Consider the following 56,236-nt stretch of genomic DNA (forward strand, 5'->3'; position numbering starts at 1 on the left):
CGTCCAGGGGGCGATCATATAGGTGTCCCACAGGGTCACCCCCAGAACGATCGCCAGCACAACGACGCTCAGGGTCAGAACCACGCGGATCAGGGTGCGTAGAAGGGGCATCAGACTCTCGGATCTTTCATGGCCGGCTCATCGGAACGACCGGATCGACAGGCGCGGGCCACAGAGCGCGGCCGGCGCGAACGACGAAAAACACGGCGGCACCCACAGGCGCCCCCGCCATGCCGGCATCCGAACGGCCAGCACCCTGGCCGCCGGCGACGCCGGGCCATCGCACCTCACCCGACATGGCGCCGCACCCGTCCCAGCAAGGGCGTATAGACCGGCACCGGCCTATCGAGCGGACGATGCGCACCCGGCATCTCCGGCGACAGTTGCAGCGGACCATGCCGATGGAAAAAGCCGGGCACAGCCCGCAGGATATAGGCCGCCTGTTGCAGGCACGCGGCCCCCCGCCGCGCCTCCAGCCCCGCCGCGCCCTCGCCGGCGCGCGCCAGGATCGCCTGCGCCGCATCCACCAGTCCCCGCGCCGTCGCCTCCGGGTCGCGCAGCAGACCATCGAAGCCGCGCACGGCCGCACGCATCGCCTCGGCATCCGCCACGTTCAGCGCAGGCAACTCCGCGATCCGTCGCGCCCGCACCACCAGCCGCCCCAGAGACACAGCCCCCAACGCGGCATCGGTATAGGCTTGCCGCTCGTCCGGACTCACACCAACCGACAGCCGCATCGCCAGCCGCCAGATCTTCTGGATCTGCAAACCTTCCCACACCACCCAGTTCTCGGGCGCGACCGGCAGCACCAGCGCCAGCCGCCGCAACGCCCGCGACAGCGACCCCACCAGCCGCCCCGCATCCAGCCGGTCGTCCGGCGGCAGGATCACACGAAAGCCCAGCACCAGCAGCGCGGCGGCCGCCACAAAGGCCATCCACGTATTGGTCAGCGCGATGTCGTCGTAATGGATGGGATTGGACACATCGAGCATCGCGGCAAAGAACACGCCATAGCCGAACGCCCCGATCCCGTAGCGCGGGCTGAACTGCAACCAGATCCCCGGCGCGAGAAACATACAAAGCGAAAACCACAATAACGGAAACCCGTCGATGCGCGGCAGCGCCAGCATGTGGCAGGCAATCCCCGCCGGCACCGACAGCGTGGTCCCCGCCGCCATCATCACGCTGGAGCGCGAGGCCGAAGGCGTGGTCGCCACCAGGCTGGATGCCGCGACGACATACAGCATCAGCATCGGCCCGGCGCTCCAATGCAACACATACCACAACAGCCCGGCCAGCAGCGCGATCAGCCCGCCGCGCGCGCCGTTGCGCAGCGCGGTCGGCCAATCCAGAAACCAGCGCAGCCGCACCCGGCGCGGCAGGGACGGCGCCACCACCATCCGGATCACGGCATCGAGCTGCACCAGCACGTCGCGCATATTGTCGATCGCCGACAGCAGTGCACCGTCCTGCACGGCCCGCTCGGCCACCGCCAGATCCTCCAGCGCCGTGCCGAGCGCGGCCAGCACCGGCTCCGGCGTCTCGATCCAGTCCGCCCCCTCCGTCAGGTCCAGGATCTCGGCCATCAGCGCCGCGATCCGTTCATGCAGGCGCCGCATCGGAGGCGCGTCGTTTTCCAGGTCGTGCCACAGCGGATGATAGGTGGCGACCACCCCCGCCAGCCCGCTCAGCCCCACGCGCAACGCATTCACCCGGCGCGCAATTTCGTATGTGTCGGCCGCCGCATATTCCACCGACGACATCAGGCCGCTGATCCGCGCCAGCAGCGTGCCCCGCCTGTCGTTCAGCGGCAGCGGCAGGGTGCGAAACCCGCCCAGCACCACCGGCTCGGCCGTCACGACATCCGGCGACCGCCCGCCCGCGAACTGAAAGCGATGGAAATCCATGGCATACGCGATCACATCGCGCACCATCTGCCCCACCTGCGCCATCACCCGGTCGGGCCGGCGCACCGACGTGACCATGAACACCACCGCCGTCGCGACGATCCCGACCGTCACCGCCGACAGCCGCGCCATGGCGCTGAGAAAGATACCGTCAGGATCGGCATAGGACGGCCCGGCCACGATCACGATCGTGTAGCCCGTCAGCACGGCGGCATAGGCGCGAAACAGCCGCAGGAAGGTCGCGACCAGACAGGCGAAGGCCACCACCACCGCCAGCATCATCGTATAGAGCACCGGCGACTGCGCCACGACCGCCATCAGCGCGACGGCGATGGTCGCCCCCAGCAGCGTGCCGATCACACGCCACATGCTCTTGGCCATCAGCGCCCCGACCGTGGGATTGGCCACGATCATCACCGTCGTCACCGAAGACATCGGGGATTCGAGCTGAAAGAAGAACGAGCAGGACAGGGCCAGCCCGATCGCGGCAAAGGCCCGCAGGCAGAAGGCCGCCCGCCCCCGCACCGCGTGCCATTGCGCATCATCCGTCAGAAAGGCCGGCAGAATGCGCGCAGGGGTGGGCATCGTCACGTCGTCTCGCCGCCATCGGCCATGTCGGTGGCCGGAGGACGCGCCGCATTGTCCAGGATATGCTCCAGCCGCCCCACCAGATCCGCGACCGCCCCGGCGGACAGCCCTTCCGTCAGTTCGGCCTCGACCCGCGCCGCGATCTCATGGAATGCGCGGCACTTGCGCCGCCCCTCGGGCGTGATGAACAGGTTGTTGGCCCGCCGGTCGACGGAATCGGGCCGACGCTCCACCAGTCCCGCCGTCTCCAGCAGGTCCAGCACCCGGACCAGTGCCGAGGTGTCGGTATCCAGCGCCGCCGCCAGGTCCCGCTGCGACGTACCCTCAGGCATCATCATCAGATAGACCATGGGCCGGAAGCCGGCGACGGTCATCCCGGTGGGCTTCAGCTCCCGCTCCAGCCGCGTGCGCCACACCGCCCCCAGCCGCATGACGCGAAAGGTCACGGGCATGCCGGCAAACGGGGCTTCGTCGATATTCAGGGATGCACGCAGGCCCGTCGCCTGCGACCTGTCATCTTCAGTCATGCCGCTATTTTATGGTGCCATCACAATAATTGCCATGCCCATTAATTGCATGGCAACTGCGTGTCCAGCCTCGCCCGACCCTGCGCCATGACACCGCCGCGCCGCGCCGTCTTCAAATATTCACAGAGCGAGCGAATGCCCGCCATTCCCACCATAAAGCGCGGAAACACGACCCGACCGCAGGTTGCCGGCAACCGGCCGATCTTGAGCATCCGCAAGGCTTCCGCCCAATATGCCGCCCATCCGATCACCCCATGCCCGCCTGTCCCATGGCAAGTCCCGCGCGCATCCCCATCCTGACATCGCGCCGAATCCCGAGGTCCCTTCCGTGCTCACACGCCGAGATATCTTCCCCCTGATGGCCGCCACCGCGCTCCTTGGTCCGGCATCCCGCGCCAGGGCGGCCGCCTCGCTCGCACCACGGCCGCTGGTGTTCGCCCATCGCGGCGCCTCCGCCCTGCGGCCGGAACACACGCTGGCGTCCTACGCCAAGGCCATCGCCGACGGCGCGGATTATATCGAGCCAGACCTGGTGCCCACCCGCGACGGTGTGCTGGTCGCCCGGCACGAGAGCAACATCGCCGGCACCACCGACGTGGCCACGCGCCCCGAATTCGCCGCCCGCCGCCGCACGATGATGATCGACGGAACGAACGAAACCGGCTGGTTCACCACCGATTTCACCCTGGCGGAACTCAAGACCCTGCGCGCCCGCGAGCGCCTGCCCGGCATCCGTCCGCAAAACACCCGCTACGACGGCCATTTCGACATCCCGACCTTCGAGGAAGTGATCGACTTCGTCGCCGCCGAATCCGCCGCACGCGGCCGGGTCATCGGCCTGATCCCCGAGATCAAGAACGCGACCCATTTCCACGCCCTGAACCACACGCCGGAGGAAACCTTCCTGCGCGTGATCGCGGCGCACGACTACACACGCTACGCCCCGCTGGAGGTCCAGTCGTTCGAGACCGGCAACCTGAAGATGTTGCGTGGGCGCGTACAGGCCATCAACCCGCAGGCCCGCCTGATGTTCCTGATGGGCGAGCGGAGCGAGCGCGTGCCCGACATCGCGGCGGCCGGCGGCCACACCACCTTCGGCGACCTCATGACGCCGGACGGCCTGCGCCAGGTCCGCACCTACGCCGACGCCATCGGCCCCTCGAACATCGACCTGATTCCCCGCGACACATCAGGCGCCTGGCAGGCCCCGACCACCCTGGTCGACGACGCCCATAGCGCCGGCCTGCTGGTCCATTCCTACACCTGCCGCCCGGAAAACCGCTTCCTGCCCCGCCAGCTCCGCAACGGTGCCGGAGACGACGCCCGCAATCCCGAAGGCTCGATCGCCGAAATCCGGCGCTATCTGGATATGGGGCTGGACGGCTTCTTCACCGACGACCCCGCCCTGGGCCGCCGCGCACTGGATGGCTGAGAGCCTGACCGCAAATGCGCGCTGGCGGCGTGTCCTCGGCGCGTTTCCCGCGCTTCGGTGCTCATGGCCATCAAGGCCACTCCGCTCCGATGCTCGGAAACACACGCCGGGCGCTGCCCGGAACAGGCCGCTCTCGCTCGCCAGCCCACATTTGCGGTCAGGCTCTGAGCTGGACTTTGGCGGTTTTCCGTCCACACCAGCGCCGGTGAGACATGCCATGTGGAAATCCCCGATGGCCCCCGAGCGTTCACCTTCGATTAATGAGCGTCAGCATAAATTATTCCAATGAGGGTTCGAAGTCAGACCATTGGAGATGAGATGCTGCATATCGGGTCGAGATCGCGCGACACCGCCAGGGACATGCGCCTCATGTCCCTCCGCCTGCGGCTGACCTGCGCTGGATTACTGCTTGTCGCCTTGGGATTCGGACTGGGTCATCCCGATCGCGCCGCCGCTCAGAGCACTATTACCGGCACGATCGGCGTTACGCTGACTTTGACATCAGCGTGCAGCATCAGCGGCACGCTTCTGGCTCAGGGCTCCAGTACCAATTTCGGCACGCTCGATTTCGGCTCGCAGACGACGCTCTTCACACAACATGACGCCCAGGTTGTGTCGGGTTCCAGCAGCGGCATATCGCTGACCTGCTCGCCGGGGATCAGCCCGGAACTGATGATCACCGGCGGAAGCAACGACGCCAGTAAGAGCGGTGGCCATCTCCATGCCCTGGCCTTCGGCACGTCCAATGTGCCGTACGATCTCTATTCGGATTCCAGCCACTCGACCGTAATTCAGAACAATACCGCCGTGGCTTTCGCGACAAGCAGCACGACCTACACCACCAACCTCTACGGACGGGTCTTCGGCTCGGGGACGGCGAGCGCGCTGCCCGCCGGCACCTATACGGACACGCTCAACGTCACACTGTCCTTCTGAGCAAACGCCGTGCGGGTCGGTGCGACCGTTGCCGGTACGGCGCTGCTGGCGGCGCTTCCCCCTTCGGCCTGGGCCACCACGAGCGCGACGATGTCGGTCTCGACCCAGATCGTCGCGGGCTGCGCGGTCAACGGGGCAGTCCCGGCCTCCGGCGCCTCGGTCCACTCGCTGGGGACTCTTGGATTCGGTTCCGCCGCGTCCCTGTCAAGCGCCCCACTCCGGGCCGCGCTCAGCCCCTCCGCCACGGTTTCCCTGACCTGCACGCCCGGCGTGCCGGTGACGATGATGGTCGATGGTGGCCTCCATTATGCCGACGGCTCGCGCGGCATGGTCCTGTCCGGCGGCACGGCGCGGGTCGCCTATGCCCTCTTCAGCGACAGCGCCTATAGCACCGCGATCCAGCCGGATACCGCCATCAGCGTGAACGTCACCGGCTCGCCCAGCCCGCTCACCCTGCCTGTCTTCGGACAGGCGACGCCGACCGGTGTCTCACCCGCCGGACTCTACTCCGATATTTTAACGGTGACGCTGCAATGGTAACTGCCCTCCGCCTGCTGTTCCTCGGCCTCCTGGCCGTGTGGTTTTTCCCGGGAGAGACGCGCGCCGCATCCGCCGTCACGATCTGGCCGGTCAACCCGGTGCTGGGCAGCGCGGCCCCTGCCGCCGCCCTGTGGCTGGAAAATAACGACCATCACACTGTGCTGCTCCAGATCCGCGTCTTCCGCTGGACACAGGATTCGACGGGCGACCAATATGCCGATCAGACGGAAATCGTCGCGAGCCCGCCCATGGCGAGCGTGGCGCCCGGAGTCCGCCAGCTCATCCGCCTGATCCGCGCCGGAAGCATGTTCCCGAACGCGGAAACCGCCTATCGCATCATCATTGACGAAATCCCCACGCCGGAGTCACGGCAGGCCGCCGCGAAGAGCGGGCCGCAGATCGCGATCCAGCTCCGATACTCCGTGCCGCTCTTCGTCTACGGGACGGGTGCGCCCACAGGGACGAGCGCGCCGACCATGGCGAGCGACATCAAGGAGCAGCCCACGCTGCATTGGCACGTCGAGACACGTAACGGCCGACGTTTCCTGGACGTTGCCAATACAGGACATATCCACGCCCAACTGAGCCAGGTTTCCTTGGGCAAGACAACCGTTTCGACGGGCCTGCTGGGCTACGTCCTGCCGGGTCGTACGATGGAATGGCCCCTGGCCGGCAACCCGGGCGGCGAGCCTCTCCAGGCCGTCGTCAATGGCGGACTCAAGCATGAGACCATTCCGGCTCAACAGTGACATGCCGCGCAACAACAAGAACGATAGGCAGAAAACGGCGAACGGCACTTTGCATGATGGTGCTCTCGACATTCTGCGGCAACAGCGCCCGGGCAGCCGCCCTTCCCCCGCCGCCCCATAGCCTTGGATCGGCGGCACTGGACATGGGCATGACGCTCTATCTCGATCTCGTGCTCAACGGCTTCGATACGGGTCGCGTCGAGCCCGTTCTGACCAGGGGGGAGCGCTTCTTCCTCGCCGCACCGGCTCTTCGAACGCTTGGACTGGACGCGCGTCTGCCCACGAGGGATGACGGGCCGGTAGCGCTGGACACGATCGAAGGCCTGCACACGCATTATGATTCCGCGGCGCAAAGGCTGTTTCTCACTGTTCCAACGAACTGGCTGCCGGCGCAGCGCTTCGTCCGGAACAAGCTGATCGAGGAGAAGAAAGCGCGGGCGAGCTTCGGCGCCATCATCAATTACGATGCGTACGGTACGCAGGCCACCGGCCTCGCGAACCTCTCCCTGTGGAACGAGGAGAGGATTTTCGGCTCGTTCGGCACGATCTCGAACACGGGCGTCGCCCAATTCGGCTTCGCGGGCATCGTCAGCAACAGCGAAAGCCGCGCTTCGTACCGCCATTACGATACGACCTGGCGCTATTCGGACCAGAATCGGGTGCTGACCGCCGAAGCCGGGGATATCGTGACGCATGCCCTGGCCTGGTCGAGTACGATCCGGTTGGGCGGCGCACAGATCTCGCGCGATTTCTCCGTGCGCCCGGACATCGTGACCTACCCGCTGCCGCAATTTTCGGGCCAGGCTTCCGTCCCCACCAGCGTCGATCTGCTGATCAACGGCGTGCAATCCATGCACAGCTCCGTCCAGCCCGGACCCTACAGCCTGACCGACCTGCCCTACATCAACGGCGCGGGCGAGGCGACCGTGGTGACGACGGACGCGCTGGGCCGGCGGATCGTGACGAACGTTCCGTTCTACGTCGCCAGCACGCTGCTGCACCCCGGCTATACCGACTACACGGTCGCCGTCGGCGCGCAGCGCGAACGCTACGGACAGGTGGATTTCGATTATGGCGCGCCGAGCTTCAATGCCTCCTACCGCCGGGGGCTCCTGCCCGTCCTGACCGTGGAGGCCCATGCCGAGGCCGCCCCCCATCTGCTCCTTGGTGGACTGGGGATGCTCACGCAGATCGGCCAGCGGTTCGGCGTCGTCAATATCGCCGCAAGCGCCAGCGATCGTCCTGGAAACCGGGACGGAAGCGACAGGACAATGCTGCCCACGCATGGGCGGCAATTCGTGGCCGGCTATCAGTTCACCCACAAAAATTTCACGCTCGCCGCGCAGAAAATCTGGCGCACGCGGGGCTATGCCGATCTTTCGACCTACAACCCCGGCTTCATGCGTCTGCCGCGTTCGAGCCTTCAGGCCAGCGCAAGCCTTACGCTGAAGCGTGTCGGCTCGCTCAGCCTCGGCTATTTCGACATCAGGCCTGCGGTCGGCCAGCGCACACGGTTCGCGACGATCAGCGACACGCTCCCGCTCTGGCACGGCATCAGCCTGTCCTTGTCGGTCAACCGGCAACTGAGTACCCTGAGCGCGAGAACGGACGGATGGGCGGGCTATGCCCAGATCGTGATCCCCTTCGGCGCCTATGGTACCGCGACCGCCGGATGGAGCCGACAGGCCGACGGGGAAAGCACCGAACAGATCTCGGCCAGCCGCTCGGTTGCGGCGCAGGGCGATTTCGGCTGGACCGCGAACTACCAGCACGCAAACAGCACCGGCCGGGCCGGCGGCTCTGATTCCGTCGAAAGCTCGGTGAGCTGGCGCGCCCCGTTCGCGCAGTTCCAGGGCGGTATTTACGGAAACGTCGACGACACCACGCGCTGGGCGGAAGCCCAGGGATCCATCGCGCTGATGGACGGAGCGGTCTTCCTCGGCAATCGCGTCTCAGACGCTTTCGCCGTTGTCAGTACCGATCGCGTGGCGGGCGTGCCGATCCGCTACGAGAATCAACTCGTCGGCAGGACAAACGCGGGCGGTCATCTCCTCGTGCCCTACGCGACCTCCTATTATCCCGCGAAATACGAAATCGATACGCTCTCGCTCCCGGCAGATCTTCAAAGCCGGATGGTCGAGCAGCGCGTCGCCGTCCAATATGGCAGCGGCTATCTCGTCCGCTTCCCGATGAAACATGTGCTGACCGTACTAATCCGCCTGACCGACCCGTCAGGCAAGCCATTGCCCGTCGGCACCTCCGTACACGCGGCGGAAGCGGAGGCCTATGTCGGCTGGGACGGAATGCTTTACCTGAACGGGATCGACCGGGGCGAAAAGCTGGACGCGTCGCTACCCTCCGGCACGCGTTGCATCGCCACCGTCGGCGCCATTCCCGCCGCTTCGGCCGGACAGGTCCGCCTGGGCCCCCTTGTCTGCCGGAGCGTGCCGAGCCCATGAGAAACCTGGCATTTCTGATCCTGCTTTTTCTGGTCGCGCTGACCGACGGGCACGCGTGGGCGGCTTGCCGCGTCTCCACGCCTGGAACCACGTCACTCGGCTCGCTCTCGTCCCTCTCTCTCAGTTCGGGCGGCAGCACGACGGAAATCTCCTCGGGCTTCGCCTGCACCGGCGGGCTTCTCTCCGTCGCTTATACCCAGACCGTCAACGCGCAGGTCCAGACGATCAGCGTCCTGAGAGACCCAAGCGGCGACAGCCTGCCGATGCAGCTCTGCCAGTCCGCGAATTGCGCGACGACGTATATCGCGGGCCAGACGATCGGTTGGAGCGAGACGAACCTGATCGGCCTGCTCGGCCTCTTCAACGGCATCAACGGCACATTGCCGCTTTACATCCGGATTCCACCCGGCTCCTACAATGTCAGTGCTGGCATCTATACCGGTTCGGTAACGATCGGCTGGACATGGAACGTCTGCTGGGGGATCGGCCTGCTGGGTATCTGCATAGGGCTCGACAGCCAAACGAGCCCTGTGCCCGAAACCATCCCCCTCACCTTCACCGTTACGGCGGATTGCCAGATCACCGCGCCTGACGTCGTCTTCGCGCCCAGCCCGCTTGTCACCGCCTTCACCGATATCCACCAGTCCCTGACCGTCGGCTGCACCAAGGGCTCGACCTATACGGTCGGAATCAGCGACGGCAATAACGCCGACAGCACAAGCCGCGCCATGAGCAACGGCTCCGGATCTCTGCTTCACTACGAAATCTACAAGCAATCGACGACCGACCGTTGGGGCTCTGTGGGCACGCAAAGGCGCGCCAACGCGACTGCGGACGTCAACCCGAACACGCTCAATGGCGTAACACAACAGCAATTCGCTTACACGGCGCACATCCTGACGACGCAGACGACACCGGCGGCAGGCTCTTATAGCGACAGCCTCGTCGTGGATGTACAGTTTTAAAAATATTTATATTTACTTCATAATACTCTTTTCTCCACCCCTGATAAAAGAACAGAACGATGCGAAGAAAATGGGGATTATAGACATGGTCCCCATTTTTCAGACAGGACGATAAGCTATAATCCGACCTGATCTGGACTTTGGCGGTTTTGAGCGTTGAATCGCATTTGAAGAAACGTCGGATTCCTGTGTGCGTGTGGTGGAGCGACACTCTCCTGCAAAGGAAGCAGGAGATGAGTAATGGAGGAAGAGGTCGGCGACGATGTTGGGTTCAACGGGATAGCCGGGTGGCTGGCGCCGTTCCGGGGCGGCTTTCACGGCACCGACATGGCGCCGGGTTCTCATTCCGACGTCCGGCGCGATGGTGTCGTCGTGACGACGGACAGGGCGGAGGATCGCCACGCGTGGCATTTATCGTGATCCGGTGCGCTCGTCGCACGTACATTTCGTCAAAGCCAGCGGCCCGCGCTGGCAGGCGTTCATGCTTCTGGCGCCGCTGTCATGGACCGGACGGGTGTGGGGATTACCGTTCCTGACGGTGCTGTGTCCCTCGGAACGCTACGCGCGCGAGCGTGGTCGCCCTCACCGGAAGCTGACGGACCGGGCACGGCAGGGACTGCTTCTGGTCGCCCGCTGGCTTCCCGGACGCAGGATCATCGCTGTCACCGACAGTTCCTATGCTTCGATCGACCTGCTCGATGCCGTCAGGGACCGCGTCTGCATGGTCAGTCGCCTGCGTCTCTATGCCAGGCTGTTCGACCCGCCGTCTCCGCGCACCGCCAGGACGCTGGGCCGGCCCCGGCAGACAGGCGAGCGGCAACCGTCGCTGGCGAACCGCCTGGAAAACCCCGCCATACAATGGAGCGAAGCTGCGATCGGCGCATGGTATGGCGGCCAGGAATACCGCGTCGAATTCATCTCCGGCACCGCGCTGTGGCATCATCCAGGTCGGGCCGTTCCCATCCGCTCTGTGCTGGTGCGTGATCCCGCCGAGCGCTTTCGGCCGCAGGCGTTCCTCCGCACCGACCTTACCGCGTCCCCCGTCGACATCCTGGCCTGGTTCGTCCGGCGCTGGTCGATGGAGGTCACCTTCGCCGTAAACAAGGCGCCATCTCGGCATCGAGACCCAACGCCAGTGGTCGGATCTGGCCATCGCTCGTACCGCACCGGTCCTGATGGGGCTTTTCTCCGTCATCACTCTCGTCGCAAACGACCTGCAAAAACAGGGACGTGTCCGGCCAGCAGCAATAGCCCAGAGGCGGCAAGTGCCCATCAGGGCCACGCCGCCACGCAGACATCACGACGGACGCGTGGCGCGCGTCCGCCCTCTATCGGCGCTTCTGAAAAAGCCCCCGATCCGTTCTTACGCCCGGCCCGACATCTTCCCGCCGGACCTGTCCGGCAAAGGCGCCCCCGGCCGCGCCATGGCACCCGGCTCATCCACCCGGCCCGCCCGGCCGCGCAGACGCCTACCCGCCTGACGCATCGCCGTGCGATGGGCCGCATGAATCTGTGCCGGTGTCAGTTCGACCCCATCCGACCATTTGGCCGAAGCGGACACTGCCTTTTCCTCGACGGATGAAACCGACATCACGATCCTCCTGCTCAAGGTGCCCCGACGACAGGCCGGAGCGGCTTGGCTTTCAATTATAGGGAGAGAGGTGCGGCATTTTAAGGGCGCGTTCCCACGAAAGACCGTATGGCTGCCCTGCGCGGCAGATCATTTTCATACCGAAAACGAATCATTTACCCTGCCACCCTGACAATGCCCCCCTGGCAATGCCCCCCTGACAATGCCACCGTCACAGACGTGGCGGCCCGTGAACAAGGCAATGGCGCAAGCCCGACCATCGCCGTGCAACGCCGCCCGCCCAACCCCGTTATCACTGTCCACGCCACATGCCCCCCACGCCATAGACCCAGAGCCCGCATGTCCCTGCCCCCGCCGTCATTCGTCCCGCCCGCCACGCCGCTCCCCGCCCCCACACTCCCCACCCAGCCGCGCACGCGGCTGCAAAGCCTGGCCCAGGGCGTGCTCGCGCTGGTGATCGTCGCATCGGCTCTGTTCGTCCTCGGACGTTTCCGCTCCGCGCTGTTCTGGGGCGGCGTCCTCGCGATCGTCTGCTGGCCGCTGCTGACAGGATTGCGGCGGAAATGGTCCTCTCCCCATGCCGCCACGCTGGCACCGGCCGCCATCGTCCTCGGCATCGCGCTGGTCTTCATCATCCCGACCGCCGTGCTGATCTCCGCCGCCGCCGGCGAGGCCCGGGAAGGCGCGCAATGGGTCAAACAGGCCACCGAACAGGGCATCCCCGCCCCCGCATGGCTCGACCGCCTGCCGTGGGGCCGGGCGCAGGCCCAGCACTGGTGGCAGGCCAATCTGGCCACGCCAGACAGCGTGCACGACCTGATGGACCGCCTCAGGCCCGAACACGCCCTCGGCACGGTGGAGCATCTTGGCCATGGCGTCGCCAACGGGCTGGTCATCATGGGCTTCGCCCTGCTCATCCTCTTCTTCTTCCTGCGGACCGGCACGCCGCTGGTCGCCCGCGTCGACCTGCTGATCTGGCGCCTGCTGGGCGCACGGGGCGGCATGGCCCAACGTCAGATCGTGGGCGCCGTGCGCGGCGCGCTCGCCGGCCTGGTGCTGGTCGGGCTCGGCGAAGGTCTGCTGATCGGCCTCTCCTATGTGCTCGTGGGTGCCCCCCAGCCCCTGCTGCTGGGCATCTTCACGGCACTGGCGTGCATGATCCCGATGGTCGGCGGCTTCGCGCTCGCCCTGTGCGTCCTGGCCATCCTGATCAAGGGCAGCAGCCTGGCGGCCGCCATCGGCGTCGGCGTGTTCGGCGCGGTGGTACTGTTCCTGGCCGACCATTTCATCCGCCCCGTCCTGATCGGCGGCTCCATCAGGCTGCCTTTCATGTGGGTGCTGCTCGGCATTCTGGGCGGGCTGGAAAGCTGCGGCCTCTCCGGCCTGTTCATCGGCCCGGCGGTGATGGCGCTCGCCCACCAGCTCTGGCGCCTCGGCTCCAGCCGCGGCCCCCACCCCGCCCCACACGCGGTCGTGGCCATCCGCATGGAAAATATTCGCGAAGAGTAAGCCGACGCCTCCGTTCTTCAGAAAAAGAAGATTCAGGCCTCTACACCCGATGCGGAGAAAACAGGATCACCCCCGCCCCACACAGACACAACGCCGCCCCGATCAGATCCCACCGATCCGGCCGTACCCCTTCGGCCAGCCACAGCCACACCAGCGCCGAGAGAATGTAAATCCCGCCATAAGCCGCATAAGCCCGCCCGGCTTCCGAAGTCTCAACCCGCGTCAGCAGCCATGCGAACAGCACCAATGAGACACAGCCAGGCAGAAGCCAGACCGGTGATCTGTCCATCCGGCGCCACGCCCAGAACGCGAAGCACCCGGCAATTTCCGCCATGGCCGCGCCGACATAGATGATAACCGATTGCATCCGGCGACCCTAACAGCCAAAGCCGCCGCACGGTAGGCATCACCCGGCGCACACCGCCGGGCCCCCACTGCTATTCCTCCAGCGTGATCGGCTGACGCATCTCCCTCACCTGCTCCGGCGTCACCGCGTCCGTCCAGTGATTGCCGAGATGACTACGGATATAGGTCACCACATCCGCGATCTGCCTGTCGGTCAGAATGCCCGCGAACCATGGCATGCCGCCATGGCCATTCAGGACCATCATGGTCGGATAGGCAGCAATCGCCAGTTTCTGGTCCCCGGCCAGCGCCGGATATTTCGCCCCGGCACCACGCGCCCCCTTGCCGTCGGCCATATGACAGGCAGCACAGATATGATGATAGACCAGATCGCCATTATCCAGCCGGGTCATGGTGCTCGGCACCCCGCCCGCCGTATCGGCCCGGGCCGACGCACCGGCCAGCATCATCCCCGCCACGAGCAGGAAGGAAAAAGAGACGCCCCGCATCAACCCACTCCCTGCGCCCGCTTGTGTATCTGCTCGACCGCCGCGAGAGACGACAGGATCGCCCCCTCCTGCCAGCAACCGACATAGGATGCGTGCTCCCCGGCCAGCACCAGCCGGTTCTCCATCCCCACCAGCGTCTTGTAATGCATCTTGCGCGCCTGCTCCGACCACATGGAACAGCAGCCCAGCGTCCAGGGCATGCGGCTCCACGCCACGGCCACGCCATTGCGAAATTCGCTGCGATAACCGGGATGCAGAACCTGCCCCTGCCTCAGCCCTTCCTCGATCCGCTGCGCGGGCGTCATGGTCGTGAATTCCATCGCCGCCGGCCCGAACATATAACCGCCCAGCAGAACCGCCGGCCCCTGCGAGAAAATACCGTGGCTGGGATAGGCGATCTGCCCGATCGGCTGGTCGGTGAAACTGATCCCGCCATAGATCTGGTCGTCATCCTCCCAGAAGCGCCGCTTGAATTCCATGCCCAGCTTCACCGACGACGCATACGGCACGGCCGCGATCGCCGCCTTCATCCGGTCGCTGACCTGCACATCGAGCTGCGAAAGAACCGGCAACGGAATCGTGCAGACGCAATAATCGGCCTCTTCCACCCGCGCGGCCCCGCCATGGGCCACATCGTCATACAGGATCTTCACGCCATGCTCGTCCTGATGAATGGCGGTGACCATGCAGCCCAGCGTGATCAGGTCCTGGACCTGCCGCGCGAATCCCTTGCCGATATTATCCATCCCGCCAACCGGCTGGAACATCGTCGTCTGCATGTCGAGCTGTTCGGGAAAGGCCAGCCACTGCGCCAGACCCGAGCCCATCACTTCCGAACGCGGCGCCGGGGTCGAGAAGGTCGGCGCCCCATCCACACCAGCCCCACGAGCCTTGTCATATCCCCGGTGCTGCGACGACCGCGCTCCGGCGCGCCACACCCCATCATCATCCAGATTGGCCCAGGTCCCGATGGAGGAGAGCACATGCGCCCGCTCCTCGGGCGTCACGATATCATCCAGCCGATGCTGGTTGATCGCCTTGGCCAGCAACTCGGCGGTGTAACCCGAAAAATCCGCGGCAAACTCCCGATAGCGCAAAGGCTTGCCGCCATAAGCCTGCGAGGAATGCAGCCACGCATTGTGGTTGAGCTGAATGAACGGCTCCAGCGCCACGCCGAACTTCCGGCAATAATACAACAGCCCCTGATGATGATACGGAATCCGCCACGGTCCCGGATTGATATAATTGCCGGGTGCGAAAGCAACCTTCTGCGTCGCGCCCCCCAACTCCGTCACGCTGTCGCCCCCGCGCAGCGAGATATTGCGTCCCCCCGCCCGGTTCTGGAACTCAAGCAGGCGAACCTTGTAGCCGGCCTGCCGCAATTCATACGCCGCCAGCAACCCCGCCAGCCCGGCCCCCAGCACCACGACCCGGGTACCCGGCTTCGCACCGGACAGTTTCGGCGGTCCCTTGAAGTCGGTGCCCATCGCATGACCCATGCTGGTCATTGCCTGATAAAGCCCGGCACTTCCCGCCAGAACCCCGATTTTCGTCAGAAGCTGCCGGCGCGTCTGCGCCTGAGAGCCGGACTGTCCGGTCATCAATCACCCTGTCTCTATGCGGAAAGCGCCTTTCGGGGCGCAAAAACAAAAAATGCCGCATGCGCGGCATAATTTCCAGAACGAGAATGGATACCGGGTTTACGTCCGGTATCCATGCCGCTGTCGTCAGAACGTGGCGTTCAGACGGCCATAGTAGTAGGCACCGGTGATCGGCACCTGCAACGAGAACTGGTCGTAGATCTGGGCGCCGTAGGAATTGACATCCTGCGAAACCCGACGCGGACGCACGTTGAAGATGTTGTTCGCGCCAACGGCGAAGTGCAGGCGATCGGTGACCTGATACCCCACCTCGATATCCGTCAGCCAGCGCGGCGTATTCTTGAACTGCTTGAAGCAGGAATTGGAATACTGGATCGACCCGCTGCCATCCGGGCACATGATGTTCGAGTTCGACCAATCCTGATACTGCATCATGTCGGTCGTCTGGCCATAGCGGGTCTGGCGCACGTTCACGTCCAGCTTGCCCACCTTGTAATAGGCATTCAGGATGATCTTGCTGCGCGGATACGCCGTGGTGATGTAGCCGACATTCTGCGCGTTCAGGATCGGCTTCCCTTCCGAATCCAGCCCGTTGTGATGCAGGCGCGTCCGGTTCAGATCCAGCGCCATGCTCAGGTCCAGGTTGCCATACTGATGCAGATGGAACCGGTAATCCGCCTTGATGTCCAGGCCCTGCGTGCGGGTGCTGGCGCCGTTGGTCAGGTAATAGGCGCTGTCCTGCGACGTATCGTCCAGCGCCGGCCCGGCCAGCGTGTACCCCATCGCCTCGATCGCCTGCACCGCCAGCGGACCGTTCACGGTACCGCCACCGACGATGCGGTTACGCAGATTGATCTGATACACGTCGGCCTCGACATGGAACCCATCGACCGGCTCCAGCACGATACCGCCCGACGCACTGACCGACTGCTCAGGCTGTAGCGGCTTGGCACCCAGCGCACGGGCCGCCGCCGAATCCACCGCCAGCATGCCCGCGGCGCTGGAAGGGCCGACATTCATCGCACTGTAATGCTGCTCGGCCAGCGTCGGGGCACGGAAGCCCGTGCTGATCGTGCCGCGGATCGCAACCCGGCGCGAGAAATCGTAACGGGTCGAAATCTTGCCGTTCTGGGTATTGCCCACGTCGGTATAGTGCTCGAACCGGCCGGCGAAATCCAGGTCCCAGTGCTTGGTCAGATGGAAATCGCCGTCGATATAGGCGGCGAAGATGTTGCGGTTCCAGTTACCGGCGCTCTGCGGGCCAAGGCCGGCATAGCCCTGCGTGCCGCCCAGTTCATAGGAGTTCGGATTACCCGCCTGGATCTGGTAGGTCTCCATCCGATGCTCGCCACCGAACGCCAGCGTCATGGGCACGACGTTGCCGATGTTGAAGTGGTGGCGGAAATCCAGGTTGTTCGTCCACTGCGCCATGCGGTACGTTTCCGCCAGCGTCGAGGTCGGCGACCAGCCGCACCCGTCGGTCGAATAGTACGGGTTACCCGGCGTGGTCGAGCAGGTCGAGGCCAGCATCCCGGTATTCGCGGTATTCTTGTTGCCGATCTTCGTGCCGTCGGCACCGTAGGTCGAACTCGCGTCCCAGTCCCAGTCACCGAACAGACGGCTACCCTTCAGGCCCACCGTCACGGCGTAGTCGTTTTCCTCGTTCGTCTCGCGGGGGGAGAAGCCCGACGGATATAGCGAGGGCGCACGGGTCGGAATACGATAATTCTCGTACGCCTCGCCATGGCGATGCGCGTAGGTCAGGTTGCCATAGAACTGCAACCGGTCGCCGATGATGTCCTTGCCCCAATCCATCCCGAAATTCTCACGGGTTTCCTCGGGGCGGCCCATGATATGGTTGGAATCGGTCGGCACGTTCAGCGGGCCGGTATAATTCGCACCCGTATAGGCGCCTTCCGGCGCGGCGCTCAGCGGCAGCAGACGATGATCGGTCGACGGCGCGACGAAGAAGTCGGTGTGATAGACCTGCCCGCTGATGTGCAGGAAGCCGTTGTCACCCCATTTGAAGCCGGCGTCGCCATTCACCTGATACTGCCAGGCCTGCCCGCTATAGGCGTTGGCACCGGTGGTGGCGCTCAGATTATAGCCGTGATCCTGCTTTTTCGTGATGATGTTGACCACGCCGGCGATCGCGTCCGACCCGTACTGGGCCGCCGCGCCGTCTTCCAGCACTTCGATGTGGTCGATCATGTTCGACGGCAGCGTATTCAGGTCCGCACCGGTCGAACCGAACTGCGGACCGGAATCCGCAACGATATTCGCGGTCGAATGGCGGCGCTTGCCATCGACCAGCACCAGCACTTCGTTCGGGCCGAGGCCGCGCATCTGGATCGACTGCGTCAGCGCCGCGGAGTCAGCGGCCATGGCGACGACGTTGATCGAGGCATAGGTCTTGGTCAGCGCGTCCGAAAGGTTCATCTGGCCCGAACGGGTCAGGGTCGCCGCGGTCACGACCGATACCGGCGCGGTGCTCTGGCGCGCATGGCGGTTGCTGTCACGGGTGCCGGTCACGATCACGGCCTCGCCCGGATCGGACGGCGGCGCGTGATAGACGGGCTCAACGGCCGGCAGAACCCGCGCGGCCGGAGCCGCGACCGCCGGAGCCACCGCCGACTTCGGCGTGGAACGGGTAGAAGCACTCACGCCTTTCTTGGCCTTCGCCGCATGGCGATGGCTGGTCGTCGACGTACCAGACGTCGGGGCAGTTTGCGCCACCGCAGCGGCGACGTCGAACTGAATGGCTAAAATCGTGGCCGCGATAAGGCTTCGCCTCAGGGTCATAGACTTAACGTGCTCCCGCGAACGTCGTTACTTTACCAGCACATCAAGCGACGGAAACCGACCTCAGTTCAATACCGAATCATACCCTTCCATAACGAATTCGGAATATATGACATTTTTATCACAACCCAGACACCTGGCTGCCCAAACCAAGGACATACAATTGAAATTTAACGGTTAATTTATGATGTTTCGAACACACCTCCAGGAAACACCCTCATCAATCCGGCGCCGGCCCCACCCGCCCGGCAGCCCTTTCCGACGCGCCGCCTCCCTCCCCTTCCGAATCGTTCCATTCAAAAAATAGATAAGACCGTTTCTTTTCGCGCATTAAATTCCCCACGCATTAAATTCCCATCGCGAGGCAGGCCACGCCATGGTGCCGGATTGCTGCCCTCCCGTCGCTCCGCTTTACTGACCGCAAACCGGAGCCCCCTCATGACCACCGCCCCCATCACGCCCGTCCCTGCCCATCGCCGGGCACGTCTGGTCCTGCGGATCGCGGCGGCCGTGGTCGGCCTGGGCGCCGTGACGGCGGGCGCGATCTCGGGCTACGGCGTATGGGTGCTGCACGCCAGCCGGCCGATGCTGGACGGCGCGCTCGCCCTGCCCGGCCTCGATGCCCCCGTCACGATCACCCGCGACGGCGAAGGCGTCCCCACGCTGACGGCCCGCACCCGCCCCGACCTTGCCCGCGCCATGGGGTTCCTCCATGGCCAGGAACGATTTTTCCAGATGGACCTGCTGCGCCGCGTGGGCGCCGGCGAACTGGCGGAACTGGTCGGCCCCGCCGCGCTGGATCTGGACCGCGCGCACCGCCTGCACCGTTTCCGCGCCCTGGCCCAGGCACTGCTGGCCAGGCAGGACCCGGCCGACCGCGCCCTGCTCGCGGCCTACACGGCGGGCGTCAACGCCGGCCGTGCCGCCCAGGGCCACGCACCGTTCGAATATACCCTCCTGCGCGTCGCCCCCACCCCATGGCGCGACGAGGATTCACTGCTGGTCGTCTATGCGATGTATTTCGACCTTCAGGGGTCCGACGGTGCCGGTCAACGCCTGCGCGCCGCCCTGCGCAACAGGTGGGGGGCCGACATGACGGCCTTCCTCGATCCCGAACTGACACCGCTGGACGCACCGATCGACGGCTCCACAGCGCCCCCACCTGCCATGCCCGCCACCCTGCCCGCCCGTCCGCCCGCCGGCATCGCCCCCACCCTTCCGGCCCCGCTCCCGGCACCGGAACGCGGATCGAACAATTTCGCGGTCGCCGGCCGCCTGACGGCCACCGGCAGCGCCATGGTCGCCAACGACATGCATCTGGGCCTGATGGTGCCGAACATCTGGTACCGCGCCCGCCAGATCCTGCGCCCCGACGACACCCAGCCCCCGACGCTGGACCTGACCGGCATCACCCTGCCGGGCGAGCCCTACCAGATCGTCGGCACCAACACCCACGTCGCCTGGGCCTTCACCGACGGCAATATCGAGGCCGGAGACCTGATCGCGCTCGACATCCCACCCGGCGATCCCACCCACTACCGCACGCCCGACGGGCTGAAACCATTCGGCACCGCGCGGGAAACCCTCTGCGCGGCGCACGAAACCTGCCATCCGATGGCCATCCGCACCACGATCTGGGGCCCGGTCAACGGGCAGGACACCGAAGGCCGTCCATTCGTATGGCACTGGAGCGCCGAAGACGCCGGCGCCGTCGATTATCGCGGCATCCGTGCGCTGGAATCGGCGGGCAGCGTGCGCGCGGCGCTGGATGCCGCCCACCGCACCGGCCTGCCGCAGGAAAACATGCTGGCCGGCGACCGAGACGGCCATATCGGCTGGACTATCATCGGCCAGGTCCCGCGCCGCATCGGGCTGGACGACCGGCTGCCCCATTCCTGGGCCGACGGCAGCCATCGCTGGGACGGCATGCTGCCCCCGTCCGACATCCCCGAAATCCTGGACCCGCCCGACGGCCGTCTCTGGAGCGCCAACGGCCGCGTCGTCGGCGGCCCGGCGCTGGCCGTCCTGGGCGACGGCGGCTACGCCGACGGCCTGCGCGCCGGCCGCATCCGCGACGACCTGCACGCACGCGACCATTTCGCCGAATCCGACCTGCTGGCCATCCAGACCGACGACCACGCCACCGTCCTGCGCCCCTGGCAGGCGCTCCTCACCGCCGCCATCGCCGCACGGCCCGGCCGAGCCGACCTCGCCGCAATGGCCCCCTACGTCGCCTCATGGGGCGAACATGCCCGGCCGGATTCGATCGGCTACCGGCTGGTGCGGCAATATCGCGCCCACGCGCTGTCCCTCGTCTTCGGCGCCTACGCCCACGCCCTGCCCGGCCTGCTCGAAACCACCCCCCGCATGCCGCCCCGCGCCGCGTGGGCGGTCCAGCGCCTGCTCACCGACCGCCCCGCCGGCCTCCTCCCGCCGGGCCAGCCCAACTGGACCGCGATGGACGACGCCATCCTCAACGCGCTGGCAGCCGAGGTCCGCGCCGCCGGCGGCGTATCGTCGTTCCGCTGGGGCACGGCCAACCATGTCGGCATCCACCACCCGCTGGCCCGCGCGGTACCGCTGCTGGGCCATATGACCGACCCGCCCGACCTCCCCGAAGCCGGCGACACCCTCGTCCCGCGCGTCGCGGTACCGGGCTTCGGCGCCTCGGAACGGCTGGTGGTCAGCCCAGGGCATGAAGACACGGCCCTGTTCGAAATGCCGATGGGCCAGGCCGCCAACCCCCAGACCCCCTATTACGGCGCGGGCCAGCATGCCTGGGTCACCGGCGCGCCGCGCCCGCTGCTGCCCGGCACCACCCAATGGACCCTCACGCTCACACCCTGAAACCCTGGCCGCGAACGCCGCCCGACACCGATCCCCCGCGCCTTTCCCGCACTCCGGTGCTCAGACACACAGGAGGGGCGCGGTCCCTGCCGGCCGGCCCCGTTCACCAGCCCGCCTTTTCGATCAGCCTCCCGGCACAACTCTTCCAAACCCGTGCCCGGATGTCAGGTCCGCCCTCCCGGCATTGGCCCTGCTCCCGGTTGCTGCCAAGGTAACGGCCGGACATGAAGGGGGCACATCGCGATGAATTTCAAGGCACTCTTCTCCGGCATGGCCCTGGCCTTCAGCGCCTATGCCCTGTTCTCGATCAGCGATGCGTTTTCCAAATTGCTGGCCGGGTCGCTCAACCCGTTCGAGGTCGCGTTCTCCAGCGGCGTCTTCGGCCTGCTGCTGCTACCCTTCGTCCGCAAGCCGCATGAATCCTACCTGGATGCCTTCCGGCCCCGGCTGCGCGGCACATGGATGCTGCGGGCGGTGTGCGTCTTCGTGGCGACCGCCGCCAGCGTCAAGGCGTTCATGCTGCTGTCGATGCCCGAAGCCCTTGCGCTGATGTTCCTCATGCCACTCTTCGTCACCATCCTGTCGGTGACGCTGCTGAAGGAGAAAGTGACCGCCTGGGCCTGGCTGGCCGTCATCCTCGGCTTCATCGGCGTGCTGATCGTGCTGCGCCCCGGCGTGCGCCCGCTCAATCTGGGGCATCTCTGCGCGCTGACCGCCGCCTTCGCCAATGCCGGCAGCGTCATCGCCTATCGCCTGTCCAGCGCCGAGACGGTCCGCCTGTCGCTCCTGGGCTCCAGCCTCGTCGGCCCGCTGGTCGGCGACGGCCTGCTGATGGGGCTGAACGCCACATGGCCCGCCACGGCCGAGGCCTGGATCTACCTGTTCGGGTACGGCTTCCTGGCCGCGCTCGGCCAGCTCCTGATGATGCTGGCCACCGCCCGCGCCCCGGCCAACCGCGTGGCCCTGCCGCAATACAGCCAGATGGTCTGGGCGGTGGCGTTCAGCTACCTGCTCTTTCACCAGTCGCTGGATGGCTGGACCTTCGTGGGCATCATCGTCCTGACCGCTTCGGGCCTGCTGAACTGGATACGCCAGCGCATCCGCTATGAAAGCCTGGTCATCGCGCAGCATCTGGCGCGCTGGGAACATCACAGGCCCGCGGGCAACCAGCCGCAAACGCCCCGATAGCCCCGACGCAGGTCAAAGACAGATCAGCCGGAACCGATTATCCAGAAGACCCTCTGTCCCGCATCGCGCGGCATCGGCCACCCTGGAGAGACCAGACCATGAAGATCGTCCTGTTTTCGGCCAATGAGGCCGAGACCGCCCAAGCCATCACGGCGCTCGATCCCGCCTTCACGGTCACAAGCGTGGCGGGGCCGATCACGGCGGCTATCGTGGACAGCTACGCCGATGCCGACATCATCAGCGGCTTTGCCGGCTGCGATTTCAGCGCCGCCATCCTCTCCCGCCTGCCGAAACTGCGCTTCATCGCCATCCGCGCGACCGGCTTCGATTCCGTCGATCTCGACTATTGCCGCGCCCACGGCATCCAGGTCTCCAACGTGCCCGTCTATGGCGACAGCACGGTGGCGGAACACGCCTTCGGCCTGCTGCTCGCCCTGTCGCGCTGGACGGTCCCCTGCGCCGAAGCCACCCGGCGCGGCGATTTCGCCTATACCCCGGCCCGAGGCTTCGAACTGCGCGGCAAGATCTTCGGCGCCATCGGCACCGGCCATATCGGCCGCCGGGCGATCGAGATGGCCCATGGCTTCGGCATGTCCGTCATCGCCTACGACGAATACCCGTCGCCCCTGCTGCGCGACGCCCCGAACCTCCGCTACGCGCCGCTCGACGAGCTGCTGTCCCAGGCCGACATCATCAGCCTGCACGTCCCCGCCACCCCCGAAACCGACGGCATGATCGGCGAAAGCCAGTTCGCCCGCATGAAGCGCGGCGCGGTGCTCATCAACACGGCTCGCGGCCAGGTCGTGGACAACGCCGCCCTCCTCCGCGCGCTGGAAAGCGGCCACCTAGCTGCGGCGGGCCTGGACGTGCTGCCCGACGAATCCCAGCTCCGTCACCCCGCCGCCCTATTCGCGCCGGACGCACCCGCCGCTCCGGCCACGATGCGCGACGTGCTGGCCGCCCGCGTGCTGGCCAGCCTGCCGAACGTGATCGTAACACCCCATAACGCCTACAACACCGCCGAAGCCTTCCGCCGGATCACCGAGACCACCGCCGCCAACATCAAGGCGTTCGCGCAAGGCAACCCCATCAATCTGGTCACCTGACCAGACCGGCCCGCACCGGATCGGCATCACACCGGTCCCGGAAATGGCGGCATCCCCGTGGGTCTGCACGACGGGCCGGGGCAAACACCAGCGCGTCAACACGCGCTTTGCCAACAGGGTCGCCCGGCCCGTTCTCGTTGGCCGGGACAATGCCGCCATATTCCGTCTGCGTCGTGGTTGCGCCCTTTCCACACTGGAAAGAACAGACCTCGACCGTTCAAACAGGGTACCGCAAGGCCCCACGCAACAGACGGAAAAACGATGCGGTCACAGCGAAGAAAAACGGAATCGTCCGTTCAGCCCTTGCGATTTTCACGCGCAACCGGACTCGCCTGCAAGGTCAGGGCGGCGATCATGCCCGACCGGGTTTCATGCGCGGCCTTCGCCAGCGCGTCGAGACGTTCCAGAACCCGACGCGGCAGGGAGATGTTGGCCCGCTCCACCCGGTCATCCAGCACAGCCGGGTCGATGGTCACGAACCCCACCGCCCACCCGGCATATTCGGGAAGCCGGCGCACCGCATCCAGCGTGCTCGGGGACGGCACCGACCCGCCCGCGTCCAGCGTGGCGTCGATCCAACCCGCCGCCGCGTCAGCAGCGTTCGCCAGGGCTTCATCCAGCGTATCCCCTGCCGAGAAGCAGCCGGGCAGGTCGGGAAACACAACACCGAACGCCGTGGCCTCGCTCCCCTCTTCGATCATAACCGGGTAACGCATCATCGTTTCTCCTGCAGGCCCGCCTGCTTGCGGATCGCGGCGACAAGGCCGCCGCCCAGGTCTTTCTTGGGGTGCGGCACGACCATAATGCCCGGACGATCGGGATGGCGGAACACATGGTGCGATCCCCGCACGCGGTCCAGCACCCAGCCTGCCTTTTCCAGTTTCCGAATCAGGTCGCCGCCCTTCATTTACACACTATACACACGAAAGCCCCGAAACGCAAGAAATTCAGTCTCCATCAGGGCGGATGACCGAACAGTGCCAGCGGAGGGCGCAATTTTCCGCCATTTCCGGGAAAAAGCGGCTCACCCCTTCCAAAACAAGGGCACGCCGCAAAGCCCCAGCCAAACCGGGTACGTCCGCATGGCGCGGGCAGACGAACGGTTCCGACAATCAGCAGCATAGGCCAAGGATATCGGTATGTCTGTTACAGGAAAAGGCTTGTCCGCCACGCTCTGCTTCGGAAGACGAAACCCGTACGGATCGCGCGCTCGGAGTGGTGAACGCCGCCCCGTCACGCCCCGTCCAGAAAGGCCGCGTTCGCCGCGACCAGCGCCTCCCAGTCCGCCCCGGCGGGCATCAACTGCCGCCAGGCCACGCCATGGCATTCCATGATCCGCGACCGCACCCAACGCCACGTCGCGCGCTGGATGCCACCCCAGGTCAGCAGCGACACCACGGAGTCCTCTTCCACACCGTCATAGGCCCACGCCAGCAGGCAATGCCCGCCCCACGATCCTGGACTCTGGTCGCCGGGCGTCGTCGTATCCCACACCCCGCCTTCCGCCTGGTCGGCCAGCGCCAGCCGCACGCCCAGATAGGCCGCCCCCATGCCGGCCATGACCAGCCGCAGCGCGTTCAGATCATCCGGCGCCACCGAGCCCCAGACCGGATAGAAGGTCTGGTCCGCCAGCGCATACCCACCGCGCGCGGCACAGGCCAGCACATCCACCTCCACCCCGCCCCGATCGGTCGCCGCGTCGCCGGGCCGGTAACCGGTGGACCGTTCGTAAAACAGGATGGCATCGGCCTCGCGCACCGCCACCTGAAACCCGGCCAGCGCCGCCGTGGCGCGGATATGGTTGCCCAACCCGGCCGCGGTGCAATCCCCCAGCCGGTCGTTGCCCAGCATCAGCGGCGCCGGGTCGATCCCGTCGCGCACCAGCCGCTCCGGCGCCCGCCGCGCCATCATCCGCAACCCGGCCAGCGACGGCTGGCCGTCCCGCGTTTCGGCGGGCAGGCAACCCAGCCGCCGGCCGATCGCACGCGGCACCTTCACAGGCCCCGATACAGCGCCGCGCGCACCGCCGGCGCATCGCCCGCCGCCGTCGCCGTCACGGTCCCCGGCGTCAGCCCCACCGCAGCCTCGATCAGCGGAATGATCTGCCCGGCGGTGGTGATATACCCCGCCACCGCCGGATCGAGCGCCGACGCCACGGTACCGGCAACGGTCAGAATGCTCTGGAACGCTCCTGCCAGCGCCACGCCCCACCCCCTGCCGGTCTCGATATCGATCGCCCCGCCCGACGCCGCATTGATCTGCGCGGTCACGGTCCTGATCCTGCCCAGCGCCTCGTTAACCCGCGCCACCTGATCGGCGGAAAGATGCGCCGACAGGCCCGGAATCGCCTCGATCGCCTGCGCCGCGAAATCGATCGCCCCGGCATCCGCCGCCAGTTCGGCGGTATCGATGCTGGCGGTGCCGCCTGCCACGGTGCAGGCCCCCAGGCCCATCGCCATCACCGTCGCCGTCGCGGTCCCCAACCCCAGCAGCAGCATGATCGCGGGTCCATCCCCGCCATCCTTCCCCGGCGCGGAACCCGGCTTCGTGCGGTTCGCGACATTGCGAAAATTCTGCGCCAGCAGATTCAGCGCCAGATAGACCCGTCCATAGACCGACCCCGCACTGGCCGGCACCGGCAACCACGGCATCAGCGCCGCGCACACCCCGCACAGCGCGGCCACATAAACCACATCCTGAACCGGCACGACCGAAATCAGGGTCTGAAAGATCGCCATCGAATCCATGGACCGCTCCACTCCACATTACGAAAAATCAAAATTTCTTCAAAAAGAGACGAAACCCCGCTCCCGCGCGCGAGAGCGGCCCGCCAGGGCCGCGCCCGTCGTGTGTTCCCGAGCACCGAAGCGGAGCGGCCTTATCGGCCGTGAGCATCGGAGCACAGGGAACGCGCGTCGGATCGCCGCCAGCGCGCCTGTCCGGTCACGCTCCGATTGCGGTGGCGAAGGCGGCGACATGCACACTATCCACCCTGCCGGCCCCAAGCGCGCTGTTGTAAATCCGCTTCCAATAAGCACAGAGCGCACCGGCATCTTTCGCATCCGGCACCGGCGCCGGATCGAAAAAATACTTCACCCGCGCCATCGCGCAGCCATACCGCAGATTCCCGATCATCTGCGCCACACGCGGAATATCCGCACAGCTCATGCCCTCCACACGGGCGCGCAGATCGGCATGTTCACCACCCGCCAGCATCTCCCACAACGCATCATGGGTCGCCGGCTCCATCTGCCACAGCCCCAGCGCCGGGCCGCCCCCGCCCTGCACCAGCCGCGCGGCACGCGATTCAACCAGCGCCGTGCCCGTCAGCAGCGTCACCGCCGCCGCCCCGCCCAACCCCAGCCGATCGAGTACCGGCGCCACCACCCGCCATTTCAGGTCCGAGAGATCGAGCCCACCCATCATCCCGCTCCCCCACGCATCACCCGGCCCAGCCAGTCGACGAAAGGCTGATACCCCATCAACGCCGACACCACGCCCCCCAGCGCAAAGCCCGCATTGCGAATCAGCCTGACGCCACCGGCAATCTGCGCATTCATCGCAATCAGCGTCCGCTGCGATTCCGCCAGCGGCGCCGTGGTGTCGGCAATCACCGCCCGCATCTCCCGCCGCAGATCGACGATCGCCCGCCGCATCTCGTCTCCATCGCGATCCGCCCGCTGGTCCTGATGCGCCCCCCGCGCCCGCCCCTCGGCCGAAATCTCGACCAGCTTCATCATCATGTCCCGCTGTCCGGCCTCCAGCCGCCCGATCCGCGCATCATGCTGGCGCAGCGTATCGGACAAAGCCGCCGGATCAGGAACCCCATGCCCGTCATTCATGCCCCGATCCCGTCTTTTCCCAAACCCGGACTCAAGAGCACCCTCAGAGCCCGGCATAGATAATCCTGTTCAGCATGATGGCAGGCGGCATGTTCTGACTGTCGCCGCCCCCCGCCGAGGCGATCGTCAATCCCGTGGTCGCGCTCGCCGCCACCAGCCCCGTCGCCGCAACAGCCGTCTGCGCCGTCGCCTTTTCCTCGACATCCCCGCCGCCGGCGAACACCGCATCCATTTCGCCGCCCGATCCCTGCGGCACCACGAAACCGCTGCCATGGTTCGGCCCATGGGCATGCCCCGGATCGGTCAGCGCGTGCGTATGGCCCGGATCGGTGACATCATGCGCATGCGCCGCCGCCAACTGGCTGCCCCCAACGGCCCCCAGCACCACGCCATTGACGCTGGACCCAGCCATCGTCACCAGATTGGCGGCCGCCCCACCCATATTGTCGACACCGAACGTCGCCCGCCCGCGCAGATCCGGCAGCCCGAAACTCGTGGCCCCGTCTCCCGCGCCATACAGCGTGCCCAGCACCCCGAACAACGCGGCATAAACCGTCCGGCTCACACTCTGCCCGCAGCACAGCAGCCACCCGGCCGGCGCCGCCGCACCCGCATAATCGACGATCGCCCCCACCGGCACCGCCCCACCGCCCGCGCCCCCGGCCGCGCCGACCGGGTCCATGGTCCAGATCTGCTCGCCGGTCCCATCGCACAGCACGACGGCATAAGCCGTCCCGCCGCTCAGGAAGATATTGCCGAACTGCCCGCACGCATCCGCGACCACCGGATTGGCATTCGCCACCGTCAACCCCGCGTCGGCATAGGTCGCCTGCGCCGTGGTCGTGCCGCTCTGGTAGAAGAACAGTTGCGCCCCGGCCCGCGGCACACCCGTCGCATCCACGCTGAAACTGTTGGGCCAGACAAATCGGGCACCAGAATACGCCATGCACCACTCCCACGCCCGCTCGGGGCGCGTCTCGTTGGGGCGGTGCCTTTGCCCTGATGGGGGGAAGTCTAGCTGGCGCATCGGGGGCCAGCAATTCCGTATTGTCAAAAAATAGCGGCGTGGTCAGTGATAATGCAGGGCGCTGCCCTGCACCCGCAAGGGGATGGTCATCCCCTTGACCCCTAGACGTTGTAGCCGCCGCCGTTGGTTGCGCCGTAGATGTTGCCCAGTACGCCGGGGGCGGTGTTCGTGCCGGCCAGCAGCGACAGCGCGTTGCCGATGCCCGACATCAGGGCCGAACTCGATGCCGTGGTACCGCGCGCCAGCGCATTGCCCTGCCCGCCCAGCGCATTCAGCAACGTGCCGGCCGACGCATTGCCCTGGCTGCCCAGCGCGGACGCCGCCGAACTGCCCATGCCCGCCAGCCCCGACAGCGCATTCATGTAATCGCCGAACTGCTGCCCGGCATAATTCTGGGCATAATGCTGCAACGCATTCATCTGCCCGCCCGAAAGCGCCAGCCCCCGCGCCGCCGCCGACTGGTCGAGCGACTGCTCCCCCTGCTGCAAGGGAAACTGATAATACGGCGTGTCGGTAAACGCCTGATAGGCCGCCGCCGCCCCCGATCCCTGCCCCGAAGACCCGCCCGGCAAGCCCAGCAGACTCGCCAGACTATACAGCGCATTGGTCCCCGTCCCCACATAGGGCGACAGGTTCCGGTCCGTCTGGTCATAGACGTTCTGCTGAAACTGCTGCGCCTGATTATAAGCCTGCGCCTGCTGCCGCGCCGCCTTCGATGCCGCGTCCGACCCGACGATCCCGCCCGCCAGAGACCCCAGCGCCGACAGCCCGCCCCCAATCGCCGTTACCATGCCCCGATCCACTTCCCATACTGGCGTTCCATTTCCACCCAGCCCAGCCGGCGAAAGATCGGCCCCACATCCAGCGGCCGGCCATTGGGCGCGCTATGCAGCTTGGTGCCGGTGATCATCCGCCGCACCCCCCGCGCGGCCAGCGTCCGCTCGGCCTCGCGAAACAGCCGGATTCCCGCCGTCCAGCGCCGATGCGCCGGCCGAACGTAATAAAGGTCGAAAAACGCATGGCAGACACTGCGATGATGCAGATGCGGCCACACCAGCGCCACCAGATACCCCGCCAGCACCCTGCCCTCGCGCATCGTCAGCACATGCAGCGCCCCGGCCGCCTCCAGCCGCGCGTAAGCCTCCAGGTCCGGATCGAGCGGCGCACGCTCCTGGTCGCTGGCCACCTCGCGAAAATGCGCCTGCCACAGCCCGCGCATCTCGCCTACCACATCGCTCCATGGTTCGACGGCATACACCGTCACGACACGGTCACCAGCAGCCCGCCCGCCGAAATCGTCAGCGCCCCGCTCGCCGAAGCCTGCGCCGCGATCGCATCGCCGGGTTGCAGAACCCGCCCGATTTCATTGGGACTGTTCCAGGTCTGCCCCGGCAGGATCGTCTGGCCGAAGGTCGTCGCCGCCGCCGGCCCCGCCGCCGCCCCGGACGGCACCAGATACAGCGTCACCGAAGCCGGCACGGTGCCCACATTGCACACGCCCAGACTATCAATCCGCGCAATCACCCCCGCCGGCGCGGTATAAAGCGCGGCAATCGCCCCAGGCACACTCTGGGCGGGGATCAGGGCAACAGGCTGAACGGACATACGGCATCGACCTTCGCGCAACGCCCCCAAAGGGGGCCGGATGGTGAGCGATGCCTGCGCCCGATACCCGCTTCTACCGCACGAAGAGTTTTCCATACAAGCCGAAGAAACCGCACAGGATCAAAAACCCACCGCCCTACCCGGCCACGATCTCCACCGCCACCGCCCCCGCGCCCAACAGGCCGAACCGCCACGCCACATGCGCGGCCCCCCACGCCGGCACGAAAGCCAGCGCATAAGGCGAAACGCTGCTCACCAGATCGCACCCGCCCGCCCGGCCCGACACCCAGTCCACCGTGCCCGCGCCATAGCAGCACAGCGTCCGCAACCGTCCCGGCGGCAAAGGACCAGCCTCCGTCCACGCCGTCGGATCGCCCAGCACGACCGTCAGCGTCGCACACACCGCCAGCGCCGCCACCAGCGCCGCCGTCTGCTCCACATCCTCGATCAGAAACGCCGGATAGCGCCGCCGCATGTCAGGCCGCCGCAACGCCAGCGTCACCTCGTCCAGCGTGCCGCACAGCACGACACGCCCCGCCGGCAGCGCACACGCCTCCAACGTCTCATGCCACGCAGGCGGCACGGCACGCGCCCACACCACCATATCCACCCCCGGCCCCGCGAGGTCCGCCAGCACTCCGGGCAACGCCGAAGCCCGCACATAGGGGGCCGTCCGCCGCTCGGCTCCGGACCAGCTTTCCATCAGGAACATCGCTCAGGCCGCGATCATCACGGGCGCATCATCCGCCGCCCCGCACGCATCGGCGGCATCGACCGTCAGCAGCAGCCGCACCCGCTCGGCCTCGGGCAAACCCGAAAGCGGCGGCGAACGGTGCAGCACATGCCCCTCCTCCCGCCAGTTGGCAAACCGACGCCCCTTCAGCAGCACCACCGCACCGGTCCGCGCCTGCCCGATGCGCGCCCCGCCATCCGCCGTCCACTGCACGCCCGGCCCCACATACGCGCACAGCAGCCGCAACCCCACCTGATCGACATGGAACCTGCGGCAACTGTCGGTCACGATCCGCTCCAAACGCAGCCGCACCGCCTGCTGCCCGGCCACCGTGCCATAAAGCCGCGCCAGATCCAGCACATCCTCCAGCAGCGCCACGGTCCGCCCGGTAAAAGCGCCCGCGATCCCGGCCCCAATCTCCGGCACCGTCCCCCGCGCCTGAATCAGCCGCGCCCCCTCGGCCAGATACGCACCAGCCGCCTCCCGCACCCGCGCCACCGGCACCCGAGGACGCTCCACGATAAAGCGTCCCTCCTCCCGGATCGCGGCACAACCCGCCAGATCACTCAGTCGATCGCGCGTGGGACAGCAGGACATCGAACGAACACCACTCTACCGCATGAATTGATATATTATAACATACGATGTAGAGACCACAAACACAACCTTCCTCCTCGGAGCATCGCGAACATGGACCTCCGGCTTCCCGTCACCGTGCTGTCCGGCTTTCTCGGCGCCGGCAAGACGACATTGCTCAACCACATCCTGAACAACCGCGAGGGCCGCAAGGTCGCGGTCATCGTCAACGACATGAGCGAGGTGAATATCGACGCCGACCTCGTCCGCAACGGCGGCGGCAACCTGTCGCGCACCGACGAAAAGCTGGTGGAGATGAGCAACGGCTGCATCTGCTGCACCCTGCGCGACGACCTGCTGCTCGAAGTCGGCCGCCTGGCCCGCGAGGGCCGTTTCGATTATCTGCTGATCGAATCGACCGGCATCGCCGAACCCCTGCCCGTCGCCGCCACCTTCGCATTCCGCGACGAAGAGGGCACCAGCCTCAGCGACCTCGCCCGGCTGGACACGATGGTCACGGTGGTCGATGCCGCCAACCTGCTCAACGACTACGCATCGACCGATTTCCTGCGTGACCGGGGCGAAGTCGCGGGCGACGGCGACGACCGCGCCCTGGTCGACCTGCTGGTGGAACAGATCGAATTCGCCGACGTCATCATCCTGAACAAGACCGACAGCGCCACCTCCGCCCAGCGCGACGCCGCCCGCCAGATCGTCCGCGCCCTGAACCCCGACGCCGACCTGATCGAGACCAACCACAGCCGGGTCGATCTCGCCCGCGTGCTCGATACCGGCCGCTTCGACGACGACCGCGCCCACACCCACCCCCTCTGGTTCAAGGCACTGCACGGCCACGCCGAACATGTCCCCGAAACCGAGGAATACGGCATCGGCAGCTTCGTCTACCGCGCCCGCCGCCCCTTCATCCCGGCCGCCTTCGCCCGCTTCATCGAACGGAGCTGGCCCGGCCTGATCCGCGCCAAGGGCTATTTCTGGCTGGCCACCCGCCCCGACTGGGTCGGCGAACTCAGCATCGCCGGCGCCCTGGCCCGCCACCAGGCCGCCGGCCAGTGGTGGGCCGCCATCCCGCACCAGCATTGGCCGCAGGACGAAGAGTGGCGCCGCGCCCTCACCGCGAACTGGGACGACATTTACGGCGACCGCCGGCAGGAACTGGTCTTCATCGGCACCACGATGGACGAACCCGCCCTCCGCACTGCCCTCGATGCCTGCCTCGTCCCCGAAGAGGGCTTCCACCCCCACCGCCACGCCGCCTTGCCCGACCCCTTCCCCCGCTGGGCCGCACAGGCAGCGGAACCCGCCTGAACCCCAGGCCCGACCGCTCCGCGCCGGAGACCGGCAAAGCCGCGCGACCTGCCGGCCGATCAGGTCCGGCAGACATGCGAAACAATGCCCGAACCGACCGTCATACGGCCTCCGGCGCCTCGCGCACCGGCCGCCTGACCAGTTCCCCGCCGCAATTCGGGCACCGCTGATCCAGCATCTCCGCCGCGCAGCCAACGCAAAAGGTGCATTCGAACGAACAGATCACCGCCTCACGCGACGAAGGCGGCAATCCCCTGCCGCAACAGCCGCAATCCGGGCGCATCTCAAGCATGGGCCACGTCCTGAAGGGTAAAGCCTTCATCCACCCACCCCGCCACGCCGCCGGTCATGATCTTCACCGGCCGTCCCAGCCGGGTCAGACGCAACGCGCCACGCGCGGCGCCATTACAGTGCGGCCCGGCACAATAGGTCACGAAGACCGTCTCCCCGGACCACGCCGCCATACGCGCGGCGGTGATCTTTCCATGCGGTATATTCAGCGCCCCGGCGATATGCCCCCGCGCGAAGAGACCGGGCGCACGCACATCGAGCAACACGAAATCGGCCTGCCCGGCCATCGCCGCATGCACATCCCAACAATCGGTTTCAAACCCGAACAACGCGGAGAAATACGCCACGGCCTCGGCGGACGGCGCGGGCGGAATGGTGGTGACGGATGACGCCATCGAACGGCTCCCAGCTTCTTCTCCCGCCAGTGTCCGTCCCGCGCCCCGCGCTTGCAATTGGCATAAACGCCAATCATCATGCAGATCATGCCAGACACAACCGGCCCGCTGGTCGCCGCCCTGCTCTATGACGGCCTGTGTACGTTCGAATTCGGCATCGTCTCCGAAATCTTCGGCCTGCCGCGCCCGGAAATGGGGCCGGGCTGGTACCGTTTCGCCAGTTGCGCCATCGAAGCCGGCCCCCTCCGCGCCCATGGCGGCTTCACCATCCTCCCCGATCACGGCCCGGACCTTCTGGATCAGGCGGACCTGATCGTCATCCCCGGCTGGAAAGACACCGAAGCCCCGGTTCCGCCCGCTCTGGTCGACCAATTGCGCCGCGCCCACGCACGCGGGGCCAGACTGGCCTCGATCTGTTCCGGAGCTTTCGTGCTGGCCGCCACCGGCCTGCTCGACGGCGCCCCGGTCACGACCCACTGGCGCCATGCGGCGGCCCTGCAACGCCGCTTCCCCGCCATCCGCGTCGACAGCACGTCCCTGTACCGCGAAACCGACCGCCTCTTCACCTCCGCCGGCAGCGCCGCCGGCATCGACCTGCTGATCGCCATCGTCCGTCAGGATTTCGGCCCGGCGGCCGCCAATTCGGTAGCCCGCCGCATCGTCATGCCCGCCCATCGTGCCGGCGGTCAGGCGCAGTTTCTCGAACATCCCGTCAGCCCGCGCGCCAACACCGACATCGCCCCCCTCATCGACCGGGTGCGGCAGACGCTCCACCAACCCTGGCCCATCGCCCGCCTGGCCAAGGAAGCCGGCATGAGCCGCCGCAGCTTCGAACGCCGCATCGTCGCCGCCACCGGCATGCCGGCCGGAGAATGGCTGGCCGCCGAACGCATCGCGGCCGCCCAGACCATCCTGCGTGAAACGACCTGCCCGATGGAAGAAGTCGCGCAGGCCGTCGGTTTTGGCAGCGTCTTCGCGCTGCGCCACCATTTTCGCAACCGCGTCAAACTCAGCCCCAGAGAATACCGCCGCAACTTCGCAGGCCAGGACACATCCCCCAGAACGCCACGGGGCGGCCCCCCCGCCTAATCAGCCTCCCCGATAAAGCCCGTCGCTTCCAGCTTCCGGTTATCGATCCGAAAGAACCCCATCGGATACCGCCGGGAGAGGGTCTTCCCCATCTTGATCCCCTTCAGGACATCGAACAGCAGCGGCACGTTGAACCCCACCTTCAAGCCCGCCGCCTTGCGCACCTCGGCAAAGGTCGGCGAGTCCGGGTCGGCGATATTATAGACCTCGATCCCTTTCTCCCCGGCCTTCAGCCCGCGCTCCATCAGATGCACCATCGCCCTGGCCGCATAGGTCGACGAGATGAAGTGCGAGTTCCTGTAAAGAGAAAACATCTTCCGCATCCGGCTCCAGTTCAGGGATTCGACGAGGAAGGCATGGCTCTGGGCCACGGCGATGCGGTACAGGTCGATATGCATGTCCTTCTGATAGGAGGCCAGGATATCCTCCCCCAGAATCTTGCTCCGCGCATATTCCTGCATGAAATATTCAAAGAAATATTGTTTCGCGATCGGCTTGCCCAGATCGATGCGCGGCGTCTCCTCCGTCACCAGCCGCGTGGTCGGCGACCCGTAGACGACCATGGAACTGGCCTGCCCGAAATAAGACACCCCCTGCCGCACACAGGCTTTCGCCAGCCGGTCGAGATTCGTGACATTGACGATCTCCATCGTCGCCACATCCGACAGGCTGGCCGCCAGATGGATCACCGCACGGGCTCCGCGAACCAGATCGTCGAACGCCTCGTCGGGCAGGTCCGGCCGGGCAAAATCGCACTGCACCCACTCCACGCGCACATCATCGGGAATCGTGCTGCGGAACTGCCCCCGGATGCGGTATCCGCGCCGGGCAAGCTGGCCGATCACGGCATGCCCCAGATTACCGGTCGCCCCCGTCACCACCACCAGCGGGCGCGTCTCGTCGTCCATATGCAGGGCAGAGAGGGTCCCCAGCCTGGTTTTCATGACCTCCTCCCGCACCCTGTCGGCCAGCCGGATCGCCAGCGCCATGATCATCAGGGTCGGGTTGGCATGGCCGCTGGTCGGAAACACCGACGCCCCGACCACATGCAACCCTTTCACCCCATGCACCTGCAACGCGGGATCGACCACGCTGGTCGCCGGATCGGTGCCCATCCGGGTGGTGCCGGCCGTATGCGCCATGTCATAGACGACAAGCGACGAGAGATCCTCCGTGTCGAATCCGGGCGCGAAGCGCAGGCCCCCGATCCCGCTCCGTTCGAAATCTTCCCGAAGAAGACGCGCGAAACCCAGCATGCTCCGGCGAAGATCGTCCGATATCTCCCAACTGACCACCGGCAGTCTCAGGCCCAGCCGGTCGGTCTTTTCCGCCAGCGTCACCCGGTTGCCTTCCTCCGGCGGCTGTTCGGAAATGATGTTCAGCGTCACCCCGTCCAGCCGTCGTCCCCTGCCACCTCCCGCATAATCCCGCGCCACCATGTTCGCATTCAGGAATACGGCGGCATCGGCCACCGCGCGGCGGATTTTCTCGGGTATCCTGCGGTAGTTCAATAATTTCCGCCCAACCGACGACAGGACGAGCCCGCTATTGCGCAGCACCGTCAGGCCATCCCTCAACGGCGCATGGCTTTCCCGCTTCGCCAGGCGCCCCAATGCCATCAGCGGATCGTCGCTGGCGATGCTCACCCCGGCAAAGGCGGCCATATTCGGCATCCGAAAGTCCGACTGGGCCTCCGGCGACAGCGCCACCCCGCAGGAATACATATAGACCCGGTAATCCCTCTGGAGCGGATAGAACCCCAGAAGCGCCGCCGCTTTCTCCCGATAATCCGGCGAAAAATCCCCCAGCCTGACACTGGGATGATCCGTCAGATAGCGCCCCACCGGCCCATGCTCCGCCCCCGGCGACAGCAGCAGAAGCCGCGCATTCTCAATCGTTCCGGCGGCAAGTATCACCTGATTGCACCAGATCGTGCCCCGATTGCCACCCGTCAGCGACGAAAGGACATCGACCCCGGTCACACTTCCCCCATCCACCCGGACGCGCGCCGCCGTCGCCTTCAGAAAAACCGTCACGTCCCGATGATCTTCCGCCAGAAAATCGGCGCCGAAACGCATGACATCGGTCAGGGCATGGCGCGAACGGGCAAACTGCCAGAAGAACGACCTGAAACGGCCAAGCGTCGCCAGTTCGGGCGGCTCGCGGCGCCCCATGGCCTTCCACAGCGCCGATCCCTGAAGCAGCGGCCCGAGGTCCAGATAACGCGCGGCCCGCTCCAGAAAAGGCCGCAGGTCGGCATCTCCGACCGGCCAGCCGGAATTGGCGATCCACCCCCGTTTCGCGTAATCGACCGGGTCGAACGCCGCCACTTTTCCGGCCCACGCGGCCGTCGATCCCCCGAGAACCCGGCAGCGGATACCGAATCTCTGCCGATCGGCGCTCCAGACTTTCATCTGGACATCGTTCTGCTTCCGTCTGGCCTCCTGAACCGCGTCATTCAGAAGCGATCCATTGACCTCGACCTCGTTGAGCGCCTCGATCTCCGGCGTTTCCTCCCGATCCCCGCTTTCCAGTAAGGCAATCTTCAGATTATGTCCGGCCAGTTCGCGCACCAGCGTCAGGCCGGCCGCACCACCACCGATAATGACAACGTCGAAAGGCTTGGAAAGGGCGCCAGAATCCGTCGCAGCTTCAAAATCCACATAGACTGTCATACGAACGCACTCCGGATTATTCTTGTTTTTTTACTGTTCCCATTACAAAAATCGTATGCCGCTCCGAACGAAGAGATCAAAATCAGGACCAGCGGATTTCCAGAAATAGTCAGGAACCATTCCGACCTGATCTGAAGGAAGAGCATCAAACAACAGTGAAAATCGAACAATGTCGTGAAGCACGATGCGCGGAATCCGCCCTACAGGCAGGCATGGCAGCCGCCGGCCACTGCAAGGCAAGCCGACATGGCAAAATTCTGTCTCAATACGCCACGCGACGGCCCCGGTTTCAGGCCGCCGCCATTTTTGGCGCCACTCTTTCCGACGTTATCACAATTATTTCAAAACCACCGGGAGCGCCCGATCGGGCTCTGCTTCACGCGGCGGCCCGCAGCAACACCCGGTTCAGGCTCTCCAGCACGGTAAAGCCCTCACGCCACACCTTGAGGAAGCGGCTTCGTTCCATGCCCCCATCGGCCATCAACCCGGCCAGAGCGCCCACGCTGCGCGTACCGTCCACCAGCGGCAGAATGGTCCGTATCTGCGGCGGCACCGGTACCGGCACGGTCAGCGTACCGAAGGCGAAGGGCAGCATACCATCCGGCCGGATCTGCCGCGCCAGTTCGGCACCGGGCATTTCCCGCATCACCGGCACCGCGTCGGCATCGCAGCAATCGGGCGCCGCCACCCGCGCGCCCTTGCGCACCACATAGGCGACATGGGTCGCCATGTTCCCCGTCAGCGCCTCGGCCACACAGGCCCGCTCCCGCCAGCCCAGTTCCGCCACCCGCGCCCGCAGGCGCGGATTGGGCAGGAACAGTGCTGGGTCATAGCGCGCCGGCTCCATCAGACACGCGGGCTCCAGCCCCGCCCCGTCGAGCAGGTCCAGAAAGCCCCCGATCGTATAAGCCCGGTCACGCGGATTCAGCAGCAGGTCATACAGCCCCGCATCCCCGCCGGTCAGATGATCGCCGAAATTGCCGTTCTGGCGCAGCCAGGCCGTCGCCGGCAGGGCCGCCATCACCCGCTTGGCGGTCCCCAGCCGCTCCGCCGGCTTCTGGCCATGCGGCGCCAGGATCTCCAGCGCCTCCTGCACCATATAGACACCGGTCCGCCCATAGGGGGCATAGACCATCAGCCCCATCCCCCCACCGGGCGCCAGCAGGCCGACCAGCCCGCCCAGCACGGCCGCCGGGTCGGGCAGATGATGCAGCACCCCGCAGCAATCGATATAGTCGAACGCCCCCAGATCCAACGCACCCGGCGCATTCAGAGACCCCTGGACGAAGCGGATATTCCCCAACCCCCGCGCCTCGGCCCGCGCCTGGGCAATCCCCAGCGCATGGGTGGAGCGATCGACGCACACCACCTCGCCCGCCCGGCCCGCGCGCGCCAGATGCGTGGCGAGCATGATCGCGCCATCCCCGGTGCCGCACCCGGCCACCAGCGCCCGCAACGGCACCGCCTGCGGCCGCCGGGCACCGAACACCCAGTAATCGATCTCCCGCAGATGGCTGGGGCTGCCGATCAGCAGCCGCTTCGCCTCGTCACGCGGATCGCGCTGGGGATAGGGATAAGCCTCGTACTGGGCCGCCAGATCGGCATCGCGCGCATCGGCGCCGGAGAGGGTGGTCATAACGCTTCCCGCAATCAGATCGTAAGGGCAGTTCCGACCCGCGCAGCCATCAGGCGCGCGAGAACAGCACGTCGTCCGTCAATCGCGATTTCGGCAGTTTCGCGTTGAAATCGGTCTCGGCATGATAGCCCAGCGACACGATCACCGCCGGCGCCAGCCCCTTCGCCGACAAGCCGAACGCCGCATCCAGCGCCTCGGCATCGAATCCTTCCATCGGCGTCGCATCCACCCCCAGCGCACCGGCGGCCAGCAGCAGGAAGCCCAGCGCGATATAGGCTTGCTTCTGCGTCCAGACCGGCAGGTCGCCCGCCTCTTCATGCAGCGTCACATAGCCGCCGCGCGTCTTGCGCTGGCCCTCGCGCGCCTCCTCGCCGGCAAAGCGGCCATCCGCCTGCTCCTGGTCCAGCACCGCCTGTAAATAGTCGGCCGGCAGGCTCGTGCGCGCGCACAGCACCACCACATGCGAGGCATTGAGGATCTTCGGCGCGTTGTAAGCAAACGCCCCCGCCGCCCCTCTGGCCACGCGCGCCTTGCCCGCCTCGTCGTCAGCCAGAATGAAATGCCAGGGCTGCGCATTGACCGAAGACGGGCTGAAGCGCAGCGCCGCCTTCAGTTGCGCCACGATGTCGTCAGGCAGACGGCGGCCCGTATCGTAAGCCTTGGCCGTGTACCGGTGCTGCAAACTCTCGCTCAGATCCATGATGTCGCCCTCCCGCGCGCGCTCTTCGAGCGGGGAAGGTGGGCCGGCACGGGCAACGGGGTCAAGACCCGGCCACGCGGCCCGGCCCAGCGCATCAGGCCGGCCCGGTCGCTTCCGGCACGATCTGGAACAGGTCTTCCACCGTCGCCTCCAGGCAATCCGCCAGCAGCAGGGCCAGCGCCACCGAGGGCGTAAAGATACCATTCTCGACGGTATTGATGGTCTTGCGCGACACCCCCACCCGCTCGGCAAGCTCCGCCTGCGTCAACCCGCGCGCCGCCCGGTATGCTTTCAGTTCCGTCCGCACCTTCATTGCAGTGCAGCGGCCCGGCGATCCAGCACCTGATACGCACAGGCCGGAACCGCCAGTGCCATCGCCAGCCCGACCGGACACGCCACCAGCGCCAGAGAAGGCGCATACAGCAGAATGCCGCCCAGCGCGCACAGCACGAAAATGGCGGTGCCATACCCGATACGCAGCGTCCGCGCCCGCAGGAACATCACCCATTCGTCGTCGGGATTAAACACCATGCTGTCCGAAGGCACCATCACGCGGCTGATCTCGACCAGCACGAACAGTCCGAAAAACAGCAGCGGCACAATCAGCCCTCCAGGATGCGGCTGCGAATCATGCTGGTATTTGTAAAGCGAAACGACAAGAACGACCAGAGACACGAGCAGAAAGGCCATCCGCGCGGAAAAGGAAATCGGCTGCGCCGTCCGGTTCCTCAACCGCTCCCGCCTGTCACGCATATCCGCCCGCCACCGCCCCCTGCCGAAGGTCACGTAATACAGGCCGATCCCCGCGCACCACAGCCCGAACAGGATCATGGTTTCCACAAAATATCCGTGCGTGGCTTCAAAGTCCCGGAATCCGAACAGATACCCAAAAGGATGATACCGGGTCACAAAAAAATCCGCCGCCACGAACAGCGTCCACGTCATGCGGCGCCATTTCGACAGAATGCCCCTGATTCGTCCGCTCTCCATCACACCCCTCCCTTCGGCACGATGTCACCTATAGGTGACATACCCACCCGCCTGTCAAGCCCCGGAAAGACCCAGACGCCACCGGCCGGGCTCTGGCACCCGCCTACGGCACGGCCTCGATCTGGAACCAGGTCGTCGTATCCGCCGTCAGCGTAAAAGCCGAGACCGAGGCATAGGAAATAGTAATCGCATCGCCCGGCGACACCGACAGCACGCCGGAGGCCCCATTCGCCCCGTCATCGCTGTATCCGGCGGGCACCGAGATCCGGAACGACCCCATCACCCCGACCCCGTTCCGATGCACCAGAAACTGGTCCGCCCCAATCCCCGACTGCCCGATCGAGAGCGAAACCCGCACCTTGCTCACCCCGGCCGGAATCGTGAACTGCCCCGGCGCCGCCGCCGACCAGAAAGACGACGTATCGAGAACCTTGCTGTTCCAGACGTTCATCTGCACCAGATTACCGCCGGTCGCCGCCATCGGCACGGACGCCGAAATGGTCACCATCGCCCCCACCCACGGCGCGCCCGTCGTGCCGCAGGAAAACCCTCCCCCCGCGGGCGCATAATTCAGATGGTTGCCGCCGGTATCGGGGCAGGCCGGCAACTCCCCATGCCCCACCGGCCCCACCACCTGCGCCCGCGCCGGGCCACCGCCCCACGCCCCCAGCACCAGCGCGGCGGCGAGAATCAGCCGTATCGTCGTCATTCCGAATACCATTGCGTTGTACTGTTCTGCCAGAAAGTAGCGCCCCCACCGGGCACGATCGTAACCGCCTCCCCCGCCGACAGCGCGTCGATCACGCTCCCCACGGGCGGATAGACCAGCAGCGCGGCGCCCCCCCGGTTCAACACCTTGCGCCAGGTGCCCACCGGCCCTGCCACCAGCACCGCCCCGGTGCCCGCGTTCACGGTGGTAAACAGATTGACATCCGACGACACGGCCGTCGCCGTCCCCTGCCCGCTCCCCGCCGCCATCAGACCGCCCGAGAACGAAACCGCCGACGGCGCCCAATCCCGCCACGCCCCGTTCCACACCTGGATCTGCCCGGTATCGGTCGCGTAATAGACCCCAAGACACCCCGCCGGCAGGCTCGGCGCCACCGGCCGCGCGGCAACGGTGCCATAGCCCAGATAATCCGTAATCAGCGTGCTGTTACCCATCAGACCGGCACCCCGATTGTCTGCCCCGCCGGATCGGACAGCATGCCCACCGGCGCGATATCCCCATTCACCAGCGGCAGCACGGCGCCTGCCGCACCGCCTGCCTGCCCCAGCGCCCCCCAGCCCGCCACCGTCCCGGCACCGGACTGCTTGGCCCACACGGCCCCCGCCGGCCCGCCATCCCGTTGCAGGAACAGGTCGCCCACCCACCCCGCAACCCGGCCCTCCGGCCCGCCGAACCCGTCCAGCACCCGTGCGCCAGAATGCAGCACCACCACATCCCCCGGCCGCGCGGGGCTGGCCGGCAACAGCCGCAAACCGGGCGCGACGGGGCGCGGCCCCGCCGCCAGCATCGCCAGCAGCCGCGCGCCCTGCCCCGCCGGCAGCGGTGCCGGCGGCGGAAATGACGCCGGCAGAACGATCCCGGCCGCCCCGCTGGCGGCAATCTCCGCCACCGGCGTCCCCAGCGCATCGGCAATCGCCGACAGATTGCGGATCGACCCGCTGGCCCCCGCCTGGAGGCGTGCGAGAAACTGATAGGCCGAGAGCGTCAGCCGCCCGGTCGTCATATCCACGAACGGCCAGTCGCCCACCGGCAGGGTCTGGCGCGGCGGCGCCGGCATCACTCCATCCCCGTTTCGGTATCCAGATAGAACCCGATCAGATTGCGCCGCACCGGGTCCGTCACCTGAAGCCGCAGCACCCGCTGCCGCGCCTGCCCCAGCTTCAGCCAGCGCAACCGCGTGCGATACGCGCCCTGCCGCCCCATCGACCGCCACAGCCGCAACGCGCTCCAGGTCCGCGCCCCATCGTCGGACCAGTCGAGCATGATTTGCGGCTCCACCCCCACCGGATCGTCGGCAGCCGGAACGCTCTGCGCATATACGCTCCCCGGCGGGTTCGACGCCGCCGGCACAATCCGCCCCGTCACCGCAAAGCCGCCGCCCGACCCGCCATTATCGGCAAATGCCGCCACCGGCGCCCCCGCCTGCACGGTCAGGAAGACCGGCGGCGCCACCCCCAGCGCCCCCGACCCGTCAGACGCCAGATACCGCGCCCCACCCCCCGCATCCAGGAACAGCCCCCGGTTCGCCGCCACCGACAGATCCACGAACGTCTCCGGCGCCGCCACGAACAGATCCGCGACCCGCGCCGTCGCAAAATCCAGCCGGCCGAAGCGCGTCTGATACTGCGTGCCCGCCGGCACGGGATAAGACCCCACGGCCGTCTGCCGCATATTGCCGCAGATCGTCACCTCGCCCCCGCTCACATAGGCCACGGCATTGCCATCGCTCCACGGCCCGATCGTGTACCCCGCCCAGTCGGTGGCGGCATAGGCTTCCCCCGAAACCGGCGCCCCGATCTGCACCGCCCGCCCGGCGGAATAACGAAAGACCCTGACCGTATCCCACACGCTCGCATTGCCCCGGTTGACGGCACTGTCCGACAGCCCCACCAGCAGAAACGACACCAGCCAGTCGCCACTCTCCCCGATCGGCGTCAACCCCGGCTGGCCGCCATACACATCCGTCCCCCCGGCCTGCCCGTCGGCAATGAAGGCATATTCATCGGCGAACGGAATCTGCACGGCCCCGTCGGCATCGATCCAGTTTGCATTGTCGATGCTGTACATCGGCAGCGTGCCGGCCAGCGCCACGAGCCCGTTCCCGGCGAACTGCGCCGCCAGCGCATCGTACTGCACGGCACCCATCGCAATCCGCACCATCGCCCCATGCGGACAGGCCGGCCCGATCACCCCCTGCACTTCCGGGTTGGCATTGCCGCCCGCCACCGCGTTGGCTGCCATATCCCCCCTGCTGAAATACAGATAATGATTGGTCCCCCCCTGCCCGTCCGGCAGAAAGAACCCGACATGGCCGTTATAGCCGGACTGGACCAGCAGATGCGTCCCCAGTTGCGCGGGATAGGCATATTTGATCATCGGCACCCGGCACGCCGCCCAGGCGACGGTGCTGCCCAGGCCGGGATAAAGCCCGTTGAGCCCCCCCACCCGCGCCGCGCCCCCGATGATCTGCGCGATACTGGGAAACACCAGCACCACCCGCGGCACCGCCGGATAATCGATCTGGTACGACAGGATCGGATCGTCGATCGTCTGCGATCCCGCCAGGAAACATTGATTGGCGCCATAGATCGGCCCCGGCCCGCCGATAGCATTATAGACGAAGCCCAGAAAACCCGGCGCCGCCTCCCCGTTGGCCTGATACAGCGCAATCCCTTCCCACACCGCGCCGTCATCCACCCCCACCACCAGATACTGCCCCAGCAGCAGCACCGAGACCGCATTCAGCCGGAAGTTCAGCATATCCAGCCCCGGCGCCATGGTCAGAATGTCGGCCTGCACGGCAGATTTCGTCAGCACCCACACCACCGACCCCGAAGGCGACACCGCATTGACGGCCCCGCTCCCCAGCGAAATCATGTTCCCCGACCGATCCGGCATGCAGGACGTATTCGACCACCCGTTATAAACGGCGGTGGACCCGGCCGTATGCCCGCCAAACTGCGGCGCCGCCAGCAGCCCCGCCCCCTCGCCGCCATTCCACGGCGCAAGCCGCCACCCCTGCCCCACGGGGTTGCCGATCGGCGCCGCCGAAGACCACGCGACCGAGACGGGCACCAGCGCCACCCCACCGGCATAAAGCTGCACCTGCTGCTCCCCCGGCGACAGCGACAGGATCAGGTTCACCCACCCCGCCCCCCAGCCGGCAAAAGCGTAGCTGGCCGTCACGATCGCCTGCCCCTGCCCGTCGGTCGCCCGCACCACGATCTGCGCCCCGGCCAGCGTCCCGTCGCTGGCCATGCCGATGCAAAAACCCGGCTGCCCGCCAGCCGCGTCTCCATTGCCCAGCACCAGCCCGCGCGGCGCGCCATCCTCCGGCAGATCCACCCACAGGCTCACCAGCAGACTGGCCAGACCCGGCGCCATCCCCTCCGGCGCGCCCGCGCGCACCAGCGCCGCAGGCGTCGTCATCTCCACCCCACGCGGCTGATAGGCCACGCTGGTCACGGCGGGCACGCCCGGCAGGCCCACCCCCGTCTCCACATCCAGCTCGAACCGCCGCATGAACACGCGCTCGCGCAGCCCCTGCACCGGCGGCGCCGCCAGCAACCCGCGCATGGTCGCCCCCAGTTCGGTATAGACCAGCGGATTCAACACCCCGACCACACCGCTCAGGCAATCGCCGACCAGCACCCGGCCACGGACCATCAGCGCGCAATTGGCCCGCCACCGGCCGATCGAACTGTCGGCGCCATCGCCGGTCCAGGATTCCCGCTCGTGCCACAGCCCGGTCGCCACATCATACACCCAGGTCGCGGCCGCCGAAGGAAACAGCAGGGTGACGAATTTATGTCCTTCCAGCGTATAGCTGAAACACCGCGCATCCGCCCGCGCCGGATAAGCCTGCCACGCCCCCTCGATCGCATGGGTCGAAACCCGCTGCGGCTGATACCCCGCCAGCCGATAGAACATCCCGTCATCGCCGAGGAAAAAGACGGTATTATCCTCCAGACAATGCGCATGCGGCCCCGCGATTCCCCGCTGGATAAACGCCCCGTCGAACCGCTGGAACGGAAAGGACGGCGCCGCATTCCCCGCGTCGTACCACACCTCGGTCCGCGCCGCGCCGAACAGATAAAGCTGCTCGTGCGAATTGACGATCGCGAGCAACGGGTCGGCCGTCGCCTCCTTCGAGGCGAACATCGTGCCATCGAACGGCGTCACCGCCTCCTGCGGCGACAGAAAGAACTGCTGCGTCCCGGCCCGGTTGAAGACGAAATAAGTATCGAAATAAACGACCGAATCCGCCGGATGGAAATTCTCGTCCACAATCCGCTGCACGCCACCGGCCACGGAATACGACCAGCCGGATTCCCCATCCACCCACACCAGGTCGGTGCCGTTGGTATCCATCGACACCGGCCCCGTCACCCAGGTCGCGCCCAGTTCCACGGCCGCCCCGTCCGCCTCCACCCGATACAGCGCCTGGCCCGAGACCACATACAGCGCCCCGCCCATCACGCCCATGCCCCACACCGGCCCGTCCCCGCACTGCGCGAACGCGACCATGCCGGGGCACCCCCACACCGGCACCGGCGTCTTGGCATCCTTCGGCGCATATTCGGCATAGAAATTGACGCAACGCTGCGCATCCAGCGCCACCGAATGCGCCTGGTACGATTGCGCGGCAAACGCCACCTGCTGCACCGCCATCGCCCTACCCCGCCCGCCCGGCCGGGCCGCAACCGGCGCCGAACAGCACCGATTGCGGCTCCCGGTCCCACGCCTGCGCCATCATCAGCTTGCCGGCCGCTTCCTGCTTCAGCAGCACATACTGCGCCGGATTGCCCGCCGCCGCGCCCGATCCGTTATATTCGGGCCAGAGTTCGGCCGCGAGATTCCACCGCATCGCCGCCAGCCACTCGTCGGGAAAATCCGGCACCGCCCCCAGGTCGGCAAACGCCAGCAGCGGCCGCTGCGCGGTAAAGGCCACCGCACTCCCACTGTCCACGGGCGCCGGCCACACATGCAGCACCCCCGCCCCCAATTGCGGATCGTAGAAGAACTGCGTCACCACCCCCGGCACCGTCTTGTTCGGAACATTCGCGTAATCCAGCCGCGACATCGGTACGAGCGGCGTCTCGATCGCCTGCCCGCCACTCCCCGCGAACTGAAGCCGCCGCGCCGCCGGCACCCGCAACGGCCGCACCATCGGCGCGGGATAGGCCACAACCCGCGCCCCCTCCGACGCCGCCGACGGCAACGCCGAGGCCAGCGTCAGCCCACCGCCCGCAACCGCCGCCACGCCGGTCCAGAACACGCCGCCACCATCCAGCCAGATCCCGACCTGCCATCCGGCCGCGATCCCCCCCACGGCCGCAACACTCACCTGCGCGCCGGCCCCCGCCGCCGCCAGCACCGTCCCGACGCACTGGCTGCTCACCGCCACCGCATCCGGCGACCCGGCCCCGATCAGGTAGCGCACCTGCCCCGGTTGCAGGAACAGGGTGCAATCTTCCTCGGCCCACACATGAATGCCCGAAGCCTGCCACGCCCGCACCATCGCGTTGAGCGACGCGAACGCGTTCTCCACCAGCCCCAGACGCGGCACCTCCTGCGGCCCCACCGCCCCGCACAGCCGCAGCGCCCCCGCGATCATCTGATAGACCGGCTGGCTGAACGGGCAGGTGGTCGTCCCCTCCGGTTCCCGATCCCACTGCGCCGCCACGGCGAATTTCTCCGCCGCCATCGCCCGCAGCATCTCGAAACGCTGGGCCGGGCAGTCATATTCCGGCGCCAGTTCCACCGCCAGCGCAAAGCGCAGCGCGGAAATCCATTCCTGCGGCACATCGGCACGGTCGGCCGCGCCGCCGATATCCTGCAACGGAAGCTGGCAGGTAAACGTCACCGCCACCCGCGCGGTCAGCGGCGCGGGATAAACGCTGAAAACCCCGGACTCCAATTGCGGATCATAAAAATACTGCGCCGGCGCTCCACCGGGCGCGCCCTTGCCAGAGAGGTTCGCATAATCCAGCCGCGACATCGGAATCAGCGGCGTCTCCACCCCCGTCACCAGATCGACGGCCCGCGCCCCGACAATCTTCAACGGCCGCGCGACCGGCACGCCATACCCGACCACCGCCGCCCCCGCCGAAACCGGGCCGGGCAATCCGCCCGCCAGATAGACCGTCCCCCCCACGACCGACAGCACGGAACTCCAGAACATCCCTCCCGCATCGAGCACAATCCCGATCCGGCTCCCCACGCCGATGCCCGCCGCCGTTGCCACCGTCACCTGCGCCGCGCCCGCCACCACCGGCGCGCCTGCAATCGTGGCAACATAGCTCTGCGCCGCCTGATCCGTGCTGCCGCCGCCGATCCCGTACCGCCCCTGACCGGGCTGGAGAAACACCGTCCCCTCGGCCATGGCCCAGACATGCACGCCCGACGCCTGCCACGCCTTGACCAGCCCGTTCAGCGCCGCCAGCGCGTCCTGATACTCGTTCGCCGGCGGCACCTCCCCACTGGCAATCGCCCCGATCAGCCGCAGCGCGCCGCTGATGATATCGGACGCACCGGGGTTCCATCCCACACTGCCGCTCATGCCGGCACCGGATAAAGACTGCCGGCCCGATCCACCCCCGGCCGCACGGCCACCAGGACAGACCCCGCCTGCATCACCACACACTGTCGGGCTTGGGAGAGAAAGGAATGTGCCATCGCCGTTACTCCGCGATCCAGGCTGTACCGTTGCAGATCACCGGGCAGAACGTCGCACCGCCCCCGGTCGGAGACGCCATGAAATTGCAGGCAGTCGCATCGGTGACATAGGCGCGCGCGCCGACATAGCGCCGCCCATCGCTCGGAAGCGTCGCGACCGTGTAACCGCTGGCGATCTCCGCCCGAACACCCGCCGTCGTGGCAACGTTGCTTGAGTTATCGCCAGCAGCGGGCGTCGGAACTTCGACAGCCGCGCCGAATGTAGCGGGCACGGCGACCGTCATGTTGTCGTTCCGGCCACCAACAGTGAAAATATATTTCCCGCCGCTATCATAGACGACGAGGTTACCGTCCCCCTGGAATGACAATCGCCATACGCTGCCGGGGCCATAATGCGCGGAGTACTGACCACCGACTGTCGATGGGTAGATGTCGCCGCCGAGGTTCAACTGCGGTACCGACACCGCACCAGTAAAGACGGCCCCCGAAAGCTGCGCCAGCAACGCGTCCGCGTTGGCCCGCGCCGCCGCCTCGGTGCCGATATTACCCTGCAATACCGCCTCGGCACCCGTCGCGCGGCTGGTCTCGGCCACAAGCCCGGCCTGCGTCGCCAGGGTGCCCAGATACGTGCCCAGATTGACGCTGCTGCCACCGGCCGGCACCACGGGCGCGCCGGTCACATCTCCGACGACCGGCACCATCACCCGCCCCTGCGCATCCAGCAGCGCGGCAGAGGGCACGGCGGCCTGCGCCGTCGCCTGCGCGGCATGGGCCACGCTGTCCGTCTCACCCAGCGCCGAAAGCGTCGCATAGGTCTCCGACGCCGCCTGCGCCGTCAGATAGGCCGACAGGTCGGACGATTTCGCCAGCGTGCCCAGATAGGCGCCCAGCGTGGTCGTCGCCCCGCCAGCGGGCGTGACAGCGGCATCCGTGGCATCACCGGTCAGCGGCGCCGTCACGGTGCCGCCGCCGTCCAGCGCCGCCACCCCGCCCGCCGCCCCCTTCTGCGCCGCCGGAATCGCCCCCGCCGTGGCCGCCTGCATCTGCGCCAGCGTCTGGCTGCCGACCATCGTGGCCGGCGCCAGTCCGCCCGGCGGCAGGAACGGCGCATATTGCGCCCACGCGGACACCGGCAGAACCAGTCCGGAAAAAATCAATCCATATCGCAAAGATATCATGATGTCGGCCCCGCCGAAAGCAGAAGAACACCGCCCTGCGTCCACAGCGCGTTTTTCACACCGGGGTCCACGGTCGGCACCGCAACGTCCAGAATCAGATGGCCGCTTCCGTCCACATGCAGCGCCGCCACCCCGTTCAGCACCAGCGCGCCACCACCATCCAGCGGGGCAATCCCGCCCGCCTTCCCCACTCCCAGCCACGCCAGGACATAGGACAGCGCGGCCCGGCAACTCGTCCATCCGGTCCCGCTCTGGCGCGAGACCAGCAGCAGGTCGCCGTTGCGCACGTCCGCGCTGTCCGGCAACTGCGATACCGCAATCTGCGTCACGCCCCACCCTCCAGCACCAGCAACCGCCCATCCTCGGTCCCAAGCAGCACACCGCCCTCGACCATCAGGAAAGACGAAAACGAATCCTGCGCCATCTTCAGCACCATGTTCTCCATCCCGCCGCCCAGGCATCCCGCCGCTCCCGGCAGAGCGGGCACGACCGTCAGCATCCCGCCCCCGATTTCCACGATCACGACCGCAACATTCTCGCCCCGGTCGAGCATGATCTGAATCCGGTCGCCAACGGCAAACCCGACCGTGGACGCCACCGCCACCACGCCGCTCCCGGCGGCGCAGGGCGCCACCACGCAGGTTCCCACCACGGTAAAGCGGTTCTCCTGGCGCGGCCGGGCCACATCCACGCTCTGGTCGTCCGCCACCCCGCGCACGAAATCCTGCGGCTGCTGCGCCTCCCACCGCCTCCCGTCGACCAAAGCCTGTCCGGTCTGCCCGCCAGGAATGGTGCGCGCCCGCGACCGCCGGACCTTGAAGCCCGACAGATCGTCCAGCACATAATGGTCGCCGGGCCTGTAGCACCACGGTTCGCTCACGCCGCCCCTCCCGTCACGCCTGCGGCACACCCTTGATCATCTCAAGAACGATCGTGACGGTACTCCCCGCACCAGCCCCCATCGTCGTCAGCAGGATCGACCCCGTCGCCCCCGCCGCCCCCGGTCCCGGAATCCCCTGAAACCGCCGAAAATCCAGATGCCCAAAGCCCGACAGCGTCGCCAGGTCCACCGGTTCCGTCGCCTCCCATTGCAGCCGCGCCACCATCCCGTGCACGTCATAGGCAATACGCCGCACCTTCAGATGCACCCCCGGCACCTGCCCGCCGACCGCAAAAGCCACGGACCGCGCATCCACGATCTTCATCGCCGCCAGCCCGGTCCCGTCACTCACATCCGTCACCCGCACGATCAGGTTGCGCGGACCATTCGCAATCACCTGAACAGTCGTCACATCCGCCATGCCGCCCTCCCCGCATCAGGGCGCAGCCGGCCCCACCGGCTGCGCCCCCATCCTCAGCCCCGGCGCGTCGGCACCGGCTTTCTGCGCACAGGCGCCTTCTTTTCCTCGGCCGGCACCGGCGCGGTGCCGTGATAATGATGATGCACTTCCACCACGGTGCCGCGACGGGGGGCCGGAGGAGTCGGTTTGCGTTTGGTCATCAGGATTTCTCCATATGTCAGCGTTCTGTTCTTTTTTGAAAAAAAGAACCAAAAAACTTTTGATCTTTTAAGGAAAAGACTCTCACCCGCCCGTACTATACAAAACGAATAAAAGTCTTTTTGCTTCTTTTTCTTCAGAAAAAGAAGAACCCCTTAAACCCCCGGCGTCCCGTACAACCCACGCCAATCCGCCCAATATCCGGAGTAGCGTTCATAACAGGCCGCCTTGGCATTGCGCGTGTCGAAATCGTTATCCTGATCGAACGAGATCGGATCGCGCTCATAGTAGGTCAGCGAATTGGGCACATTGGTCCGGATGAACCACGCCGTCTGGCTGGTGAAGTAATGGTTCAGCTTGATGCCTTCGGGGAAGGCATTGGTGGCCCGCAGCACGTTGATGGCATTGTTCGCCGTATCGTTCTGCAATACCGAGTTGCACACCCGGTTCGCCTCGAACCACAGCGCCGAGGGCACATTGAGCGTGCGCGGCAGCGCCGAAATCCGCATCCCCCGGTTGTTCTGGCACTGCATGATCTGCACCGTCAGATCCTCGATCGCCGCTTCCGACAGATCCGCCGCCGTCCCCAGCAGGTTGGACTGATTGCCCGCCAGCGTCGGATGACTGCCCGAAATCAGCGGCGCCCCGTCGCCCCCCAGCGCACTGGCCGAAAAAGCCATGTTATAGATGCCGGCCAGCACGTTTTCCTTGGTCTGGCGCATCGAAAACGCCAGTTGCGCGGCCCGGCGCTTCGACACCGCCTCATACAGGTTGTCGCGCAGTTCCTCGTAGGTCACGATGTAACCCAGCGCATAGGCCACATGGGTAAAGCGGCTGACCGCCCCCTGCGCTTCCGTGTCGTAATAGATCTGCTGCCCCTGCGGCTTCACCGGCGCCAGGCCGAAGCCGGTAATCTCGACCTCCTCCTCATACGCCTTGTCCGAGGTCTGCTTGTCGAACAGATCCATATATTCGACGCGATGCTCGTCATAGCTGCGCCCCCACCACGCCTTGATGCCGGGCCAGAGAGCCTTGGGGTGCGCGCCCGTCGTAATTACGGCCATAGAACAGACTCCTCAGACGCCAAGGGCGCTGGTGATGGAATGAAGATTGATGCGGCAAAGCCATTTCGCATTGGCGCCGATCGCATTATCGATCGCCTGATACGCTCGCAGAATGCGCATCTGCCCGGTCGCCAGCGTCCCCGCACTGCTCGACTGGATCTGCCACCCCGACTGCGCCGAAACGGTCGATCCCGCCCCCGCCACCAGGTTGACATTGCCCGACACCGCGGCCGCCGCCAGCGCACCGCCCACCGAATCCTCCTGCACGGCAAAGACCAGATTCGGATCATCGGCCACATACACATACGCCGCCTGCCCCGCCGGCAGATACGGCGCCTGGTTCTGCAACAGCGGCAGCACCAGCTCGCCGGCATTGCTGGCAATGCCCTGCATCGCCCCGGTCACCACACCGGACGCCCCGGCGGTCGCAATCCCCACCGCCGGCACACCATTGGCATCCGCCCCCGGCAACACCACCAGCGGATCACCCAGGAACAACGGCGTGGGATTGCTCGCCGGCACATAATAAACCTGCACGCCGCCGGCATACGGCGCACCGGACGCATAAGCCATCGGCCGCAGACCGAATGGAGTATTGGAATTCATCGGCAGACCTCTGCACGGGTGAAAAGACGGCAGGCACCCAACGCACCCACCGATCGTCCTTGCCTGTTTGTGCTGCCTGAACCCTTCTTTTTCTGAAGAAAAAGAAGCAAAAAGACTTTTTCGACGTTTCTCGATAGCATCCGGATGGAGAGGGAGTAGTCCTAAAAATCCATAGCCTTATAAATTAAAGTAAAAGACCCTCTCAAATCCTGACCGGAAATGTGGACTGGTGAGCGAGAGCGGCCTCAATGGCCGTGAGCACCGGAGCGCAGGAAACGCGCGTCGGATCGCCACCAGTGCGCATTTCCGGTCAGGATTTTACCGGCGTTCTTCGCGGATTGATATCCCAACCCCCTGCGGCACATACTGCGCCTGCCGATCCGCCCCGGTCGGCCCGCCCGGCACGCGCCCTTCCCTGATCTGCGCCATCAGTTCCCGATGGCCCGATTCCTGCGCCGCCATATCCTCGCGGTACCACTCGGCCGGGATCTCCATCAGGTAAGCAACCTGCGCCCCGCCACCCCGCGCCACACCCACCGTCATGCTCACGGGTTTTCCCGATTCATCCAGAACCTGACTATACCCCGCATCCCCAGCCCGCGCGATCCGCCCCGGTTCGTCATTGAACCAGTGCCGGTGGTACCCCTCCCGGTCGGGATAAGCCAGCTTCTGCTCCCGCAACCCGAACGGCCGCCGCGACACCCCCCGCTGCCGCCCGGCAACAGCCCCCGGCACCGCACCGGCCGCCACACCCTGGGCGCCACCCTGCGCCACCCGGCTCCGCGCCGCCTCGTTCAACGGCACGCGCCCACGTGTGTCCTCGCTCATGCCTCGTTCTCCCAGTAATAGCCGGCCCATTCATCCTTCGTCAGCGGCTTGCCCTTGCCCGCCAGCGCCCGCGCATAGCGGTCATATTCCCGCCGCGCCTCCACCGGCAGCGCATCGAACCCGCGCGGATTCCCCCCGCGCCCGCCCTCACCGCGCGAGGGGCTGACCGGCGGCGGCGCCTCCCGGCGCCGGTTCTCGAACAGCGCCGGATGCAACTGCCGCACCTTGCGCCGCGTAATCTCCAGCCGCTCCGCCAGGCTCAACCCCGGATGCTGCCGATCCACCGCCGACTGGATCGCAATCGCATCCTGCCGCGCCTCCGCATTGCGCGAAAACCACGGATTCGCCTGCACGAAATCCATAATCTCCACCGGCATGCTCTCCACCCGCTCCACCGGCTCCGGCACAGGGGCCGGCGCGGCCTCCTCCGCCCGTGCCGCCGGCAACGGCGCCGTATCGCGCAGATCCTGCAAATCCCGCTCGGCCACGGCAAACGCGGTCGTATCGCCACTGGCCACCGCCGCCTGTCGCCGCCCCTCGATATCCCGCACGGCGCGCTGATACGCCCGCTCGTCGGCCCGCCGCGTGCGCTCCGTCAGGTCCGCCAGCGCCTTCTGGCTGTCGCGCAACTGCGCCTGCATGCTGGCATAGCGCCCATCCAGCGCGCGATATTGCTGCTGCAACACCGGCAACAGCGTCATCCCCCGGTCGAGAAAATCCCGCGCCGGCCGCCATTTTTCCGCATCGCCGCGAAAATCGTCGCGCGGCACCCAGCCCATCCGCCGCGCCTGCGCCTCAACCTCCGGGTCCGCGTCGGCCTCGACAGCCGCCGCCACACCCTCCGGCCCCCCGACCCCGTGCTCCCCGGCCCCATGCTCCCGCCCGGCGGCCTCAGCCTCGGCGTGCAGGTCCACACCGTCGTCCCGTTCGTCGATCATGCGCGTTCTCCCTCCGCCATCACACCCGCCGCCGCCACCGCGATCGCGGCAATGCAACGCTGCGACATCAGCCGGTACAGCCGCCCATCCTCACCCTTCAGCAACTGCCCGGCATACCGCTCGAAATAAACCCGGTCCCCGGCCGCCGGAATCGTCCCCACCCACTGCCGCGTGCCATCATCGTTCCAGCGAAACGCCGCCGGCCCCACCGCGATCACGGTGCCATGCTCGGCCGCCAACGTCTGGCGCTCCACATATTCCGCCGGCAACTGCACCGCCCCGCTGGTCATCTCGGCATGCACATCCGCCAGCACCAGAATCTTGTCATCCAGCGGCACATACCCCGCCCGATTCACGCCATCCCAAGCGGAAACAACGAATTCCTGCTGGTCGAATTTCAGAATGCGTCCCTCACGCATCGCCACGCTCCTTCTCTCCCGGCCCCTGGCCGTAAAACGCCCGCATCGCCGCCCATTGCAGTTCCGCCACCTCGGCCGCCAGCGCCACCCGGCCCCGCGCCTCATGCTCCTGCGCCAGCGTAATCGTCCCCGCCCGCCACTGGCCCAGCATCCGCTGCTCGATGCTCTCGCCATAATCCGTCAGAAACAGACGCACCGCCCGCGTCACCGGATGATGCCGCCAGGCCCGAAACGCCTCCTCCGACAGATCGTCCAACATCGCCTGACGCTGCTCCATCGAGGGATTTCCTTTTTTCCGGTTCTCTTCTTTTTCTGAAGAAAAAGAAGCAAAAAGACTTTTTCGACGTTTCTCGATAGCATCTGGATGGCAAGGGAGTATTCCCAAAAATCCATAGCTTTATATTTTTATACTACAGAACAAAACACAACGTCACACCCACCCCACCGAACCCAAACAGATCAAAAGTTTTTTGGTTCTTTTTTTCAAAAAAGAACGCCCTTCTCACCCCCGATCGGCTTTCCGGGCCTGAGCCAACCGCAAAGCCGCCTCCGCGAGTGTCGAGACCTGTTCCGCCGCCTCGCTCCCGGCGCGCATCTCCATCTCCTGCGCCTCCCGCCGCGCCCGCAGATCCAGTTCCGCCGCCCGCGCCATGGCGGCCGGATCGGGCGCGGGACTGGGCCGCAGCACCTTGTCCACCAGCCCGATCGCGGCGGCCTCGAAGGCACGACGACGGATTTCATGCCCGTCGCACCAGGGATCATCCTTGAACGCCAGCAGAAAATTCGCGCGCGCCAACTGCTGCATGTCGGTGACGATCTCGGGGTCCGACACCGGCTCCACCCCGCCCGCCTGCTCATAATCCGCGCGGGTCACACGAAAGAACGCGCTGCCCTCCCGAAAGCCCGCCTCATCGGGCAGATAAAGCCGGTTCAGCCGATAGAGCTTGCGAAACTCAGCCCCCAGACTGCGATGAATCCGCTTGAAGATGGCACTGAACACTTTCAGCCCCTGCTGGATCACCGCCAGCCCCAGCATACCGGATACATTCCCCCCCGGCATGGCACCGGAGAGGATATCCTTCACCGACGCAATCTCCCGCCCGGCATCGACCAGAAACCCAAGAAGCTGGAACAGCACCGGATTCGGCCCAGGAAACTGCATGGGCACCAGATTCTCGCGCAGCGTGGCACCCGGCGTATTCACCACCTTGTACTCGCCCACCTGAAACCGCACCGATCCGGTATTCAACGACATGCCGGAACCCACGAACCCACCTCCGGCATTGGCCAGATGCGCGGCATCGAACATCTGGTTCAGGCTGGTATTCACCGCCGCATTCAGCGGATGCAGCAGCGTGCCGAACCCGATATCGTAGATCGCGGAATCCGGAGACGGAATAAACGAGAATTTGGTATAATACGAAATCGCCTCGATCCGCCGAATACGATGATCCCGCGCATCGAACATCACCCCATCCATGTCGAACCCGGCGGAAATCCGCGCCAGCTTCCCGGAATCGCGGGCAATGGTCACGATATAGGGCTCGGCATACCCGTCCCCGTCCAGGTCCAGCCGCCGATGCTGTTCCAGAAACGTCACCGGCGCGTCGCTATCCTCGCCGGCATCATGATTGCCGCCGTAATCATGGTCCAGAAACAGCCCGGCCCGAATACGTTCCTCGATCTCCCAGGGGTATAGGTCGATCTCCTCGGTAATCCGCGGCGCGGTCGCGAAGGATTTGGCGTGGTAGTCGATGCACAGCATCAACGGGTCCACCGTCTCGCTGACATTGCGCTGCAATGCCGGGTC

57 protein-coding genes and 1 pseudogene (1 of these 58 cut by a window edge) are annotated in these 56,236 nt (G+C 66.3%); 14 read left to right on the forward strand and 44 right to left on the reverse strand.

Annotated elements, in window-relative coordinates; translation table 11 throughout:
- The 4 genes and pseudogenes from HLH25_RS16570 to HLH25_RS20060 all read right to left on the reverse strand — a co-directional run.
- Positions 1-111: pseudogene (locus HLH25_RS16570) on the reverse strand (efflux transporter periplasmic adaptor subunit); the annotation flags it as partial.
- A 176-nt stretch (positions 112-287) separates the two neighbouring features.
- On the reverse strand, positions 288-2,492 hold the full coding sequence (locus tag HLH25_RS16575) for an FUSC family protein (RefSeq protein ID WP_182975179.1): 2,205 nt from the start codon (positions 2,490-2,492) through the stop codon (positions 288-290).
- A 2-nt stretch (positions 2,493-2,494) separates the two neighbouring features.
- Positions 2,495-3,022 carry a MarR family winged helix-turn-helix transcriptional regulator gene (locus tag HLH25_RS16580; RefSeq protein ID WP_182975129.1) on the reverse strand — a complete coding sequence of 176 codons (528 nt, stop codon included), beginning with the start codon at positions 3,020-3,022 and terminating at the stop codon, positions 2,495-2,497.
- Between the two features lie 41 nt (positions 3,023-3,063).
- Positions 3,064-3,234, reverse strand: coding sequence for a hypothetical protein (locus tag HLH25_RS20060; protein WP_220791868.1), 171 nt, complete (start codon positions 3,232-3,234; stop codon positions 3,064-3,066).
- A 116-nt stretch (positions 3,235-3,350) separates the two neighbouring features.
- Between HLH25_RS20060 and HLH25_RS16585 the strand changes: the two genes are divergently transcribed.
- The 9 genes from HLH25_RS16585 to HLH25_RS16625 all read left to right on the forward strand — a co-directional run bounded on the left by HLH25_RS16585 (position 3,351) and on the right by HLH25_RS16625 (position 13,203).
- On the forward strand, positions 3,351-4,454 hold the full coding sequence (locus HLH25_RS16585; protein WP_375288993.1) for a glycerophosphodiester phosphodiesterase: 1,104 nt from the start codon (positions 3,351-3,353) through the stop codon (positions 4,452-4,454).
- A gap of 369 nt (positions 4,455-4,823) precedes the next feature.
- Positions 4,824-5,390, forward strand: a complete 567-nt coding sequence (locus HLH25_RS16590) for a Csu type fimbrial protein (RefSeq protein ID WP_182975130.1) — start codon at positions 4,824-4,826, stop codon at positions 5,388-5,390.
- 9 nt (positions 5,391-5,399) lie between these two features.
- A complete protein-coding gene (locus tag HLH25_RS16595) occupies positions 5,400-5,930 on the forward strand; it encodes a Csu type fimbrial protein (RefSeq protein WP_182975131.1) in 531 nt (176 codons plus the stop codon).
- Positions 5,924-6,679, forward strand: coding sequence for a fimbrial biogenesis chaperone (locus tag HLH25_RS16600; protein ID WP_182975132.1), 756 nt, complete (start codon positions 5,924-5,926; stop codon positions 6,677-6,679). Before HLH25_RS16595 ends, HLH25_RS16600 begins: the two co-directional genes overlap by 7 nt.
- A 53-nt stretch (positions 6,680-6,732) precedes the next feature.
- Positions 6,733-9,138 carry a fimbria/pilus outer membrane usher protein gene (locus HLH25_RS16605; protein WP_182975133.1) on the forward strand — a complete coding sequence of 802 codons (2,406 nt, stop codon included), beginning with the start codon at positions 6,733-6,735 and terminating at the stop codon, positions 9,136-9,138.
- Positions 9,135-10,103: a Csu type fimbrial protein gene (locus tag HLH25_RS16610; RefSeq protein ID WP_182975134.1), complete on the forward strand. Its 969-nt coding sequence runs from the start codon at positions 9,135-9,137 to the stop codon at positions 10,101-10,103. The genes HLH25_RS16605 and HLH25_RS16610 overlap by 4 nt, the downstream gene beginning before the upstream one ends.
- Positions 10,104-10,343: 240 nt before the next feature.
- The gene (locus HLH25_RS16615; protein ID WP_182975135.1) at positions 10,344-10,523 is read left to right on the forward strand and encodes a hypothetical protein; all 180 of its coding nucleotides are present in this window, start codon (positions 10,344-10,346) and stop codon (positions 10,521-10,523) included.
- Positions 10,524-10,584: 61 nt separating this feature from the next.
- Positions 10,585-11,685, forward strand: a complete 1,101-nt coding sequence (locus HLH25_RS16620; RefSeq protein ID WP_182975136.1) for a hypothetical protein — start codon at positions 10,585-10,587, stop codon at positions 11,683-11,685.
- A 348-nt stretch (positions 11,686-12,033) separates the two neighbouring features.
- Entirely contained in the window at positions 12,034-13,203 is a 1,170-nt protein-coding gene (locus HLH25_RS16625) for an AI-2E family transporter (protein WP_182975137.1), read from the forward strand.
- Between the two features lie 40 nt (positions 13,204-13,243).
- On the opposite strand, the gene HLH25_RS16630 is transcribed toward HLH25_RS16625, so the two are convergent.
- The 4 genes from HLH25_RS16630 to HLH25_RS16645 form a co-directional block, all read right to left on the reverse strand.
- Positions 13,244-13,570, reverse strand: a complete 327-nt coding sequence (locus HLH25_RS16630) for a YnfA family protein (protein ID WP_182975138.1) — start codon at positions 13,568-13,570, stop codon at positions 13,244-13,246.
- A 70-nt stretch (positions 13,571-13,640) separates the two neighbouring features.
- Positions 13,641-14,057 (reverse strand): c-type cytochrome, encoded by a 417-nt coding sequence (locus HLH25_RS16635; RefSeq protein WP_114728753.1) that lies wholly within the window; start codon positions 14,055-14,057, stop codon positions 13,641-13,643.
- Positions 14,057-15,658, reverse strand: coding sequence for a flavin monoamine oxidase family protein (locus HLH25_RS16640; protein ID WP_246402616.1), 1,602 nt, complete (start codon positions 15,656-15,658; stop codon positions 14,057-14,059). The genes HLH25_RS16635 and HLH25_RS16640 overlap by 1 nt, the downstream gene beginning before the upstream one ends.
- A gap of 126 nt (positions 15,659-15,784) precedes the next feature.
- Positions 15,785-18,460: a TonB-dependent receptor plug domain-containing protein gene (locus HLH25_RS16645; RefSeq protein WP_182975139.1), complete on the reverse strand. Its 2,676-nt coding sequence runs from the start codon at positions 18,458-18,460 to the stop codon at positions 15,785-15,787.
- A 438-nt stretch (positions 18,461-18,898) separates the two neighbouring features.
- Between HLH25_RS16645 and HLH25_RS16650 the strand changes: the two genes are divergently transcribed.
- From HLH25_RS16650 to HLH25_RS16660, 3 genes are all read left to right on the forward strand, one after another.
- Complete coding sequence (locus HLH25_RS16650) at positions 18,899-21,307, forward strand: penicillin acylase family protein (RefSeq protein WP_182975140.1); 2,409 nt, start codon at positions 18,899-18,901, stop codon at positions 21,305-21,307.
- Positions 21,308-21,550: 243 nt separating this feature from the next.
- Positions 21,551-22,495 (forward strand): DMT family transporter, encoded by a 945-nt coding sequence (locus tag HLH25_RS16655; protein ID WP_246402617.1) that lies wholly within the window; start codon positions 21,551-21,553, stop codon positions 22,493-22,495.
- A 98-nt stretch (positions 22,496-22,593) separates the two neighbouring features.
- Positions 22,594-23,601, forward strand: coding sequence for an NAD(P)-dependent oxidoreductase (locus tag HLH25_RS16660; RefSeq protein ID WP_182975141.1), 1,008 nt, complete (start codon positions 22,594-22,596; stop codon positions 23,599-23,601).
- Positions 23,602-23,897: 296 nt separating this feature from the next.
- Here HLH25_RS16660 and HLH25_RS16665 read toward each other — a convergent pair whose 3' ends face one another.
- The 12 genes from HLH25_RS16665 to HLH25_RS16720 form a co-directional block, all read right to left on the reverse strand.
- A complete protein-coding gene (locus HLH25_RS16665; protein ID WP_182975142.1) occupies positions 23,898-24,317 on the reverse strand; it encodes a type II toxin-antitoxin system HicB family antitoxin in 420 nt (139 codons plus the stop codon).
- Positions 24,317-24,508 (reverse strand): type II toxin-antitoxin system HicA family toxin, encoded by a 192-nt coding sequence (locus HLH25_RS16670; protein ID WP_182975143.1) that lies wholly within the window; start codon positions 24,506-24,508, stop codon positions 24,317-24,319. The genes HLH25_RS16665 and HLH25_RS16670 overlap by 1 nt, the downstream gene beginning before the upstream one ends.
- A 326-nt stretch (positions 24,509-24,834) precedes the next feature.
- Entirely contained in the window at positions 24,835-25,512 is a 678-nt protein-coding gene (locus HLH25_RS16675) for a hypothetical protein (RefSeq protein WP_246402624.1), read from the reverse strand.
- Positions 25,513-25,595: 83 nt separating this feature from the next.
- Positions 25,596-26,348: a hypothetical protein gene (locus HLH25_RS16680; protein ID WP_182975185.1), complete on the reverse strand. Its 753-nt coding sequence runs from the start codon at positions 26,346-26,348 to the stop codon at positions 25,596-25,598.
- Positions 26,349-26,544: 196 nt separating this feature from the next.
- Positions 26,545-27,027, reverse strand: coding sequence for a hypothetical protein (locus HLH25_RS16685; protein ID WP_310889135.1), 483 nt, complete (start codon positions 27,025-27,027; stop codon positions 26,545-26,547).
- The gene (locus HLH25_RS16690) at positions 27,024-27,443 is read right to left on the reverse strand and encodes a hypothetical protein (RefSeq protein ID WP_246402618.1); all 420 of its coding nucleotides are present in this window, start codon (positions 27,441-27,443) and stop codon (positions 27,024-27,026) included. The genes HLH25_RS16685 and HLH25_RS16690 overlap by 4 nt, the downstream gene beginning before the upstream one ends.
- Positions 27,444-27,486: 43 nt before the next feature.
- Positions 27,487-28,389 carry a phage tail protein gene (locus tag HLH25_RS16695; protein WP_182975146.1) on the reverse strand — a complete coding sequence of 301 codons (903 nt, stop codon included), beginning with the start codon at positions 28,387-28,389 and terminating at the stop codon, positions 27,487-27,489.
- Positions 28,390-28,571: 182 nt separating this feature from the next.
- The gene (locus tag HLH25_RS16700; protein WP_182975147.1) at positions 28,572-29,261 is read right to left on the reverse strand and encodes a hypothetical protein; all 690 of its coding nucleotides are present in this window, start codon (positions 29,259-29,261) and stop codon (positions 28,572-28,574) included.
- Positions 29,255-29,734 (reverse strand): GNAT family N-acetyltransferase, encoded by a 480-nt coding sequence (locus tag HLH25_RS16705; protein ID WP_182975148.1) that lies wholly within the window; start codon positions 29,732-29,734, stop codon positions 29,255-29,257. Before HLH25_RS16705 ends, HLH25_RS16700 begins: the two co-directional genes overlap by 7 nt.
- Positions 29,731-30,075: a hypothetical protein gene (locus HLH25_RS16710; protein WP_182975149.1), complete on the reverse strand. Its 345-nt coding sequence runs from the start codon at positions 30,073-30,075 to the stop codon at positions 29,731-29,733. Before HLH25_RS16710 ends, HLH25_RS16705 begins: the two co-directional genes overlap by 4 nt.
- Positions 30,076-30,211: 136 nt before the next feature.
- Complete coding sequence (locus HLH25_RS16715) at positions 30,212-30,778, reverse strand: hypothetical protein (RefSeq protein WP_182975150.1); 567 nt, start codon at positions 30,776-30,778, stop codon at positions 30,212-30,214.
- 12 nt (positions 30,779-30,790) lie between these two features.
- Positions 30,791-31,327 carry a DUF1826 domain-containing protein gene (locus tag HLH25_RS16720; RefSeq protein ID WP_220791869.1) on the reverse strand — a complete coding sequence of 179 codons (537 nt, stop codon included), beginning with the start codon at positions 31,325-31,327 and terminating at the stop codon, positions 30,791-30,793.
- Between the two features lie 171 nt (positions 31,328-31,498).
- Here HLH25_RS16720 and zigA point away from each other — a divergent pair, with 171 nt between their 5' ends.
- Positions 31,499-32,710: a zinc metallochaperone GTPase ZigA gene (zigA, locus tag HLH25_RS16725; protein ID WP_182975152.1), complete on the forward strand. Its 1,212-nt coding sequence runs from the start codon at positions 31,499-31,501 to the stop codon at positions 32,708-32,710.
- Between the two features lie 100 nt (positions 32,711-32,810).
- Here the strand turns inward: zigA and HLH25_RS16730 are convergent, their stop codons facing one another.
- Positions 32,811-33,002, reverse strand: a complete 192-nt coding sequence (locus HLH25_RS16730) for a DUF1272 domain-containing protein (RefSeq protein WP_182975153.1) — start codon at positions 33,000-33,002, stop codon at positions 32,811-32,813.
- Complete coding sequence (locus HLH25_RS16735) at positions 32,995-33,396, reverse strand: rhodanese-like domain-containing protein (protein ID WP_182975154.1); 402 nt, start codon at positions 33,394-33,396, stop codon at positions 32,995-32,997. The genes HLH25_RS16730 and HLH25_RS16735 overlap by 8 nt, the downstream gene beginning before the upstream one ends.
- An 87-nt stretch (positions 33,397-33,483) precedes the next feature.
- Here HLH25_RS16735 and ftrA point away from each other — a divergent pair, with 87 nt between their 5' ends.
- A complete protein-coding gene (gene ftrA, locus HLH25_RS16740) occupies positions 33,484-34,485 on the forward strand; it encodes a transcriptional regulator FtrA (protein WP_182975155.1) in 1,002 nt (333 codons plus the stop codon).
- Here the strand turns inward: ftrA and HLH25_RS16745 are convergent.
- The 22 genes from HLH25_RS16745 to HLH25_RS16850 all read right to left on the reverse strand — a co-directional run.
- The gene (locus HLH25_RS16745; RefSeq protein WP_182975156.1) at positions 34,482-37,160 is read right to left on the reverse strand and encodes a GMC oxidoreductase; all 2,679 of its coding nucleotides are present in this window, start codon (positions 37,158-37,160) and stop codon (positions 34,482-34,484) included. The genes ftrA and HLH25_RS16745 overlap by 4 nt on opposite strands.
- Positions 37,161-37,536: 376 nt before the next feature.
- Positions 37,537-38,796: a class I SAM-dependent methyltransferase gene (locus HLH25_RS16750; protein WP_182975157.1), complete on the reverse strand. Its 1,260-nt coding sequence runs from the start codon at positions 38,794-38,796 to the stop codon at positions 37,537-37,539.
- Positions 38,797-38,845: 49 nt separating this feature from the next.
- Positions 38,846-39,496, reverse strand: a complete 651-nt coding sequence (gene nfsB, locus HLH25_RS16755; RefSeq protein ID WP_182975158.1) for an oxygen-insensitive NAD(P)H nitroreductase — start codon at positions 39,494-39,496, stop codon at positions 38,846-38,848.
- 94 nt (positions 39,497-39,590) lie between these two features.
- Positions 39,591-39,809 (reverse strand): helix-turn-helix transcriptional regulator, encoded by a 219-nt coding sequence (locus HLH25_RS16760; protein WP_182975159.1) that lies wholly within the window; start codon positions 39,807-39,809, stop codon positions 39,591-39,593.
- Positions 39,806-40,336, reverse strand: a complete 531-nt coding sequence (locus HLH25_RS16765) for a hypothetical protein (RefSeq protein WP_182975160.1) — start codon at positions 40,334-40,336, stop codon at positions 39,806-39,808. Before HLH25_RS16765 ends, HLH25_RS16760 begins: the two co-directional genes overlap by 4 nt.
- A gap of 253 nt (positions 40,337-40,589) precedes the next feature.
- Positions 40,590-41,195 (reverse strand): hypothetical protein, encoded by a 606-nt coding sequence (locus HLH25_RS20370; RefSeq protein ID WP_246402619.1) that lies wholly within the window; start codon positions 41,193-41,195, stop codon positions 40,590-40,592.
- Complete coding sequence (locus HLH25_RS16775; protein ID WP_182975161.1) at positions 41,192-41,650, reverse strand: hypothetical protein; 459 nt, start codon at positions 41,648-41,650, stop codon at positions 41,192-41,194. The genes HLH25_RS20370 and HLH25_RS16775 overlap by 4 nt, the downstream gene beginning before the upstream one ends.
- Positions 41,650-42,273 carry a hypothetical protein gene (locus tag HLH25_RS16780; RefSeq protein WP_182975162.1) on the reverse strand — a complete coding sequence of 208 codons (624 nt, stop codon included), beginning with the start codon at positions 42,271-42,273 and terminating at the stop codon, positions 41,650-41,652. Before HLH25_RS16780 ends, HLH25_RS16775 begins: the two co-directional genes overlap by 1 nt.
- The gene (locus HLH25_RS16785; RefSeq protein ID WP_182975163.1) at positions 42,273-45,887 is read right to left on the reverse strand and encodes a packaged DNA stabilization protein; all 3,615 of its coding nucleotides are present in this window, start codon (positions 45,885-45,887) and stop codon (positions 42,273-42,275) included. Before HLH25_RS16785 ends, HLH25_RS16780 begins: the two co-directional genes overlap by 1 nt.
- A 4-nt stretch (positions 45,888-45,891) precedes the next feature.
- On the reverse strand, positions 45,892-47,778 hold the full coding sequence (locus tag HLH25_RS16790; protein ID WP_182975164.1) for a phage adaptor protein: 1,887 nt from the start codon (positions 47,776-47,778) through the stop codon (positions 45,892-45,894).
- Positions 47,779-47,899: 121 nt separating this feature from the next.
- Positions 47,900-49,051 carry a hypothetical protein gene (locus HLH25_RS16795; RefSeq protein ID WP_220791870.1) on the reverse strand — a complete coding sequence of 384 codons (1,152 nt, stop codon included), beginning with the start codon at positions 49,049-49,051 and terminating at the stop codon, positions 47,900-47,902.
- A 17-nt stretch (positions 49,052-49,068) separates the two neighbouring features.
- Positions 49,069-49,401, reverse strand: coding sequence for a hypothetical protein (locus HLH25_RS16800; protein WP_182975166.1), 333 nt, complete (start codon positions 49,399-49,401; stop codon positions 49,069-49,071).
- Positions 49,398-49,952, reverse strand: a complete 555-nt coding sequence (locus HLH25_RS16805; protein WP_182975167.1) for a hypothetical protein — start codon at positions 49,950-49,952, stop codon at positions 49,398-49,400. The genes HLH25_RS16800 and HLH25_RS16805 overlap by 4 nt, the downstream gene beginning before the upstream one ends.
- A 13-nt stretch (positions 49,953-49,965) precedes the next feature.
- Positions 49,966-50,373, reverse strand: coding sequence for a hypothetical protein (locus HLH25_RS16810; RefSeq protein WP_182975168.1), 408 nt, complete (start codon positions 50,371-50,373; stop codon positions 49,966-49,968).
- 53 nt (positions 50,374-50,426) lie between these two features.
- Complete coding sequence (locus HLH25_RS16815) at positions 50,427-50,573, reverse strand: hypothetical protein (protein ID WP_182975169.1); 147 nt, start codon at positions 50,571-50,573, stop codon at positions 50,427-50,429.
- A gap of 153 nt (positions 50,574-50,726) precedes the next feature.
- A complete protein-coding gene (locus tag HLH25_RS16820; protein WP_114728724.1) occupies positions 50,727-51,635 on the reverse strand; it encodes a phage major capsid protein in 909 nt (302 codons plus the stop codon).
- Between the two features lie 12 nt (positions 51,636-51,647).
- Positions 51,648-52,241 (reverse strand): hypothetical protein, encoded by a 594-nt coding sequence (locus HLH25_RS16825; protein ID WP_182975170.1) that lies wholly within the window; start codon positions 52,239-52,241, stop codon positions 51,648-51,650.
- A gap of 318 nt (positions 52,242-52,559) precedes the next feature.
- The gene (locus HLH25_RS16830) at positions 52,560-53,069 is read right to left on the reverse strand and encodes a hypothetical protein (RefSeq protein WP_182975171.1); all 510 of its coding nucleotides are present in this window, start codon (positions 53,067-53,069) and stop codon (positions 52,560-52,562) included.
- Positions 53,066-54,007: a hypothetical protein gene (locus HLH25_RS16835; protein WP_246402620.1), complete on the reverse strand. Its 942-nt coding sequence runs from the start codon at positions 54,005-54,007 to the stop codon at positions 53,066-53,068. The genes HLH25_RS16830 and HLH25_RS16835 overlap by 4 nt, the downstream gene beginning before the upstream one ends.
- On the reverse strand, positions 54,004-54,426 hold the full coding sequence (locus tag HLH25_RS16840; protein ID WP_182975172.1) for a co-chaperone GroES: 423 nt from the start codon (positions 54,424-54,426) through the stop codon (positions 54,004-54,006). Before HLH25_RS16840 ends, HLH25_RS16835 begins: the two co-directional genes overlap by 4 nt.
- Positions 54,419-54,703, reverse strand: coding sequence for a hypothetical protein (locus HLH25_RS16845; protein WP_182975186.1), 285 nt, complete (start codon positions 54,701-54,703; stop codon positions 54,419-54,421). The genes HLH25_RS16840 and HLH25_RS16845 overlap by 8 nt, the downstream gene beginning before the upstream one ends.
- A gap of 225 nt (positions 54,704-54,928) precedes the next feature.
- A protein-coding gene (locus tag HLH25_RS16850; RefSeq protein ID WP_246402621.1) for a co-chaperone GroES crosses the window boundary here: on the reverse strand, positions 54,929-56,236 show its 3' portion. Its footprint extends 735 nt past the window's final position; 1,308 of the gene's 2,043 nt are visible here — the last part of the coding sequence; the start codon falls outside the window, past its right edge — the gene reads right to left on this strand; the stop codon is at positions 54,929-54,931.

The sequence above is a fragment of the Gluconacetobacter dulcium genome (assembly GCF_014174165.1).
GTDB classification, from domain to species: domain Bacteria; phylum Pseudomonadota; class Alphaproteobacteria; order Acetobacterales; family Acetobacteraceae; genus Gluconacetobacter; species Gluconacetobacter dulcium.

What these genes read in the sequence shown, in the direction of transcription:
- HLH25_RS16600 (WP_182975132.1), top strand. Translation starts at nt 5,924, where the DNA reads ATGGTAACTGCCCTCCGCCTGCTGTTCCTCGGCCTCCTGGCCGTGTGG.
- HLH25_RS16790 (WP_182975164.1), bottom strand. Translation starts at nt 47,778, where the DNA reads ATGAGCGGCAGTGTGGGATGGAACCCCGGTGCGTCCGATATCATCAGC.
- HLH25_RS16785 (WP_182975163.1), bottom strand. Translation starts at nt 45,887, where the DNA reads ATGGCGGTGCAGCAGGTGGCGTTTGCCGCGCAATCGTACCAGGCGCAT.
- HLH25_RS16680 (WP_182975185.1), bottom strand. Translation starts at nt 26,348, where the DNA reads ATGGATTCGATGGCGATCTTTCAGACCCTGATTTCGGTCGTGCCGGTT.
- HLH25_RS16690 (WP_246402618.1), bottom strand. Translation starts at nt 27,443, where the DNA reads ATGAATGACGGGCATGGGGTTCCTGATCCGGCGGCTTTGTCCGATACG.
- HLH25_RS20370 (WP_246402619.1), bottom strand. Translation starts at nt 41,195, where the DNA reads ATGACGACGATACGGCTGATTCTCGCCGCCGCGCTGGTGCTGGGGGCG.
- HLH25_RS16695 (WP_182975146.1), bottom strand. Translation starts at nt 28,389, where the DNA reads ATGGCGTATTCTGGTGCCCGATTTGTCTGGCCCAACAGTTTCAGCGTG.
- HLH25_RS16665 (WP_182975142.1), bottom strand. Translation starts at nt 24,317, where the DNA reads ATGCGTTACCCGGTTATGATCGAAGAGGGGAGCGAGGCCACGGCGTTC.
- HLH25_RS16685 (WP_310889135.1), bottom strand. Translation starts at nt 27,027, where the DNA reads ATGATGGGTGGGCTCGATCTCTCGGACCTGAAATGGCGGGTGGTGGCG.
- HLH25_RS16625 (WP_182975137.1), top strand. Translation starts at nt 12,034, where the DNA reads ATGTCCCTGCCCCCGCCGTCATTCGTCCCGCCCGCCACGCCGCTCCCC.
- HLH25_RS16735 (WP_182975154.1), bottom strand. Translation starts at nt 33,396, where the DNA reads ATGGCGTCATCCGTCACCACCATTCCGCCCGCGCCGTCCGCCGAGGCC.
- nfsB (WP_182975158.1), bottom strand. Translation starts at nt 39,496, where the DNA reads ATGGATCTGAGCGAGAGTTTGCAGCACCGGTACACGGCCAAGGCTTAC.
- HLH25_RS16645 (WP_182975139.1), bottom strand. Translation starts at nt 18,460, where the DNA reads ATGACCCTGAGGCGAAGCCTTATCGCGGCCACGATTTTAGCCATTCAG.
- zigA (WP_182975152.1), top strand. Translation starts at nt 31,499, where the DNA reads ATGGACCTCCGGCTTCCCGTCACCGTGCTGTCCGGCTTTCTCGGCGCC.
- HLH25_RS16810 (WP_182975168.1), bottom strand. Translation starts at nt 50,373, where the DNA reads ATGGCGGATGTGACGACTGTTCAGGTGATTGCGAATGGTCCGCGCAAC.
- HLH25_RS16580 (WP_182975129.1), bottom strand. Translation starts at nt 3,022, where the DNA reads ATGACTGAAGATGACAGGTCGCAGGCGACGGGCCTGCGTGCATCCCTG.
- HLH25_RS16640 (WP_246402616.1), bottom strand. Translation starts at nt 15,658, where the DNA reads ATGACCGGACAGTCCGGCTCTCAGGCGCAGACGCGCCGGCAGCTTCTG.
- HLH25_RS16715 (WP_182975150.1), bottom strand. Translation starts at nt 30,778, where the DNA reads ATGGAAAGCTGGTCCGGAGCCGAGCGGCGGACGGCCCCCTATGTGCGG.
- HLH25_RS16825 (WP_182975170.1), bottom strand. Translation starts at nt 52,241, where the DNA reads ATGAATTCCAATACTCCATTCGGTCTGCGGCCGATGGCTTATGCGTCC.
- HLH25_RS16830 (WP_182975171.1), bottom strand. Translation starts at nt 53,069, where the DNA reads ATGAGCGAGGACACACGTGGGCGCGTGCCGTTGAACGAGGCGGCGCGG.
- HLH25_RS16620 (WP_182975136.1), top strand. Translation starts at nt 10,585, where the DNA reads ATGCTTCTGGCGCCGCTGTCATGGACCGGACGGGTGTGGGGATTACCG.
- HLH25_RS16745 (WP_182975156.1), bottom strand. Translation starts at nt 37,160, where the DNA reads ATGACAGTCTATGTGGATTTTGAAGCTGCGACGGATTCTGGCGCCCTT.
- HLH25_RS16675 (WP_246402624.1), bottom strand. Translation starts at nt 25,512, where the DNA reads ATGATGGCGCGGCGGGCGCCGGAGCGGCTGGTGCGCGACGGGATCGAC.
- HLH25_RS16610 (WP_182975134.1), top strand. Translation starts at nt 9,135, where the DNA reads ATGAGAAACCTGGCATTTCTGATCCTGCTTTTTCTGGTCGCGCTGACC.
- HLH25_RS16750 (WP_182975157.1), bottom strand. Translation starts at nt 38,796, where the DNA reads ATGACCACCCTCTCCGGCGCCGATGCGCGCGATGCCGATCTGGCGGCC.
- HLH25_RS16590 (WP_182975130.1), top strand. Translation starts at nt 4,824, where the DNA reads ATGTCCCTCCGCCTGCGGCTGACCTGCGCTGGATTACTGCTTGTCGCC.
- HLH25_RS16635 (WP_114728753.1), bottom strand. Translation starts at nt 14,057, where the DNA reads ATGCGGGGCGTCTCTTTTTCCTTCCTGCTCGTGGCGGGGATGATGCTG.
- HLH25_RS20060 (WP_220791868.1), bottom strand. Translation starts at nt 3,234, where the DNA reads ATGCTCAAGATCGGCCGGTTGCCGGCAACCTGCGGTCGGGTCGTGTTT.
- HLH25_RS16760 (WP_182975159.1), bottom strand. Translation starts at nt 39,809, where the DNA reads ATGAAGGTGCGGACGGAACTGAAAGCATACCGGGCGGCGCGCGGGTTG.
- HLH25_RS16730 (WP_182975153.1), bottom strand. Translation starts at nt 33,002, where the DNA reads ATGCTTGAGATGCGCCCGGATTGCGGCTGTTGCGGCAGGGGATTGCCG.
- HLH25_RS16780 (WP_182975162.1), bottom strand. Translation starts at nt 42,273, where the DNA reads ATGCCGGCGCCGCCGCGCCAGACCCTGCCGGTGGGCGACTGGCCGTTC.
- HLH25_RS16630 (WP_182975138.1), bottom strand. Translation starts at nt 13,570, where the DNA reads ATGCAATCGGTTATCATCTATGTCGGCGCGGCCATGGCGGAAATTGCC.
- HLH25_RS16615 (WP_182975135.1), top strand. Translation starts at nt 10,344, where the DNA reads ATGGAGGAAGAGGTCGGCGACGATGTTGGGTTCAACGGGATAGCCGGG.
- ftrA (WP_182975155.1), top strand. Translation starts at nt 33,484, where the DNA reads ATGCCAGACACAACCGGCCCGCTGGTCGCCGCCCTGCTCTATGACGGC.
- HLH25_RS16660 (WP_182975141.1), top strand. Translation starts at nt 22,594, where the DNA reads ATGAAGATCGTCCTGTTTTCGGCCAATGAGGCCGAGACCGCCCAAGCC.
- HLH25_RS16605 (WP_182975133.1), top strand. Translation starts at nt 6,733, where the DNA reads ATGATGGTGCTCTCGACATTCTGCGGCAACAGCGCCCGGGCAGCCGCC.
- HLH25_RS16775 (WP_182975161.1), bottom strand. Translation starts at nt 41,650, where the DNA reads ATGGGTAACAGCACGCTGATTACGGATTATCTGGGCTATGGCACCGTT.
- HLH25_RS16710 (WP_182975149.1), bottom strand. Translation starts at nt 30,075, where the DNA reads ATGTCCGTTCAGCCTGTTGCCCTGATCCCCGCCCAGAGTGTGCCTGGG.
- HLH25_RS16845 (WP_182975186.1), bottom strand. Translation starts at nt 54,703, where the DNA reads ATGGAGCAGCGTCAGGCGATGTTGGACGATCTGTCGGAGGAGGCGTTT.
- HLH25_RS16820 (WP_114728724.1), bottom strand. Translation starts at nt 51,635, where the DNA reads ATGGCCGTAATTACGACGGGCGCGCACCCCAAGGCTCTCTGGCCCGGC.
- HLH25_RS16575 (WP_182975179.1), bottom strand. Translation starts at nt 2,492, where the DNA reads ATGCCCACCCCTGCGCGCATTCTGCCGGCCTTTCTGACGGATGATGCG.
- HLH25_RS16815 (WP_182975169.1), bottom strand. Translation starts at nt 50,573, where the DNA reads ATGACCAAACGCAAACCGACTCCTCCGGCCCCCCGTCGCGGCACCGTG.
- HLH25_RS16700 (WP_182975147.1), bottom strand. Translation starts at nt 29,261, where the DNA reads ATGGTAACGGCGATTGGGGGCGGGCTGTCGGCGCTGGGGTCTCTGGCG.
- HLH25_RS16655 (WP_246402617.1), top strand. Translation starts at nt 21,551, where the DNA reads ATGAATTTCAAGGCACTCTTCTCCGGCATGGCCCTGGCCTTCAGCGCC.
- HLH25_RS16650 (WP_182975140.1), top strand. Translation starts at nt 18,899, where the DNA reads ATGACCACCGCCCCCATCACGCCCGTCCCTGCCCATCGCCGGGCACGT.
- HLH25_RS16840 (WP_182975172.1), bottom strand. Translation starts at nt 54,426, where the DNA reads ATGCGTGAGGGACGCATTCTGAAATTCGACCAGCAGGAATTCGTTGTT.
- HLH25_RS16835 (WP_246402620.1), bottom strand. Translation starts at nt 54,007, where the DNA reads ATGATCGACGAACGGGACGACGGTGTGGACCTGCACGCCGAGGCTGAG.
- HLH25_RS16670 (WP_182975143.1), bottom strand. Translation starts at nt 24,508, where the DNA reads ATGAAGGGCGGCGACCTGATTCGGAAACTGGAAAAGGCAGGCTGGGTG.